The organism is Xanthomonas sp. WHRI 1810A, assembly GCF_040202885.1.
In the GTDB taxonomy this organism is placed as follows: Bacteria; Pseudomonadota; Gammaproteobacteria; order Pseudomonadales; family Pseudomonadaceae; genus Aquipseudomonas.
In genome coordinates this window covers 1-56119 of record NZ_JBEGED010000026.1, presented here as the reverse complement: position 1 = coordinate 56119, position 56119 = coordinate 1, and the positions used below count along the sequence as shown (strand labels likewise).

Annotated in this window: 61 protein-coding genes, 4 tRNA genes and 2 pseudogenes; 57 read left to right on the top strand and 10 right to left on the bottom strand. The window is 53.2% G+C overall.

Features of this window, described 5'->3' with window-relative positions; all coding sequences use genetic code 11:
• Positions 1 to 321 precede the first annotated feature (321 nt).
• The 45 genes from ABQX22_RS25330 (at position 322) to bfr (ending at position 31844) form a co-directional block, all read left to right on the top strand.
• Positions 322 to 406 (top strand) — tRNA-Tyr (locus ABQX22_RS25330).
• A gap of 26 nt (positions 407 to 432) precedes the next feature.
• Positions 433 to 506 (top strand) — tRNA-Gly (locus ABQX22_RS25325).
• Between the two features lie 26 nt (positions 507 to 532).
• Positions 533 to 608, top strand: a tRNA-Thr gene (locus ABQX22_RS25320).
• Positions 609 to 791: 183 nt separating this feature from the next.
• Positions 792 to 867, top strand: a tRNA-Trp gene (locus tag ABQX22_RS25315).
• Positions 868 to 912: 45 nt separating this feature from the next.
• The gene (gene secE, locus ABQX22_RS25310) at positions 913 to 1281 is read left to right on the top strand and encodes a preprotein translocase subunit SecE (protein WP_349802604.1); all 369 of its coding nucleotides are present in this window, start codon (positions 913 to 915) and stop codon (positions 1279 to 1281) included.
• A gap of 9 nt (positions 1282 to 1290) precedes the next feature.
• The gene (nusG, locus tag ABQX22_RS25305; protein WP_003317113.1) at positions 1291 to 1824 is read left to right on the top strand and encodes a transcription termination/antitermination protein NusG; all 534 of its coding nucleotides are present in this window, start codon (positions 1291 to 1293) and stop codon (positions 1822 to 1824) included.
• Between the two features lie 118 nt (positions 1825 to 1942).
• Positions 1943 to 2374: a 50S ribosomal protein L11 gene (gene rplK / locus ABQX22_RS25300; RefSeq protein WP_065833634.1), complete on the top strand. Its 432-nt coding sequence runs from the start codon at positions 1943 to 1945 to the stop codon at positions 2372 to 2374.
• Positions 2374 to 3069, top strand: a complete 696-nt coding sequence (gene rplA, locus ABQX22_RS25295; RefSeq protein WP_349802603.1) for a 50S ribosomal protein L1 — start codon at positions 2374 to 2376, stop codon at positions 3067 to 3069. Before rplK ends, rplA begins: the two co-directional genes overlap by 1 nt.
• 195 nt (positions 3070 to 3264) lie before the next feature.
• Positions 3265 to 3765, top strand: a complete 501-nt coding sequence (gene rplJ / locus ABQX22_RS25290; protein ID WP_349802602.1) for a 50S ribosomal protein L10 — start codon at positions 3265 to 3267, stop codon at positions 3763 to 3765.
• Positions 3766 to 3842: 77 nt separating this feature from the next.
• Entirely contained in the window at positions 3843 to 4208 is a 366-nt protein-coding gene (gene rplL / locus ABQX22_RS25285) for a 50S ribosomal protein L7/L12 (protein ID WP_268798246.1), read from the top strand.
• A gap of 217 nt (positions 4209 to 4425) precedes the next feature.
• Complete coding sequence (rpoB, locus tag ABQX22_RS25280; protein WP_441005328.1) at positions 4426 to 8502, top strand: DNA-directed RNA polymerase subunit beta; 4077 nt, start codon at positions 4426 to 4428, stop codon at positions 8500 to 8502.
• 63 nt (positions 8503 to 8565) lie between these two features.
• Positions 8566 to 12765: a DNA-directed RNA polymerase subunit beta' gene (gene rpoC / locus ABQX22_RS25275; protein WP_349802600.1), complete on the top strand. Its 4200-nt coding sequence runs from the start codon at positions 8566 to 8568 to the stop codon at positions 12763 to 12765.
• 199 nt (positions 12766 to 12964) lie between these two features.
• Complete coding sequence (gene rpsL, locus ABQX22_RS25270) at positions 12965 to 13336, top strand: 30S ribosomal protein S12 (RefSeq protein WP_002555494.1); 372 nt, start codon at positions 12965 to 12967, stop codon at positions 13334 to 13336.
• 120 nt (positions 13337 to 13456) lie between these two features.
• The gene (gene rpsG, locus ABQX22_RS25265; protein WP_002555493.1) at positions 13457 to 13927 is read left to right on the top strand and encodes a 30S ribosomal protein S7; all 471 of its coding nucleotides are present in this window, start codon (positions 13457 to 13459) and stop codon (positions 13925 to 13927) included.
• Between the two features lie 30 nt (positions 13928 to 13957).
• A complete protein-coding gene (gene fusA / locus ABQX22_RS25260) occupies positions 13958 to 16063 on the top strand; it encodes an elongation factor G (protein ID WP_349802599.1) in 2106 nt (701 codons plus the stop codon).
• 31 nt (positions 16064 to 16094) lie between these two features.
• Positions 16095 to 17288: an elongation factor Tu gene (gene tuf, locus ABQX22_RS25255; RefSeq protein ID WP_349802598.1), complete on the top strand. Its 1194-nt coding sequence runs from the start codon at positions 16095 to 16097 to the stop codon at positions 17286 to 17288.
• A gap of 138 nt (positions 17289 to 17426) precedes the next feature.
• A complete protein-coding gene (gene rpsJ, locus ABQX22_RS25250) occupies positions 17427 to 17738 on the top strand; it encodes a 30S ribosomal protein S10 (RefSeq protein ID WP_003186070.1) in 312 nt (103 codons plus the stop codon).
• Between the two features lie 81 nt (positions 17739 to 17819).
• Positions 17820 to 18455, top strand: a complete 636-nt coding sequence (gene rplC / locus ABQX22_RS25245) for a 50S ribosomal protein L3 (RefSeq protein ID WP_268798241.1) — start codon at positions 17820 to 17822, stop codon at positions 18453 to 18455.
• A 12-nt stretch (positions 18456 to 18467) separates the two neighbouring features.
• Positions 18468 to 19070, top strand: a complete 603-nt coding sequence (gene rplD / locus ABQX22_RS25240) for a 50S ribosomal protein L4 (protein ID WP_349802597.1) — start codon at positions 18468 to 18470, stop codon at positions 19068 to 19070.
• Complete coding sequence (rplW, locus tag ABQX22_RS25235; RefSeq protein WP_002555488.1) at positions 19067 to 19366, top strand: 50S ribosomal protein L23; 300 nt, start codon at positions 19067 to 19069, stop codon at positions 19364 to 19366. Before rplD ends, rplW begins: the two co-directional genes overlap by 4 nt.
• A gap of 14 nt (positions 19367 to 19380) precedes the next feature.
• Positions 19381 to 20205: a 50S ribosomal protein L2 gene (gene rplB / locus ABQX22_RS25230; RefSeq protein WP_349802596.1), complete on the top strand. Its 825-nt coding sequence runs from the start codon at positions 19381 to 19383 to the stop codon at positions 20203 to 20205.
• A gap of 16 nt (positions 20206 to 20221) precedes the next feature.
• The gene (gene rpsS, locus ABQX22_RS25225; RefSeq protein ID WP_002555486.1) at positions 20222 to 20497 is read left to right on the top strand and encodes a 30S ribosomal protein S19; all 276 of its coding nucleotides are present in this window, start codon (positions 20222 to 20224) and stop codon (positions 20495 to 20497) included.
• 13 nt (positions 20498 to 20510) lie between these two features.
• A complete protein-coding gene (rplV, locus tag ABQX22_RS25220; protein ID WP_002555485.1) occupies positions 20511 to 20843 on the top strand; it encodes a 50S ribosomal protein L22 in 333 nt (110 codons plus the stop codon).
• A gap of 13 nt (positions 20844 to 20856) precedes the next feature.
• Positions 20857 to 21543, top strand: coding sequence for a 30S ribosomal protein S3 (gene rpsC / locus ABQX22_RS25215; RefSeq protein ID WP_003176422.1), 687 nt, complete (start codon positions 20857 to 20859; stop codon positions 21541 to 21543).
• Positions 21544 to 21555: 12 nt separating this feature from the next.
• Complete coding sequence (rplP, locus tag ABQX22_RS25210) at positions 21556 to 21969, top strand: 50S ribosomal protein L16 (RefSeq protein ID WP_027898303.1); 414 nt, start codon at positions 21556 to 21558, stop codon at positions 21967 to 21969.
• A complete protein-coding gene (gene rpmC / locus ABQX22_RS25205; protein WP_002555481.1) occupies positions 21969 to 22160 on the top strand; it encodes a 50S ribosomal protein L29 in 192 nt (63 codons plus the stop codon). The genes rplP and rpmC overlap by 1 nt, the downstream gene beginning before the upstream one ends.
• A gap of 2 nt (positions 22161 to 22162) precedes the next feature.
• Complete coding sequence (rpsQ, locus tag ABQX22_RS25200) at positions 22163 to 22429, top strand: 30S ribosomal protein S17 (protein ID WP_349802595.1); 267 nt, start codon at positions 22163 to 22165, stop codon at positions 22427 to 22429.
• Between the two features lie 23 nt (positions 22430 to 22452).
• The gene (gene rplN / locus ABQX22_RS25195) at positions 22453 to 22821 is read left to right on the top strand and encodes a 50S ribosomal protein L14 (RefSeq protein ID WP_002555479.1); all 369 of its coding nucleotides are present in this window, start codon (positions 22453 to 22455) and stop codon (positions 22819 to 22821) included.
• Between the two features lie 11 nt (positions 22822 to 22832).
• The gene (gene rplX / locus ABQX22_RS25190) at positions 22833 to 23147 is read left to right on the top strand and encodes a 50S ribosomal protein L24 (protein WP_349802594.1); all 315 of its coding nucleotides are present in this window, start codon (positions 22833 to 22835) and stop codon (positions 23145 to 23147) included.
• A gap of 20 nt (positions 23148 to 23167) precedes the next feature.
• A complete protein-coding gene (gene rplE / locus ABQX22_RS25185) occupies positions 23168 to 23707 on the top strand; it encodes a 50S ribosomal protein L5 (RefSeq protein ID WP_349802593.1) in 540 nt (179 codons plus the stop codon).
• 13 nt (positions 23708 to 23720) lie between these two features.
• On the top strand, positions 23721 to 24026 hold the full coding sequence (rpsN, locus tag ABQX22_RS25180; protein WP_349802592.1) for a 30S ribosomal protein S14: 306 nt from the start codon (positions 23721 to 23723) through the stop codon (positions 24024 to 24026).
• A gap of 203 nt (positions 24027 to 24229) precedes the next feature.
• Positions 24230 to 24622 (top strand): 30S ribosomal protein S8, encoded by a 393-nt coding sequence (gene rpsH, locus ABQX22_RS25175; protein WP_349802591.1) that lies wholly within the window; start codon positions 24230 to 24232, stop codon positions 24620 to 24622.
• A 13-nt stretch (positions 24623 to 24635) separates the two neighbouring features.
• Entirely contained in the window at positions 24636 to 25169 is a 534-nt protein-coding gene (gene rplF, locus ABQX22_RS25170; RefSeq protein WP_349802590.1) for a 50S ribosomal protein L6, read from the top strand.
• Positions 25170 to 25179: 10 nt separating this feature from the next.
• Positions 25180 to 25530 (top strand): 50S ribosomal protein L18, encoded by a 351-nt coding sequence (gene rplR / locus ABQX22_RS25165; RefSeq protein ID WP_037017727.1) that lies wholly within the window; start codon positions 25180 to 25182, stop codon positions 25528 to 25530.
• A gap of 3 nt (positions 25531 to 25533) precedes the next feature.
• Positions 25534 to 26034, top strand: coding sequence for a 30S ribosomal protein S5 (rpsE, locus tag ABQX22_RS25160; protein ID WP_349802589.1), 501 nt, complete (start codon positions 25534 to 25536; stop codon positions 26032 to 26034).
• A gap of 2 nt (positions 26035 to 26036) precedes the next feature.
• Positions 26037 to 26213 (top strand): 50S ribosomal protein L30, encoded by a 177-nt coding sequence (rpmD, locus tag ABQX22_RS25155; RefSeq protein WP_265388108.1) that lies wholly within the window; start codon positions 26037 to 26039, stop codon positions 26211 to 26213.
• Positions 26214 to 26216: 3 nt separating this feature from the next.
• On the top strand, positions 26217 to 26648 hold the full coding sequence (gene rplO / locus ABQX22_RS25150) for a 50S ribosomal protein L15 (RefSeq protein ID WP_349802588.1): 432 nt from the start codon (positions 26217 to 26219) through the stop codon (positions 26646 to 26648).
• Entirely contained in the window at positions 26649 to 27977 is a 1329-nt protein-coding gene (gene secY / locus ABQX22_RS25145) for a preprotein translocase subunit SecY (RefSeq protein WP_349802587.1), read from the top strand.
• Positions 27978 to 28005: 28 nt separating this feature from the next.
• Complete coding sequence (gene rpmJ, locus ABQX22_RS25140; protein ID WP_002555468.1) at positions 28006 to 28122, top strand: 50S ribosomal protein L36; 117 nt, start codon at positions 28006 to 28008, stop codon at positions 28120 to 28122.
• 130 nt (positions 28123 to 28252) lie between these two features.
• Entirely contained in the window at positions 28253 to 28609 is a 357-nt protein-coding gene (rpsM, locus tag ABQX22_RS25135) for a 30S ribosomal protein S13 (protein WP_349802586.1), read from the top strand.
• A gap of 30 nt (positions 28610 to 28639) precedes the next feature.
• Positions 28640 to 29029 carry a 30S ribosomal protein S11 gene (gene rpsK, locus ABQX22_RS25130; RefSeq protein WP_002555466.1) on the top strand — a complete coding sequence of 130 codons (390 nt, stop codon included), beginning with the start codon at positions 28640 to 28642 and terminating at the stop codon, positions 29027 to 29029.
• A gap of 18 nt (positions 29030 to 29047) precedes the next feature.
• Positions 29048 to 29668, top strand: coding sequence for a 30S ribosomal protein S4 (rpsD, locus tag ABQX22_RS25125; RefSeq protein WP_002555465.1), 621 nt, complete (start codon positions 29048 to 29050; stop codon positions 29666 to 29668).
• A gap of 22 nt (positions 29669 to 29690) precedes the next feature.
• On the top strand, positions 29691 to 30692 hold the full coding sequence (locus tag ABQX22_RS25120; protein WP_007970428.1) for a DNA-directed RNA polymerase subunit alpha: 1002 nt from the start codon (positions 29691 to 29693) through the stop codon (positions 30690 to 30692).
• Between the two features lie 41 nt (positions 30693 to 30733).
• Complete coding sequence (rplQ, locus tag ABQX22_RS25115) at positions 30734 to 31120, top strand: 50S ribosomal protein L17 (protein ID WP_349802585.1); 387 nt, start codon at positions 30734 to 30736, stop codon at positions 31118 to 31120.
• 259 nt (positions 31121 to 31379) lie between these two features.
• A complete protein-coding gene (bfr, locus tag ABQX22_RS25110) occupies positions 31380 to 31844 on the top strand; it encodes a bacterioferritin (protein ID WP_349802584.1) in 465 nt (154 codons plus the stop codon).
• A 70-nt stretch (positions 31845 to 31914) separates the two neighbouring features.
• Here bfr and uvrA read toward each other — a convergent pair whose 3' ends face one another.
• Entirely contained in the window at positions 31915 to 34749 is a 2835-nt protein-coding gene (gene uvrA, locus ABQX22_RS25105) for an excinuclease ABC subunit UvrA (protein ID WP_349802583.1), read from the bottom strand.
• A gap of 190 nt (positions 34750 to 34939) precedes the next feature.
• Between uvrA and ABQX22_RS25100 the strand changes: the two genes are divergently transcribed.
• The 6 genes from ABQX22_RS25100 to ABQX22_RS25075 all read left to right on the top strand — a co-directional run bounded on the left by ABQX22_RS25100 (position 34940) and on the right by ABQX22_RS25075 (position 42286).
• Positions 34940 to 36334: an MFS transporter gene (locus ABQX22_RS25100; protein WP_349802582.1), complete on the top strand. Its 1395-nt coding sequence runs from the start codon at positions 34940 to 34942 to the stop codon at positions 36332 to 36334.
• A gap of 9 nt (positions 36335 to 36343) precedes the next feature.
• Positions 36344 to 36895, top strand: coding sequence for a single-stranded DNA-binding protein (locus ABQX22_RS25095; protein WP_349802581.1), 552 nt, complete (start codon positions 36344 to 36346; stop codon positions 36893 to 36895).
• Between the two features lie 126 nt (positions 36896 to 37021).
• Positions 37022 to 38266, top strand: a complete 1245-nt coding sequence (locus ABQX22_RS25090; protein WP_349802580.1) for a tyrosine-type recombinase/integrase — start codon at positions 37022 to 37024, stop codon at positions 38264 to 38266.
• Positions 38263 to 39846: a site-specific integrase gene (locus tag ABQX22_RS25085; protein ID WP_349802579.1), complete on the top strand. Its 1584-nt coding sequence runs from the start codon at positions 38263 to 38265 to the stop codon at positions 39844 to 39846. The genes ABQX22_RS25090 and ABQX22_RS25085 overlap by 4 nt, the downstream gene beginning before the upstream one ends.
• Positions 39839 to 41839 (top strand): hypothetical protein, encoded by a 2001-nt coding sequence (locus ABQX22_RS25080; protein ID WP_349802578.1) that lies wholly within the window; start codon positions 39839 to 39841, stop codon positions 41837 to 41839. The genes ABQX22_RS25085 and ABQX22_RS25080 overlap by 8 nt, the downstream gene beginning before the upstream one ends.
• Complete coding sequence (locus tag ABQX22_RS25075; protein WP_349802577.1) at positions 41840 to 42286, top strand: hypothetical protein; 447 nt, start codon at positions 41840 to 41842, stop codon at positions 42284 to 42286. It begins immediately after the preceding gene.
• A 70-nt stretch (positions 42287 to 42356) separates the two neighbouring features.
• Here the strand turns inward: ABQX22_RS25075 and ABQX22_RS25070 are convergent, their stop codons facing one another.
• The 4 genes from ABQX22_RS25070 to ABQX22_RS25055 all read right to left on the bottom strand — a co-directional run bounded on the left by ABQX22_RS25070 (position 42357) and on the right by ABQX22_RS25055 (position 46433).
• Positions 42357 to 43460, bottom strand: coding sequence for a S1 family peptidase (locus tag ABQX22_RS25070; RefSeq protein WP_349802576.1), 1104 nt, complete (start codon positions 43458 to 43460; stop codon positions 42357 to 42359).
• A 31-nt stretch (positions 43461 to 43491) separates the two neighbouring features.
• The gene (locus tag ABQX22_RS25065; protein ID WP_349802575.1) at positions 43492 to 44721 is read right to left on the bottom strand and encodes an HAD hydrolase-like protein; all 1230 of its coding nucleotides are present in this window, start codon (positions 44719 to 44721) and stop codon (positions 43492 to 43494) included.
• A 15-nt stretch (positions 44722 to 44736) separates the two neighbouring features.
• The gene (locus tag ABQX22_RS25060; RefSeq protein ID WP_349802574.1) at positions 44737 to 45705 is read right to left on the bottom strand and encodes a DNA-processing protein DprA; all 969 of its coding nucleotides are present in this window, start codon (positions 45703 to 45705) and stop codon (positions 44737 to 44739) included.
• Between the two features lie 440 nt (positions 45706 to 46145).
• A complete protein-coding gene (locus tag ABQX22_RS25055; RefSeq protein WP_349802573.1) occupies positions 46146 to 46433 on the bottom strand; it encodes a helix-turn-helix domain-containing protein in 288 nt (95 codons plus the stop codon).
• Positions 46434 to 46520: 87 nt separating this feature from the next.
• Between ABQX22_RS25055 and ABQX22_RS25050 the strand changes: the two genes are divergently transcribed.
• Entirely contained in the window at positions 46521 to 46952 is a 432-nt protein-coding gene (locus ABQX22_RS25050; RefSeq protein WP_349802572.1) for a hypothetical protein, read from the top strand.
• Between the two features lie 1176 nt (positions 46953 to 48128).
• On the opposite strand, the gene ABQX22_RS25045 is transcribed toward ABQX22_RS25050, so the two are convergent.
• Positions 48129 to 49498, bottom strand: a protein-coding gene (locus ABQX22_RS25045) for an IS3 family transposase (protein ID WP_349802571.1) whose coding sequence is annotated in 2 segments (ribosomal slippage) — positions 48129 to 49030 and positions 49030 to 49498 — 1371 coding nt in all. Because the reading frame shifts where the segments join, the coding sequence is not laid out codon by codon here.
• Positions 49499 to 49580: 82 nt separating this feature from the next.
• Here ABQX22_RS25045 and tnpA point away from each other — a divergent pair.
• Genes tnpA through tnpC form a run of 3 tightly spaced genes read left to right on the top strand, consistent with a single transcriptional unit; the run spans position 49581 to position 51808 of the window.
• Positions 49581 to 49898, top strand: coding sequence for an IS66-like element accessory protein TnpA (gene tnpA, locus ABQX22_RS25040; protein ID WP_349802570.1), 318 nt, complete (start codon positions 49581 to 49583; stop codon positions 49896 to 49898).
• On the top strand, positions 49895 to 50230 hold the full coding sequence (gene tnpB / locus ABQX22_RS25035; protein ID WP_349802569.1) for an IS66 family insertion sequence element accessory protein TnpB: 336 nt from the start codon (positions 49895 to 49897) through the stop codon (positions 50228 to 50230). The genes tnpA and tnpB overlap by 4 nt, the downstream gene beginning before the upstream one ends.
• A gap of 51 nt (positions 50231 to 50281) precedes the next feature.
• Positions 50282 to 51808: an IS66 family transposase gene (tnpC, locus tag ABQX22_RS25030; RefSeq protein WP_349802568.1), complete on the top strand. Its 1527-nt coding sequence runs from the start codon at positions 50282 to 50284 to the stop codon at positions 51806 to 51808.
• 2 nt (positions 51809 to 51810) lie between these two features.
• Here the strand turns inward: tnpC and ABQX22_RS25025 are convergent, their stop codons facing one another.
• Positions 51811 to 52377 (bottom strand): isochorismatase family protein, encoded by a 567-nt coding sequence (locus ABQX22_RS25025; protein ID WP_349802567.1) that lies wholly within the window; start codon positions 52375 to 52377, stop codon positions 51811 to 51813.
• A 163-nt stretch (positions 52378 to 52540) separates the two neighbouring features.
• Positions 52541 to 53107: a putative glycolipid-binding domain-containing protein gene (locus ABQX22_RS25020; RefSeq protein WP_349802566.1), complete on the bottom strand. Its 567-nt coding sequence runs from the start codon at positions 53105 to 53107 to the stop codon at positions 52541 to 52543.
• Positions 53108 to 53340: 233 nt separating this feature from the next.
• Here ABQX22_RS25020 and ABQX22_RS25015 point away from each other — a divergent pair.
• Positions 53341 to 53535 (top strand): annotated as a pseudogene (locus ABQX22_RS25015) (transposase domain-containing protein); the annotation flags it as partial.
• 476 nt (positions 53536 to 54011) lie between these two features.
• A pseudogene (locus tag ABQX22_RS25010) lies at positions 54012 to 54206 on the top strand (transposase domain-containing protein); the annotation flags it as partial.
• A 40-nt stretch (positions 54207 to 54246) separates the two neighbouring features.
• Here ABQX22_RS25010 and ABQX22_RS25005 read toward each other — a convergent pair.
• Positions 54247 to 54447: a DUF1737 domain-containing protein gene (locus tag ABQX22_RS25005; protein ID WP_205489427.1), complete on the bottom strand. Its 201-nt coding sequence runs from the start codon at positions 54445 to 54447 to the stop codon at positions 54247 to 54249.
• 426 nt (positions 54448 to 54873) lie between these two features.
• Complete coding sequence (locus ABQX22_RS25000) at positions 54874 to 55506, bottom strand: LysE family translocator (RefSeq protein ID WP_349802565.1); 633 nt, start codon at positions 55504 to 55506, stop codon at positions 54874 to 54876.
• Positions 55507 to 56119 lie beyond the last annotated feature (613 nt).

Genomic DNA, 56119 nt, shown 5'->3' with positions numbered 1-56119 from the left:
TTATCCAGTTGACTGTGCTTTGCATCTGGTTATGAGTTGAACCCTTACCGCCACATATCTAGATGCGAATGTCAGCTCCATCGTAAAAAGTTGAAGGCACTTGCTGCTCCAGTCTCCTTAAAATTGACGATGGATAAAAAGTAATAATCTCTTCTCAAGCCATTGCAACTATCGATCAGTTTGCATAGAATGGCGCCCGCTTCGCAGTGCGGCTCAATTTGAAAAGCTAGCGGAGTAGCAGTCAACGTTTGTAAGCTCAGGTTTTTTATGAGAAAAAGGTTGACAGAAGGGCAGCATGAGATGAGAATGCTGCCTCGCTTAGGAGGGGTTCCCGAGCGGCCAAAGGGATCAGACTGTAAATCTGACGTCTACGACTTCGAAGGTTCGAATCCTTCCCCCTCCACCAAATTTAAAGCGTAAGCGGTAAGCTTTGCGGGTGTAGTTTAGTGGTAGAACCTCAGCCTTCCAAGCTGATGATGCGGGTTCGATTCCCGCCACCCGCTCCAAGTTTGCCGATTGTGCGAGATGTATTGCTCTTGTAGCTCAGTTGGTAGAGCACACCCTTGGTAAGGGTGAGGTCAGCGGTTCAAATCCGCTCAAGAGCTCCATTACCAAGGCAGATATGCGAGTATCTGCCTTTGTTTTAAGCGCTAGGTTGCTGGCAGGGTTGTTCGCGTTGAGCGTGAGTCCTGCGTTAGTGGCTATCAAGCTGGCGCCTTTTTAGGCGTATGCGAATAGCGGTTGAAATCTTCTCGTTGGGTCACCATAATGGTCGGCCTGATTTTGCTTTTAGGTCAGTAGCTCAATTGGCAGAGCGACGGTCTCCAAAACCGTAGGTTGGGGGTTCGATTCCCTCCTGACCTGCCAGATTCACTCAATGTATCTGGCTTTCTTTTCACAGGATTTTAGTAGATGAATCCAAAGGCTGAAGCCCAAGACTCCCGATTTGATCTCCTTAAATGGCTTGTAGTCGTCGTTTTGGTGGTGGTGGGTGTCGTTGGAAATCAATACTACTCGGCACAGCCAATCCTGTATCGCGTGCTTGCACTGCTTGCCATTGCCGCTGTAGCTGCCTTTGTAGCTCTGCAGACAGGTAAGGGTAAGGCTTTTTTCGTGTTGGCCAAGGAAGCTAGAGCTGAGATTCGTAAAGTTGTATGGCCTACTCGCCAAGAAACTACGCAGACTACCCTGATTGTGGTAGCTGTGGTTCTCGTAATGGCGCTGCTGTTGTGGGGTTTAGATTCCCTGCTCGGCTGGCTCGTTTCCTTGATTGTCGGCTAAGGGTGTCCCGTGGCTAAGCGTTGGTACGTTGTTCATGCTTACTCGGGTTACGAGAAGCACGTTATGCGCTCGTTGGTCGAGCGTGTAAAGCTGGCTGGCATGGAAGATGGCTTCGGCGAAATTCTGGTTCCCACTGAAGAAGTGGTTGAAATGCGTAACGGCCAGAAACGCAAAAGTGAGCGTAAATTCTTTCCAGGCTACGTTCTGGTCCAGATGGACATGAACGAGGGTACTTGGCATTTGGTCAAGGACACTCCTCGTGTAATGGGTTTTATTGGCGGTACCGCAGACAAGCCTGCGCCCATCACGGATAAGGAAGCGGAAGCGATCTTGCGTCGCGTTGCTGACGGAAGTGATAAGCCGAAGCCTAAGACTCTGTTTGAGCCAGGTGAGGTTGTCCGCGTGACTGACGGTCCATTTGCGGATTTTAACGGTACTGTCGAAGAAGTTAATTACGAAAAAAGCCGGATCCAAGTGGCTGTGCTTATTTTCGGACGTTCCACTCCGGTGGAGCTAGAGTTCAGTCAGGTCGAAAAGGCATAACTGAACGAAAATCCCATACCCCGCAGCCCTGGGCTGTGGGGTTTTGTCGTCACTGGGATAAACGCGCAAGTAGCCGGGGAGCCTTTCGAGGCGTTTGAACCCGTAATTGGAGTGCCTCATGGCCAAGAAAATTACCGCTTACATCAAGCTTCAAGTAAAAGCCGCTCAGGCAAACCCGAGCCCGCCTGTCGGTCCTGCGTTGGGTCAGCACGGCGTAAACATCATGGAATTCTGTAAGGCCTTCAACGCCCGCACGCAGGGTATTGAACCAGGTCTGCCGACTCCAGTGATCATCACTGTCTACAGTGACCGCAGCTTCACGTTTGAAACCAAAAGCACCCCGGCTTCGGTTCTGCTGAAGAAGGCTGCTGGCTTGACTAGCGGTTCGGCACGTCCGAACACCGTTAAAGTCGGTACCGTCACTCGTGCTCAACTCGAAGACATCGCTAAGGCAAAAAATGCCGATCTGACTGCTGCAGATATGGACGCTGCTGTGCGCACTATCGCCGGTTCTGCTCGTAGCATGGGCCTCAACGTGGAGGGTGTGTAATGGCTAAGCTAACTAAGCGCCAAAAGGCAATTGCTGCCAAGATCGAACCAGGTAAGTCTTACAACTTCGTTGACGCGGCAGCTTTGCTGACCGAGCTGTCGACCGTCAAGTTCAGCGAGTCCATGGATATCGCTGTTAACCTTGGCGTAGATCCGCGTAAATCTGATCAGGTTGTTCGTAGCGCTACCGTGCTGCCGCACGGCACTGGTAAGACTGTCCGCGTCGCCGTGTTCACCCAGGGTCCAGCTGCAGAGGCTGCATTGGCTGCCGGCGCCGATCGCGTTGGTATGGATGATCTGGCTGCTGAGATGAAGGGTGGCGATTTGAACTACGACGTTGTCATCGCTTCTCCAGATGCAATGCGCGTTGTGGGCCAATTGGGTCAAATCCTGGGTCCTCGCGGCCTGATGCCTAACCCTAAAGTTGGCACTGTTACGCCAGACGTAGCGACTGCGGTTAAAAACGCCAAAGCTGGTCAGGTTCGGTATCGTACTGACAAGAACGGCATCATCCACACCTCCGTTGGTAAAGTCGGCTTTGATGCAGACAAACTGAAGGAAAACGTCGAAGCGCTGATCGCTGATTTGAAGCGTATCAAGCCTGCTTCCTCGAAAGGCATATACGTCAAGCGCGTTACCCTGAGCACTACAATGGGCCCGGGCCTGGTCATCGACCAGGGTTCGTTGGACGCGTAAGACCGGGATAGCACGGTAATCGTGCTATCCATAAATTGGGGTCCCTGCTTTGCGGGGGCTATCCAAGACCGTAGGCGGCGAAAGTCTTAAAACTCAAGCCTACGCAGATGGTGCTCCCGGTTCCTTACCGAATCAGACACCAAAACGACATCCGGCTTCGGTCGGATGAAACGGTAACAAGCAGGAGTTAAACCCGTGGCAATTAAACTCGAAGACAAGAAGGCCATCGTCGCTGAAGTCAACGAGGCTGCCAAAGTCGCTCTTTCCGCTGTTGTGGCTGACGCCCGCGGTGTGACAGTAGGCGCAATGACCGGACTCCGTAAAGAGGCTCGTGAAGCTGGCGTTTACGTACGTGTTGTACGTAACACCCTGCTTAAGCGTGCCGTTGCTGACACTCAATATAGTGTCCTCAACGATGCGTTCACCGGCCCTACCTTAATCGCTTTCTCCAATGAACATCCTGGCGCTGCTGCTCGTTTGTTCAAGGAATTTGCGAAAGGTCAGGACAAGTTCGAGATCAAGGCAGCTGCGTTCGAGGGCAAGTTCCTCGCGGCTAATCAGATCGACGTACTGGCAACTCTGCCGACCCGTGACGAAGCAATCTCCCAGCTGATGAGCGTGATTCAAGGCGCTACCAGCAAATTGGCTCGTACTCTGGCGGCAATTCGCGACCAAAAAGAAGCTGCTGCAGCCTAAGGCTCACCACTTCTATTCGCGTATTTTGGTTTATTTCGATGGTCGCATAGGCCGTCCCCAATTTAGGAATTAGATTCATGTCTATCTCTCAAGACGATATCCTCAACGCAGTAAGCGAGATGTCCGTACTGCAGGTTGTTGAGCTGATCAAAGCCTTCGAAGAAAAATTCGGCGTTACTGCTGCTGCAGCTTCGGCTGGTCCAGCTGCTGCCGCCGCTGTTGTAGAAGAGCAGACTGAATTCAACGTCATGCTGCTGGAAGCTGGCGAGAAGAAAGTCAACGTGATCAAGGCTGTACGTGAGCTGACTGGTCTGGGCTTGAAAGAAGCCAAGGCTGTAGTTGACGGCGCTCCAGGCATCGTTCTGGAAGCTGTTGCTAAAGACGCAGCTGACAAAGCCAAGGCTACCTTGGAAGAAGCAGGCGCTAAAGTCGAGCTGAAGTAAGCACCGACTTTGCGTCTCCAGCCCTCGCTTTTCGCGTAAGGCTGATGGCTGGTGGCTTCTGCCACCGGCCTTTTTCCGTTATTGGCGGCCGGCTGGGTCGGCGCTAATAGCGTGCTGTAACCACCGCGAATGGTGGCGCAAACCATGGGGTTTGCAAGATTTTCTGGCTGCTCCCGTCGGGAGGGGCCAAACAAGCAGGTGACCAAGCTGGGGAACGCTGATGGCTTACTCATATACTGAGAAAAAACGTATCCGCAAGGACTTTAGCAAGTTGCCGGACGTCATGGATGTGCCTTACCTCCTGGCCATCCAGCTGGATTCGTATCGTGAATTCTTGCAAGCGGGAGCGACTAAAGATCAGTTCCGCGACGTTGGCCTGCATGCGGCCTTCAAATCCGTTTTCCCGATCATCAGCTACTCCGGCAATGCTGCACTGGAGTATGTCGGATATCGTCTGGGCGAGCCGGCATTTGATGTCAAGGAATGCGTGCTGCGCGGCGTGACGTACGCAGTACCATTGCGGGTAAAAGTGCGTCTGATCATTTTCGACAAAGAATCGTCGAATAAAGCGATCAAGGATATCAAAGAGCAAGAAGTCTACATGGGTGAAATCCCATTGATGACTGAAAATGGTACCTTCGTTATCAACGGTACTGAGCGGGTTATCGTTTCTCAGTTGCACCGTTCCCCGGGCGTGTTCTTCGATCATGACCGCGGTAAGACCCATAGTTCCGGCAAGCTGCTGTACTCCGCTCGGATCATTCCGTACCGTGGTTCTTGGCTAGACTTCGAGTTTGATCCTAAGGACTGCGTATTCGTCCGGATCGACCGTCGTCGTAAGTTGCCTGCTTCAGTGCTTCTTCGTGCGCTGGGTTACACGACTGAACAAGTGCTGGATGCCTTCTATACCACCAACGTTTTCCATGTTCAGGGCGAAAATCTAAGCCTTGAGTTGGTGCCTCAGCGCCTGCGTGGTGAGATTGCCGTCCTTGATATCCTCGACGACAAAGGCAAGGTGATCGTTGAGCAGGGTCGTCGTATTACGGCTCGCCACATCAACCAGCTTGAAAAGGCCGGCATCAAGCAGCTGGAAGTGCCACTGGATTATGTCTTGGGTCGTACGACTGCCAAGGCCATCGTGCATCCGGCTACCGGTGAGATCATCGCTGAATGCAACACCGAACTGAACACCGAGATCCTGGCGAAGATCGCCAAGGCCCAGGTCGTCCGTATCGAAACGTTGTACACCAACGACATCGATTGCGGTCCGTTCATTTCCGACACCTTGAAGATTGATTCGACCGGCAACCAGCTGGAAGCTTTGGTAGAAATCTATCGGATGATGCGTCCTGGCGAGCCCCCAACCAAGGATGCGGCAGAAACCTTGTTCAACAATCTGTTCTTCAGTCCTGAGCGCTATGATTTATCTGCGGTCGGCCGGATGAAGTTCAACCGTCGTATCGGCCGTACCGAAATCGAAGGTTCCGGTGTGCTGTGCAAAGAAGATATCGTTGCGGTCCTCAAGACCCTGGTCGATATCCGCAACGGTAAAGGCATCGTTGATGACATCGACCACCTCGGTAACCGTCGTGTTCGCTGCGTAGGCGAAATGGCTGAGAACCAGTTCCGCGTCGGCCTGGTGCGTGTAGAGCGCGCTGTGAAGGAACGCCTGTCCATGGCGGAAAGTGAAGGCCTGATGCCTCAGGACCTCATCAACGCCAAGCCGGTTGCAGCTGCTGTCAAAGAATTCTTTGGCTCTAGCCAGTTGTCGCAGTTTATGGACCAGAACAACCCTCTGTCCGAGATCACGCATAAGCGTCGTGTTTCCGCGCTCGGCCCTGGTGGTCTGACTCGTGAGCGTGCAGGCTTTGAAGTTCGTGACGTGCACCCCACGCACTACGGTCGTGTTTGCCCAATCGAAACGCCAGAAGGTCCGAACATTGGTCTGATCAACTCTTTGGCTGCTTATGCTCGTACCAATCAGTACGGATTCCTCGAAAGTCCGTACCGCGTGGTTAAAGACGCATTGGTAACTGACGAGATCGTGTTCCTCTCGGCCATCGAAGAAGCGGATCACGTCATCGCCCAGGCATCTGCGGCCATGAACGACAAGAAGCAGCTGATCGATGAACTGGTTGCTGTTCGTCACCTCAACGAATTCACGGTGAAGGCACCGGAAGACGTTACGTTGATGGATGTTTCGCCGAAGCAGGTTGTTTCGGTGGCCGCGTCGTTGATCCCGTTCCTCGAGCACGACGACGCCAACCGTGCGTTGATGGGTTCGAACATGCAGCGCCAAGCTGTACCTACCTTGCGCGCAGACAAGCCGCTGGTCGGGACAGGCATGGAGCGCAACGTTGCCCGTGACTCTGGTGTTTGTGTAGTAGCGCGTCGCGGTGGTGTGATTGACTCGGTTGATGCGAGCCGGATCGTTGTCCGTGTTGCTGATGACGAAGTCGAAACTGGCGAAGCTGGTGTCGACATCTACAACCTGACCAAATACACCCGTTCCAACCAGAACACCTGTATCAACCAGCGTCCTCTGGTAAGCAAGGGTGATCGCGTTCAGCGCAGTGACATCATGGCCGACGGTCCGTCCACTGATATGGGTGAGTTGGCGTTGGGTCAGAACATGCGCATCGCATTCATGGCATGGAACGGCTTCAACTTCGAAGACTCCATCTGCTTGTCTGAGCGTGTAGTCCAGGAAGATCGGTTCACCACGATCCACATTCAGGAGCTGACTTGTGTCGCTCGTGATACCAAGCTTGGGCCTGAAGAGATCACAGCTGACATCCCTAACGTAGGTGAGGCTGCGCTCAACAAGCTGGATGAAGCCGGTATCGTTTATGTAGGTGCTGAAGTCGGCGCCGGCGACATTTTGGTAGGTAAAGTTACTCCGAAAGGTGAGACTCAGCTGACTCCAGAAGAGAAGCTGTTGCGTGCAATCTTTGGTGAGAAAGCCAGTGACGTTAAAGATACTTCCCTACGTGTGCCAACAGGCACTAAGGGTACGGTCATTGACGTGCAGGTCTTCACGCGTGACGGTGTCGAGCGTGACGCCCGTGCCTTGTCTATCGAGAAGACTCAGCTGGATGAGATTCGCAAGGACCTGAACGAAGAGTTCCGTATTGTTGAAGGTGCAACTTTCGAGCGACTGCGCTCGGCCTTGGTGGGTCGTACAGCCGAGGGCGGAGCTGGCCTGAAGAAAGGTCAGGAAATCACCGACGAAGTGCTTGATGGTCTTGAGCATGGCCAGTGGTTCAAGCTGCGCATGGTCGAAGACGCTCTGAACGAGCAGCTCGAAAAAGCCCAAGCTTACATCGTCGATCGCCGTCGTCTTCTGGATGACAAATTCGAAGATAAGAAACGCAAGCTTCAACAGGGCGATGACCTGGCACCTGGCGTTCTGAAAATCGTTAAGGTCTATCTCGCCATCCGTCGCCGTATTCAGCCTGGCGACAAAATGGCTGGGCGTCACGGTAACAAGGGTGTGGTTTCCGTGATAATGCCGGTTGAAGACATGCCGCACGATGCTAATGGCACGCCGGTTGATATCGTCCTCAACCCGTTGGGTGTACCTTCACGTATGAACGTCGGTCAGATCCTCGAAACCCACCTGGGCCTTGCAGCCAAAGGTTTGGGTGAGAAGATCAACCGAATGATCGAGGAGCAGCGCAAAGTTGCTGACCTTCGTAAGTTCCTGAACGAGATTTACAACGAAATCGGCGGTCGCCAGGAAAGCCTGGAAGACTTGTCCGACCAGGAAATTCTGGATCTTGCGAAGAACCTGCGTGGCGGCGTTCCCATGGCTACCCCGGTATTCGACGGCGCCAAGGAAAGCGAAATCAAGGCCATGCTTAAACTGGCAGATATGCCAGAAAGCGGCCAAATGCAGCTCTTCGACGGCCGTACGGGCAACAAATTTGAGCGTCCGGTTACCGTTGGCTACATGTACATGCTGAAGCTGAATCACTTGGTGGACGACAAGATGCACGCGCGTTCCACTGGTTCGTACAGCCTGGTTACTCAGCAGCCGCTGGGTGGTAAGGCGCAGTTCGGTGGTCAGCGTTTCGGTGAGATGGAGGTCTGGGCGCTGGAAGCATATGGCGCGGCATATACGCTGCAAGAAATGCTCACAGTCAAGTCGGACGATGTGAACGGTCGTACCAAGATGTATAAAAACATCGTGGACGGTGATCACCGTATGGAGCCGGGCATGCCCGAGTCCTTCAACGTATTGATCAAAGAAATCCGTTCGCTCGGTATCGATATCGATCTGGAAACCGAATAACACGTGACGTGAATCGAGGGTGGGTCTGCACGACTGCCCTCTGCTCCGCCAGGAGGAAAGGCCTTGAAAGACCTACTGAATTTGCTGAAAAACCAGGGTCAAGTCGAAGAGTTCGACGCCATCCGTATTGGGTTGGCATCGCCTGAGATGATCCGTTCGTGGTCGTTCGGTGAAGTTAAAAAACCGGAAACCATCAACTACCGTACGTTCAAGCCTGAGCGTGATGGCCTGTTCTGCGCCAAAATCTTTGGCCCGGTCAAGGATTACGAGTGCCTGTGCGGTAAGTACAAGCGCCTGAAACACCGTGGTGTGATTTGCGAAAAGTGTGGTGTTGAAGTCGCACTCGCCAAGGTTCGTCGTGAGCGTATGGCTCACATCGAGCTGGCGTCGCCGGTCGCCCACATCTGGTTCCTGAAATCGCTGCCGTCCCGTATCGGCCTGCTGATGGACATGACTCTGCGTGATATCGAACGAGTTCTCTATTTCGAGAGCTACGTCGTTATCGATCCGGGCATGACTACCCTTGAAAAGGGCCAACTGCTCAACGACGAGCAATACTTTGAGGCCCTGGAAGAGTTCGGCGATGACTTTGACGCCAGAATGGGCGCCGAGGCCGTGCGCGAGCTATTGCACGCTATCGATCTTGAGCATGAGATTGGCCGTCTGCGCGAAGAGATCCCGCAAACCAACTCTGAAACCAAGATCAAGAAGCTGTCCAAGCGTCTGAAGCTGATGGAAGCGTTCCAGGGTTCGGGCAACCTTCCTGAGTGGATGGTGTTGACTGTTCTGCCGGTACTGCCGCCAGACTTGCGTCCACTTGTCCCTCTGGATGGTGGTCGTTTCGCGACTTCCGACCTCAACGATTTGTATCGTCGAGTGATCAACCGTAACAACCGTTTGAAGCGCCTGCTGGATCTGTCGGCCCCTGACATCATTGTGCGTAACGAAAAGCGCATGCTTCAGGAAGCAGTCGATGCACTCCTCGACAACGGACGTCGCGGTCGCGCAATCACCGGTTCAAACAAGCGCCCCCTGAAATCTTTGGCTGACATGATCAAGGGTAAGCAGGGACGCTTCCGCCAGAACTTGCTCGGTAAGCGCGTTGACTACTCCGGCCGTTCCGTTATTACCGTAGGCCCGACGCTGCGTCTGCATCAGTGCGGTCTGCCTAAAAAGATGGCGCTTGAGCTTTTCAAGCCTTTCATTTTCGGCAAGCTGGAGATGCGTGGTCTTGCGACAACCATCAAGGCTGCCAAGAAGATGGTTGAGCGCGAGCTTCCAGAGGTTTGGGACGTTCTCGCTGAAGTGATCCGCGAGCACCCGGTCCTCCTTAACCGGGCACCGACCCTTCACCGTCTTGGTATCCAGGCATTTGAACCGGTTCTGATCGAAGGTAAAGCTATCCAGCTTCACCCGCTGGTCTGTGCTGCGTACAACGCTGACTTCGACGGCGACCAGATGGCCGTTCACGTTCCGTTGACGTTGGAAGCCCAGCTGGAAGCGCGTGCGCTGATGATGTCGACCAACAACATTCTGTCGCCAGCGAACGGTGAGCCAATCATCGTTCCGTCGCAGGACGTTGTACTGGGCCTCTATTACATGACTCGTGAAGCGATCAACGCCAAGGGCGAAGGTCGTGTGTTCGCGGACCTGCAGGAAGTTGACCGTGTATTCCGCGCCGGTGAAGCCGCGCTGCATGCCAAGGTTAAAGTGCGGATCAACGAAACGGTCAACGACCGTGACGGTGGCAGCGTGAGCGGCACCCGTATTGTCGACACTACTGTCGGCCGCGCGCTGCTGTATCAGGTTGTGCCGAAGGGGCTGTCGTACGATGTGGTCAACCAGCCTATGAAGAAAAAGGCGATCTCCAAGCTGATCAACCAGTGCTACCGCGTGGTTGGCTTGAAAGAGACCGTTATTTTCGCTGACCAGTTGATGTACACCGGTTTTGCCTACTCGACTATTTCGGGTGTTTCCATTGGCGTTAACGACTTCGTTATTCCTGATGAAAAAGCTCGCATTATCGACGCCGCTACCGACGAAGTTAAAGAGATCGAAAGTCAGTATGCCTCGGGCCTGGTTACCCAGGGCGAGAAGTACAATAAGGTAATCGACCTCTGGTCCAAGGCTAACGACGAAGTCTCGAAAGCGATGATGTCGAACCTTTCCAAAGAACGTGTTATCGACCGTCACGGCGTCGAAGTTGATCAAGAGTCTTTCAACTCGATGTACATGATGGCTGACTCCGGCGCACGGGGTTCGGCAGCTCAGATTCGTCAGCTGGCCGGTATGCGTGGTCTGATGGCAAAGCCAGATGGCTCGATCATTGAGACGCCTATCACCGCCAACTTCCGTGAAGGCTTGAGCGTACTTCAGTACTTCATCTCCACTCACGGTGCTCGTAAAGGTCTGGCGGATACGGCCTTGAAAACCGCTAACTCCGGTTATTTGACGCGTCGTCTGGTAGACGTGGCTCAGGATCTGGTGGTTACCGAGGTTGACTGCGGTACCGAGCACGGCTTGGTCATGACGCCGCACATTGAAGGCGGCGACGTAGTTGAACCGCTGGGTGAGCGCGTGCTGGGTCGGGTTATTGCCCGTGACGTGTTCAAGCCGGGTACCGATGAAGTCATCGTCCCTGCTGGCTCGTTGATCGACGAAAAGTGGGTTGAGTTCATCGAGCTGAACAGCATCGACGAAGTCATCGTCCGGTCGCCAATCAGTTGTGAAACACGTTATGGCATCTGTGCCAAGTGCTACGGTCGTGACCTGGCTCGCGGCCATCAGGTGAACATCGGTGAGGCTGTTGGCGTAATTGCCGCGCAGTCTATCGGTGAGCCTGGTACTCAGTTGACTATGCGTACGTTCCACATCGGTGGTGCGGCAAGCCGGACATCCGCTGCCGATAGCGTTCAGGTTAAAAACGGCGGTATCGTTCGCCTACATAACCTGAAGCACGTTGAGCGCCTTGATGGTCACTTGGTAGCTGTATCCCGCTCAGGCGAACTGGCCATTGCGGACGAGTTCGGTCGTGAGCGTGAACGCTACAAGTTGCCGTACGGTGCCGTGATTCTGGTGAAGGAAGGCGACAAGGTTGACGCTGGCTCTATCGTAGCCAAGTGGGATCCACACACTCACCCTATCGTTACTGAAATGAAAGGTACCGTGACCTACGTGGGCATGGAAGAAGGCATTACGATCAAGCGTCAGACCGATGAACTCACCGGTTTGACCAACATCGAAGTGCTGGACGCCAAAGATCGCCCTGCAGCAGGTAAAGATATTCGTCCTGCGGTGAAGATGGTTGGCATCGATGGTAAAGATCTACTGCTGCCGGGTACTGATGTACCTGCTCAGTACTTCCTGCCAGCGAATGCTCTGGTAGGTGTAGCGGATGGTGTGCAGGTTGGTGTCGGTGACGTCATTGCCCGTATCCCGCAGGAAACATCCAAGACCCGTGACATCACAGGTGGTCTGCCACGAGTTGCCGACTTGTTCGAGGCGCGTCGTCCGAAAGAAGCCTCGATCCTGGCTGAAGTCAGCGGCACCATCGCGTTCGGTAAAGAGACCAAGGGCAAACGCCGTCTGGTCATCACGCCGAACGACGGTAGCGATCCGTACGAGGAGTTGATTCCGAAGTGGCGCCACCTGAACGTCTTCGAAGGCGAGCAAGTGAGCCGCGGCGAAGTGATCTCTGACGGTCCTAGCGATCCGCACGACATCCTGCGCCTGTTGGGTGTTAGTGCTTTGGCTAAGTACATCGTGAATGAGATTCAGGATGTTTACCGCTTGCAGGGTGTGAAGATCAACGATAAGCACATTGAGACGATTCTTCGTCAGATGTTGCGCAAGGTCGAGATCGCTGAGTCGGGTGATTCAACCTTCATCAAGGGCGACCAGATGGAGTTGACTCACGTCTTGGTAGAGAACGAGCGCCTGGCTGCAGACGAGAAGTTTGTGTCAAAGTTCACTCGCGTGTTGCTGGGCATCACCAAAGCGTCGTTGTCGACAGAATCGTTCATTTCCGCAGCGTCGTTCCAAGAGACGACTCGCGTATTGACCGAGGCAGCGGTAACCGGCAAGCGCGATTACTTGCGCGGCCTGAAGGAGAACGTAGTTGTAGGTCGTCTGATTCCGGCCGGTACCGGTTTGGCCTATCACAGCGAGCGTAAGCGTCGTCGTGAAGTAGACAAGCCGTTGCGTGTCAGTGCGAGCGAAGTGGAAGCGGCTTTGACTGAGGCGTTGAACTCCAGTAGTAATTGAGCGTAATGCCCCGATTCTCCATTGCCCGATAACGGCGTTGTTTGCGGTCATCGGGATGAATGTGAAGGTCGGGGCTTTGCCTTGACTGGGGACGGGATCCTCTTTAGACTCTTGTACCCCTAAATTGGCGGGACGCATGTCCTGCCATTTGCTTTTCTTGTAAGACAATAGCGTCGCAAGACAACAGTGGAGCTAGTAGATGGCAACTATCAACCAGCTGGTACGTCAGCCGCGTAAGCGTATCGTCGAGAAATCCGACGTGCCGGCGCTGCAGAACTGCCCGCAACGACGTGGCGTATGCACTCGCGTGTACACGACTACGCCGAAAAAACCTAACTCGGCACTGCGTAAAGTATGCCGGGTGCGCTTGACCAACGGTTTCGAGGTTTCCTCATACATCGGTGGTGAAGGGCACAACCTGCAAGAGCACAGCGTCGTTTTGATTCGTGGCGGCCGTGTAAAAGACTTGCCAGGTGTTCGTTATCACACCGTTCGCGGCTCCTTGGATACCTCCGGCGTCAAAGGTCGTAACCAGGGTCGTTCGAAGTACGGTACCAAGAAGCCTAAGTAGTAGTGGCTTTTTGTAGAAACTGATGTTTAATTTTTTCTGAGTCGATAAGAGTAAGGTCGGAGGCGCCCCGTAACGGGCTCTATTTCCGAGCGAACCTGAAGACCGTTTGAGGGCTTATCCATGCCAAGAAGACGCGTAGCAGCCAAGCGCGAAGTGCTTGACGATCCAAAATACGGCAGCCAGATTCTGGCCAAGTTCATGAACCACGTTATGGAAAGCGGTAAGAAAGCCGTTGCCGAGCGTATCGTTTATGGCGCGCTGGAGAAGGTTAAAGAGCGTAAGAACAGCGATCCCCTGGAAATCTTCGAGAAAGCTCTCGACGCCATCGCTCCGCTGGTCGAAGTGAAGTCGCGCCGTGTAGGCGGTGCTACTTACCAGGTTCCGGTCGAAGTTCGTCCGTCCCGTCGTAATGCTCTGGCAATGCGTTGGCTGGTAGACTTCGCGCGCAAGCGCGGTGAGAAGTCTATGGCTCTGCGTTTGGCTGGCGAACTGTTGGACGCCGCCGAAGGTAAAGGTGCTGCCGTTAAGAAGCGTGAAGACGTGCACCGTATGGCTGAAGCCAACAAGGCTTTCTCGCACTATCGCTTCTAATTTCAGCGTCACTAATTTTGCGAGGGCTTTATGGCTCGTACTACACCGATCAACCGCTACCGTAACATTGGTATCGTAGCTCACGTGGATGCTGGTAAAACTACCACCACCGAGCGCGTCCTTTTTTACACCGGCAAAAGCCACAAGATGGGCGAGGTGCATGACGGCGCCGCGACCACGGACTGGATGGTGCAAGAGCAGGAGCGTGGTATTACCATTACTTCTGCTGCTATTACCGCCTTCTGGCAGGGTTCCGAGAAGCAGCACAAAGACCAATACCGCTTTAACGTCATTGACACTCCAGGTCACGTGGACTTCACAATTGAAGTTGAGCGTTCCCTGCGTGTACTCGACGGCGCGGTCGTTGTGTTCTGTGGTACTTCGGGTGTTGAGCCTCAGTCTGAAACCGTATGGCGACAAGCCAATAAATACGGCGTTCCACGTCTTGTTTATGTAAACAAGATGGACCGTGCCGGTGCTGATTTCTTGCGCGTAATTGGCCAGATCAAGCAGCGTCTTGGTCATACTCCCGTGCCGATCCAGTTGGCCATTGGTGCAGAAGACAACTTCCAGGGTCAGATTGATCTGATGTCCATGGAGGCGGTCTACTGGAATGACTCTGATAAAGGCATGGTTCCGCGTCGTGAGCCTATCCCTGCTGAACTGCAGGAGATGGCCGACGAGTGGCGTGGGAATATGGTTGAGGCTGCGGCCGAAGCTAGCGAAGAGTTGATGAACAAGTACCTTGAGGGTGAAGAGCTCACCAACGAGGAAATTAAGGCTGCTCTGCGTCAGCGTACTATCGCTGGCGAGATCGTCTTGGCTGTTTGCGGTTCTTCTTTCAAGAACAAGGGCGTTCCCTTGGTTCTCGACGCTGTTATCGATTACTTGCCTGCGCCGGTTGATATTCCTGCCATCAAGGGTACCGACCCTGATGACGAGACTATTGACTTGGAGCGTCATGCAGACGACAGCGAGCCGTTCTCGGCCTTGGCGTTCAAGATCGCTACTGACCCATTCGTGGGTACCTTGACCTTCGTCCGGGTTTACTCGGGCGTGTTGGCCTCCGGCGACGGCGTGATCAACTCGGTTAAAGGCAAAAAAGAGCGTGTGGGTCGTATGGTGCAAATGCATGCTAACGCCCGTGAAGAGATCAAGGAGGTGCGCGCTGGTGACATCGCGGCTTTGATCGGCATGAAGGACGTCACCACTGGTGAGACTTTGTGCAACGCTGACAAGCCAATCATCCTGGTTCGTATGGACTTCCCGGAGCCGGTTATCTCGGTCGCCGTCGAGCCAAAGACCAAGGATGACCAGGAAAAAATGGGCGTTGCACTGGGCAAGCTTGCTCAGGAAGACCCATCTTTCCGAGTCAAGACTGATGAAGAGACCGGTCAAACGATCATCTCTGGCATGGGCGAGTTGCACCTGGACATTCTGGTTGATCGGATGCGCCGTGAGTTCAACGTCGAAGCCAACATCGGTAAGCCTCAGGTTTCCTATCGTGAGCGCATCACGAAGAACTGCGAAATCGAAGGCAAGTTCGTTCGTCAGTCCGGCGGTCGTGGCCAGTTCGGTCACTGCTGGATCCGTTTTGCTCCTGCTGACGAAGGTCAGGAAGGTTTGCAATTCGTGAACGAAGTAGTGGGTGGTGTGGTTCCTAAGGAATACATTCCGGCTATCCAGAAAGGTATCGAAGAGCAGATGAAGAACGGTGTTGTTGCCGGTTATCCGCTCATCGGCCTCAAGGCTACCGTGTTTGATGGTTCTTACCACGACGTCGACTCGAACGAGATGGCGTTTAAGGTGGCTGCTTCCATGGCGACCAAGCAACTGGCCCAGAAGGGTGGTGGTGAGTTGCTTGAGCCGATCATGGCTGTAGAGGTTGTTACGCCTGAAGACTATATGGGTGACGTGATGGGCGACCTTAACCGTCGTCGCGGCATGATTCTGGGTATGGAAGATACGGTTTCCGGCAAGGTTATTCGCGCCGAGGTTCCGTTGGGTGAAATGTTTGGTTATGCGACCGACGTTCGTTCCATGTCCCAGGGTCGCGCAAGCTACTCTATGGAATTCAAAAAATACAATACAGCGCCGTCGCACATCGTCGAAACTGTAACCAAAAAACAAGGCTGATTCAGCGCCTTTAGGCTAGGAGTTATTTGTCGTGGCTAAAGAAAAATTTGATCGTTCCCTCCCGCACGTCAACGTTGGCACCATCGGTCACGTTGACCACGGTAAAACTACGCTGACAGCTGCTTTGACTCGCGTCTGCTCCGAAGTTTTCGGTTCTGCTGTAGTAGCTTTCGATAAAATCGACAGCGCTCCAGAAGAAAAGGCTCGTGGTATTACCATTAACACTGCGCACGTTGAATACAACTCGCTGATCCGTCACTACGCTCACGTTGACTGCCCAGGTCACGCGGACTATGTGAAGAACATGATCACCGGTGCTGCTCAAATGGACGGCGCTATCCTTGTTTGTTCGGCTGCTGATGGTCCGATGCCGCAAACCCGTGAGCACATCCTGCTGTCCCGCCAGGTTGGTGTTCCGTACATCGTTGTCTTCCTTAACAAGGCTGACATGGTTGACGACGCTGAGCTGTTGGAGCTGGTGGAGATGGAAGTGCGTGACTTGCTCAGCACTTACGACTTCCCGGGCGATGACACTCCGATCATTATCGGTTCCGCTCTGATGGCTTTGAATGGCCAAGACGACAACGAAATGGGCACCACTGCCGTTCGTAAGCTGGTCGAAACTCTGGACAGCTATATCCCAGATCCAGTCCGTGCTATCGACAAGCCGTTCCTGATGCCAATCGAAGACGTATTCTCTATCTCGGGCCGCGGTACTGTTGTAACTGGCCGGGTTGAGCGCGGTATCATCAAGATCCAGGAAGAAGTAGAAATCGTGGGTCTGCGTGACACCACGAAGACTACCTGCACGGGTGTTGAGATGTTCCGTAAGCTGCTTGACGAAGGTCGTGCAGGCGAGAACTGCGGCGTTCTGTTGCGTGGCACCAAGCGTGATGACGTCGAGCGTGGCCAGGTCTTGGTTAAGCCGGGTACCGTAAAGCCGCACACTCAGTTCGAAGCTGAAATCTATGTGCTTAGCAAAGAGGAAGGCGGTCGTCACACTCCTTTCTTCAAGGGCTATCGCCCACAGTTTTACTTCCGTACTACCGACGTAACTGGTAGCTGCGAACTGCCGGAAGGCGTAGAGATGGTTATGCCAGGTGATAACGTTAAGGTTAGCGTTACCCTGATCAAGCCTATCGCTATGGAAGACGGTCTGCGTTTCGCAATTCGTGAAGGCGGTCGTACCGTTGGCGCTGGCGTTGTAGCCAAAATCGTTGCGTAACTGACGATTTTAAGAAGAGCCCCCGCTTGCGGGGGCTTTTTTATTGGGTTGACACCCTCTTAGCTCGTCTATAGAATTGCGCCTCCTTTTAACGGGCGCATTGCGCTCGGTGGGAAGTAGCCTGGAGTCTGAAATCCAATGCAAAATCAGCAAATCCGTATCAGGTTGAAGGCTTTTGACCATCGCCTGATCGACCAATCCACCCAGGAAATCGTGGAAACCGCGAAACGTACTGGTGCTCAAGTGCGTGGTCCAATTCCACTGCCTACCCGTAAAGAGCGGTTCACCGTTCTGGTTTCTCCGCACGTCAACAAAGACGCGCGCGACCAGTATGAGATCCGTACTCACAAGCGTGTTCTGGACATCGTCCAGCCAACGGATAAAACCGTTGACGCGCTTATGAAGCTTGATCTTGCGGCCGGTGTGGAAGTGCAGATCAGCCTCGGCTAAGACTTGGGTCTTAGTCGTGTAACGCTCTGAAATGGGCGGCCATAGCGGGTGAAAGCCCCGTACACTCATGAGGTTTACAACATGACTATTGGTGTAGTCGGTCGTAAATGCGGTATGACCCGTATTTTCACCGAAGAAGGTGTCTCCATTCCGGTTACGGTCATTGAGATCGAGCCGAATCGCGTCACCCAGTTCAAAACCGAAGAAACTGATGGCTACCGCGCAGTGCAAGTCACTGTCGGTGAGCGTCGTGCTTCGCGTGTGACTGCTGCTCAGGCAGGTCACTTCGCTAAGGCGAACGTTGCCGCAGGTCGCGGTGTTTGGGAATTCCGTCTTGAAGAAGGCGACTACCAAGCTGGCGACTTGATCAATGCTGAAATCTTCGCTGCTGGTCAGATGGTCGATGTGACCGGTCAGTCCAAAGGTAAAGGTTTCCAGGGTACTATCAAGCGCCACAATTTCCGTGGACAAGATAACACTCACGGTAACTCCGTCTCCCACCGCGTCCCAGGCTCTATCGGCCAGTGCCAGACTCCTGGTCGTGTATTCAAGGGCAAAAAAATGTCCGGTCATATGGGCGCTGAGCGCGTGACCGTGCAGTCCTTGGAAGTGGTGCGCGTGGACGCTGAACGCAATCTGTTGTTGGTCAAAGGCGCTGTTCCTGGCGCTACTGGCGGCAACCTGGTTGTACGTCCAGCAGCCAAGGCTCGCGGTTAAGGGGAAGCTGACATGCAATTAAATGTAAATGACGCTCAGGCGATCGAAGTTTCCGAACTGACATTCGGCGGCGAATTCAACGAGACTCTGGTTCACCAAGCAGTCGTGGCCTATATGGCTGGCGGCCGTCAGGGTACCAAGCAGCAAAAGACCCGTTCAGACGTTTCTGGTGGCGGTAAGCGCCCGTGGCGTCAAAAGGGTACTGGCCGCGCTCGTGCCGGTACTATCCGTAGCCCAATCTGGCGTGGCGGCGGTACCACTTTTGCAGCACGTCCACAGGATCATTCTCAGAAGCTCAACAAGAAGATGTATCGCGCAGCCTTGCGCTCCATCCTTGCTGAACTGGTTCGTACTGATCGTTTGGTCGTGGTTCAGGATTTCGCTGTCGAAGCACCGAAAACCAAAGATCTTCTGAATAAGCTGAACGACATGGGTCTGACTGACGTCTTGATCGTGTCCGATGCCGTTGACCAGAATCTGTACCTGGCTGCTCGAAACCTTCCGCACGTAGATGTACGTGATGTTCAGGGTTCCGATCCAGTTAGTCTGATCGCATACGACAAAGTCTTGATTACTGTGTCGGCCGTGAAGAAATTCGAGGAGCTGCTGGGATGAACCAGGAACGCGTATTTAAAGTTCTACTTGGCCCGCACGTCTCCGAGAAGGCCACAGTTCTGGCTGACAAGAAAGGCCAGTTTGTTTTCAAGGTTGCCACTGACGCAACCAAGCTGGAAATCAAGAAGGCCGTCGAAAGCCTGTTCAGCGTGAAAGTAGAGCGTGTTACTACCCTGAATGTTCTGGGTAAGAGCAAGCGCACTGCTCGCGGTCTGGGCAAGCGTAATGACTGGAAGAAGGCAGTTATCTCCCTTCAACCGGGCCAAGATCTCGATTTCAGCAGCAGTGCTGAGTAAGGAAGGGGTGCATCATGGCAATCGTTAAATGCAAGCCGACTTCCCCTGGCCGCCGTTTCGTGGTCAAGGTGGTCAACCAGGAGCTGCATAAAGGCGCTCCTCACGCACCGCTGCTCGAGAAAAAATCGAAGACTGGTGGTCGTAACAACAATGGCCGTATTACTACCCGTCACATCGGTGGTGGTCATAAGCAGCATTATCGTATGGTCGATTTCCGTCGCAACGACAAAGATGGCATCGCTGCCACTGTTGAGCGTATCGAATACGATCCAAACCGTACTGCTCACATCGCATTGCTGCTTTATGCAGACGGCGAGCGTCGCTACATCATCGCCCCTAAGGGCGTGAGTGCTGGGGACCAGCTGATCGCAGGTGCATTGGCCCCAATCAAGCCAGGTAACGCGCTTCAACTGCGTAACATTCCAGTTGGTAGCACGATTCACGGTATTGAATTGAAGCCAGGCAAGGGTGCACAGATCGCACGTTCCGCTGGTGCTTCGGCTCAGCTGATCGCTCGTGAAGGCGTCTACGTTACTCTGCGACTTCGCTCTGGTGAGATGCGCAAAGTATTGGCCGAATGCCGTGCAACCCTTGGTGAGGTTTCGAACTCTGAGCACAGCCTGCGTTCCCTGGGTAAAGCTGGTGCAAAACGCTGGCGTGGCGTTCGCCCAACCGTTCGTGGTGTTGCCATGAACCCGGTTGACCACCCACATGGTGGTGGTGAAGGTCGTACCTCTGGTGGTCGTCATCCGGTATCGCCGTGGGGCTTCCCGACTAAGGGCGCGAAGACTCGTGGTAATAAGCGTACCGACAAAATGATTGTCCGTCGTCGCAAGTAAATAGAGGGATACGACAGTGCCACGTTCTCTGAAAAAAGGTCCTTTTATTGATCTTCACCTACTGAAGAAGATCGAAGTGGCGGCGGAAAAGAATGATCGCAAACCAGTTAAGACCTGGTCGCGTCGTTCTATGATCCTGCCACAAATGGTCGGTTTGACCATCGCAGTTCATAACGGTCGTCAACATGTCCCAGTTCTCGTGAACGAAGACATGGTCGGCCACAAACTAGGCGAGTTTGCCGGTACCCGCACATATCGTGGGCACGTGGCAGACAAGAAAGCCAAGCGTTAAGGGGTAAGGAACGATGGAAGTAGCCGCTAAGTTGTCGGGCGCTCGAATCTCCGCCCAGAAAGCCCGCTTGGTCGCCGACCAGATCCGCGGGAAGAAGGTGGGCGAAGCGCTCAACCTGTTGGCTTTCAGCAGTAAGAAAGCCGCCGAGATCCTGAAGAAAGTGCTGGAGTCGGCCGTAGCCAACGCCGAGCATAACGAAGGCGCAGACGTTGATGACCTCAAGGTCTCCACCGTTTTCGTCAACGAAGGGCGTTCGCTGAAGCGAATCATGCCACGAGCCAAAGGCCGTGCTGATCGCATCGTCAAGCGGTCTTGCCATATCACTGTCAAGGTTGCTGACAAGTAACGGAGTCAAAGAGATGGGTCAGAAAGTACATCCCATTGGCATACGCCTGGGAATCGTCAAGGAGCACACCTCCGTCTGGTACGCAGACGGTCGGACTTATGCGGACTATTTGTTCGCTGATCTGAAAGTGCGTGAGTACCTCCAAGACAAATTAAAAAGCGCGTCCGTAAGCCGGATCGATATCCATCGCCCGGCCCAAACTGCACGGATCACCATCCACACCGCTCGTCCCGGCATCGTGATCGGTAAGAAAGGTGAAGATGTTGAGAAGCTGCGTCAGGACCTGACCAAGCAAATGGGTGTGCCTGTGCACATCAATATCGAAGAGATCCGGAAGCCGGAGCTTGACGGTATGCTGGTTGCGCAGAGCGTAGCTCAGCAGCTGGAGCGTCGTGTAATGTTTCGTCGCGCGATGAAGCGCGCAGTTCAGAACGCTATGCGCATTGGTGCCAAAGGCATCAAAATCCAAGTGAGCGGTCGTCTCGGCGGTGCTGAAATCGCACGTACTGAATGGTATCGCGAAGGTCGTGTGCCACTGCACACCCTGCGTGCCGACATCGACTATGCCAACTACGAAGCTCACACCACATACGGTGTGATCGGTGTGAAGGTTTGGATCTTCAAAGGCGAAGTAATTGGTGGTCGCCAAGAAGAGCTGAAGCCGCAAGCGCCAGCGCCTCGTAAAAAAGCTGCTAAGTAAGGGGTACGCCAAATGTTGCAACCAAAGCGTACGAAGTTCCGCAAGCAGATGACTGGCCACAACCGTGGCTTGGCATTGCGCGGTAGCAAAGTCAGCTTCGGCGAATATGCGCTGAAGTCTGTTGCTCGTGGTCGTCTCACCGCTCGTCAGATCGAATCAGCGCGTCGTGCACTGACCCGTCACGTTAAGCGTGGCGGTAAGATCTGGATCCGTGTATTCCCCGACAAGCCTGTAACCAAAAAGCCTCTCGAAGTTCGGATGGGTAAAGGTAAGGGTAACGTGGAGTACTGGGTTGCCCAGATTCAGCCAGGCAAAGTCCTGTATGAAATCGAGGGTGTCTCCGAAGAGTTGGCGCGTGAGGCTTTCGCCCTGGCTGCTGCAAAGCTGCCGCTCGCCACCTCCTTTGTTAAGCGGACGGTGATGTGATGAAAGCGAATGAACTTCGTGAAAAATCAGCACAGCAGCTGAACGAGCAACTGCTCGGCCTGCTGCGCGACCAGTTCAATCTGCGTATGCAGAAAGCAACTGGCCAGTTGGGGCAGTCTCACCTGCTCTCGCAAGTTAAGCGTGACATCGCTCGCGTGAAGACTGTGCTCAACCAGCAGGCAGGTAAGTAATCATGGCTGAAGCCGAAAAAACCGTCCGTACGCTGACTGGCCGTGTCGTCAGCGATAAGATGGACAAGACCATCACCGTTTTGATTGAGCGTCGCGTCAAGCACCCTATCTACGGTAAATACGTTAAGCGTTCGACTAAGCTGCACGCGCACGACGAAGCCAATCAATGCCACATCGGGGACAAGGTCACTATTCGTGAAACTCGTCCGATGGCCAAGACTAAATCTTGGGCGCTGGTTGATGTTCTCGAACGCGCTGTGGAAGTCTAAGGGCTAGGGGTCGGAGAAATTATATGATTCAGACTCAATCCATGCTCGATGTGGCCGATAACAGCGGCGCACGCCGCGTTATGTGCATCAAGGTGCTTGGTGGCTCTCATCGTCGTTACGCTGGTATCGGTGACATCATCAAAGTGACCGTGAAGGAAGCAATTCCGCGCGGCAAGGTGAAGAAAGGTCAAGTGATGACTGCTGTTGTAGTCCGCACTCGCCATGGCGTTCGTCGTGCAGACGGCTCCATCATCCGCTTCGATGGCAACGCTGCTGTTCTTCTGAACAACAAGCAAGAGCCGATCGGCACCCGTATCTTTGGGCCAGTGACCCGTGAACTTCGTACTGAGAAGTTCATGAAGATTGTCTCGCTCGCCCCAGAAGTGCTGTAAGGAGATCCGACATGCAAAAGATTCGTCGTGACGACGAGATCATCGTGATCGCCGGCAAAGACAAAGGTAAGCGCGGTAAGGTGCTCAAGGTTCTCGTTGACGACCGTTTGGTCGTTGGTGGGATCAACTTGGTGAAGCGCCATACCAAGCCGAACCCGGCGTCGGGCGTCCAGGGCGGTATCATCGAGAAAGAAGCGCCACTGCACGCTTCGAACGTCGCCATTTTCAACGGCACGACCAACAAGGCTGATCGCGTTGGTTTTAAAGTTGAAGACGGCAAGAAAATTCGTGTCTTCAAGTCGACCCAAAAAGCGGTTGATGCTTGAACACTGCTAGGTAGAAGACCATGGCACGACTAAAAGAGATTTACCGGAAGGAAATCGCTCCGAAGCTTAAAGAAGAACTTAAGCTTGCGAACGTGATGGAAGTTCCGCGCGTCACCAAGATCACCCTTAACATGGGTCTGGGCGAAGCTATCGGCGACAAAAAAGTCATCGAGCACGCTGTTGCCGATCTGGAAAAGATTACCGGTCAGAAAGTTGTTGTGACCTATGCTCGGAAATCCATCGCTGGCTTTAAAGTCCGTGAAGGTTGGCCGATCGGCGTCAAAGTGACTCTGCGCCGCGATCGTATGTATGAATTCCTGGATCGTTTGCTGTCGATCTCCCTGCCTCGGGTTCGCGACTTCCGCGGCCTGAATGCCAAGTCCTTTGATGGACGCGGTAATTACAGCATGGGCGTGAAAGAGCAAATCATTTTCCCGGAAATTGATTACGACAAGATCGATGCTTTGCGCGGTCTGGATATTACCCTGACCACCACTGCCCGTACGGACGAAGAAGGTCGCGCATTGCTGCGTGCTTTCAAGTTCCCGTTCCGCAACTGATTGGAGTAATACCATGGCCAAGACGAGCATGAAAAACCGCGAGCTGAAGCGTCAGCTCACGGTCAAAAAGTACGCCAAAAAGCGTGCAGAGCTGAAAGCGATCATCGTTGATCTGAACGCAAGTCCAGAGGCGCGTTGGGAAGCTCAAGTTGCCCTGCAGAAGCAGCCACGTGACGCGAGCGCTGCTCGCATGCGTAACCGTTGCCGCTTGACTGGTCGTCCGCACGGCGTTTATCGCAAGTTCGGCCTCGGCCGTAACATGTTGCGTCTAGCAGCAATGCGTGGTGACGTGCCAGGTCTGGTTAAAGCCAGCTGGTAAGGCAATAGTCAGTGAGCGCACCTGCTGGTTTCAGTGAGTGCGATCAGTGATTCTGAATCAGGCCCCTTTTGGGGCTTGATTCATTTCTGGGGTGCGTCTAGAATTGCCGGCTCGCCAGAGCCCGTGTCTGAATTTTCACGGTGTTGTGTGTCGACAGTTGTAGCCGGAAGGCTAATTATTTTTGTATCAGGAGCGTCTAGCCCATGAGTATGCAGGACCCGTTAGCGGACATGCTAACTCGTATCCGTAATGCCCAGATGGCTGAAAAGCCCGTCGTAAGCATGCCATCTTCAACATTGAAGGTAGCTGTCGCCAAAGTCCTGAAGGACGAAGGTTACATTGCGGGTTATCAGATCAGCAGCGAAATCAAACCGTTGCTATCCATCGAGCTGAAGTACTTCGAAGGCCGTCCAGTCATCGAAGAAGTGAAGCGCGTTAGCCGTCCAGGCCTGCGTCAGTACAAGTCCGTCGAGGAATTGCCCAAAGTTCGTGGCGGCCTCGGTGTGTCTATCGTCTCCACCAACAAAGGTGTGATGACGGATCGTGCTGCGCGCGCTGCCGGTGTCGGCGGCGAAGTTCTTTGCACTGTGTTCTAAGGGGGGGATAAGCATGTCACGCGTAGCTAAGAACCCCGTTAAGTTGCCATCAGGCGTCGAAGTCAAACTCGTCGGCCAGCAGCTTTCGGTGAAGGGTGCCAAGGGCACTCTCGACCTGAACATTCATTCGTCCGTTGAAATTGTTGAAGAAGCTGGTGAGCTGCGTTTTGCTGCTCGCAATGGCGATCAGCAAACTCGCGCAATGGCCGGTACCACTCGTGCGTTGGTAAACAACATGGTCCAAGGCGTAAGCCAAGGCTTCGAGCGTAAGCTCCAGCTGGTCGGTGTTGGTTATAAAGCGCAAGCAAAAGGCACGGTGCTGAACCTGGCTCTTGGCTTCTCGCACCCAGTGGACTACGAATTGCCGGAAGGCATCACCGCTGAGACGCCCAACCAAACCGAGATCCTCATCCGAGGAATCGACAAGCAGTTGGTTGGTCAAGTGGCCGCAGAGATCCGCGACTTCCGCCGTCCTGAGCCGTATAAAGGCAAAGGCGTGCGTTACGCGGACGAAGTCGTCCGTCGTAAAGAAGCCAAGAAGAAGTAGGGCATAGCAAATGACCGTCAAAAAAGTTACCCGACTGCGTCGCGCTCGCAAAGCACGCCTGAAAATGCACGAACTCGAAGTCGTGCGTCTCTGCGTGTACCGCTCTTCGCAGCACATCTATGCCCAGGTCATTTCGGCCGACGGCAGCAAAGTTTTGGCGAACGCCTCGACTTTGGACAAAGAACTGCGTGATGGTGCCACTGGCAACATCGACGCCGCCACTAAGGTTGGCCAGTTGATTGCTGAGCGTGCGAAAGCCGCTGGCGTATCCCAAGTGGCCTTCGACCGTTCTGGCTTCAAGTACCACGGCCGCGTTAAGGCGCTGGCTGATGCTGCTCGTGAAGGCGGGCTGGAGTTCTAAGTTATGTCAAATAACGACCAAAAACGTGACGAAGGTTACATCGAGAAGCTGGTTCAAGTTAATCGTGTAGCTAAAACCGTCAAAGGCGGCCGTATCTTCACTTTCACTGCGTTGACCGTGGTTGGTGATGGTAAGGGCCGTGTTGGCTTCGGCCGTGGCAAGTCACGTGAAGTGCCTGCTGCGATTCAGAAGGCAATGGAAGCTGCGCGCCGTAACATGATCCAGGTTGATCTGAATGGCACTACTCTGCAGTACGCAATCAAGTCCGCTCACGGCGCTTCGAAGGTGTACATGCAGCCTGCTTCTGAAGGTACCGGCATCATCGCTGGCGGCGCTATGCGCGCAGTGCTGGAAGTTGCTGGCGTTCAGAACGTGTTGGCCAAGTGCTACGGTTCGACCAACCCGGTAAACGTGGTTCACGCTACGTTCAAGGGTTTGAAGACCATGCAGTCCCCTGAGTCCATTGCTGCCAAGCGCGGCTTGAACGTCAAGGAGATTTTCTGATCATGGCTACCGTTAAAGTCACGCTGATCAAAAGCATGACCGGCCGCATCCCGAACCATAAACTCTGCATCAAGGGTTTGGGTCTGCGTCGCATTGGTCACACTGTAGAAGTTGTTGATACTCCTGAAAATCGCGGGATGATCAACAAGGCTTACTACATGCTGCGAGTCGAGGGTTAATCGATGAAACTCAATGATCTGAGTCCTGCGCCGGGTTCCCGTCGCGAGAAGCATCGTCCGGGCCGTGGTATCGGTAGCGGTTTGGGCAAGACCGGTGGTCGTGGCCACAAAGGTCAAACCTCCCGTTCCGGTGGCACCATTGCTCCGGGTTTCGAAGGCGGCCAGCAGCCGTTGCATCGTCGTCTGCCGAAGTTTGGCTTCGTCTCCTTGAAGGCTATGGATCGTGCTGAAGTACGCACCTCCGAGCTTTCGAAGATTGAAGGCGTTGTCACTTTGCAGTCTCTGAAGGATGCCAACGTGATTAACCAAAACGTACAGCGTGTGAAAATCATGCTGTCCGGTGAAGTTACTCGCGCGGTCACCCTAAAAGGTATCGCAGCCACCAAAGGTGCGCGTGCGGCTATCGAAGCAGCTGGCGGCAAGTTCGAGGAATAAATGGCTAAGCAAGGTGCTCTCTCAGCGCTCAGCAAAGGTGGGTTGTCCGAACTCTGGGCACGGCTGCGTTTCCTGTTCCTGGCGATTATCGTCTACCGGATAGGTGCGCACATCCCAGTTCCAGGCATTAACCCGGACCGGCTGGCGGAACTGTTTCGACAGAATGAGGGGACCATTCTTAGCTTGTTCAACATGTTTTCCGGCGGTGCGCTGGAGCGGATGAGTATATTTGCATTGGGGATCATGCCGTATATCTCGGCATCGATCATCATGCAGCTTATGACCGCTGTCAGCCCACAGTTGGAGCAGTTGAAGAAGGAAGGTGAAGCTGGTCGTCGCAAGATTAGCCAGTACACCCGCTACGGCACTGTCGTCTTGGCCCTTGTTCAAGCCATTGGTATGTCCATAGGCTTGGCTGGCCAAGGCGTTGCTTTCTCTGCAGATCTAGGTTTCCACTTCGTGGCGGTTACCACCTTTGTGGCTGGTGCGCTGTTCATGATGTGGCTGGGTGAGCAGATCACTGAGCGCGGTGTTGGTAACGGTATCTCGATGTTGATTTTTTCGGGTATCGTCGCCGGTCTTCCGAGAGCGATTGGGCAGTCTTTCGAGTCTGCTCGTCAGGGTGATATCAACATTTTCGCTTTGGTCGCCATCGGTTTGTTGGCAGTAGCGATTATCGGTTTCGTGGTGTTCATTGAGCGTGGTCAGCGTCGTATTGCTGTTCACTACGCCAAGCGTCAGCAAGGCCGCAAGGTCTTTGCCGCGCAGACGAGTCACCTACCATTGAAGGTGAATATGGCTGGGGTTATCCCGGCTATTTTCGCGAGCAGCATCTTGCTGTTCCCTGCTTCGTTGGGTGCCTGGTTTGGTCAGTCTGAAGGTATGGGCTGGCTACAAGACATCTCGCAGTCGATCGCTCCTGGTCAGCCGTTGAATATTCTGCTGTTTAGTGCAGGGATTATTTTCTTCTGCTTCTTCTATACGGCCTTGATGTTCAATCCGAAAGACGTAGCGGAAAACCTGAAGAAGTCCGGTGCCTTTATTCCGGGTATCCGTCCTGGTGAGCAGTCTGCGCGCTACATTGATGGCGTGTTGACTCGTTTGACCATGTTCGGAGCTCTTTATATGACGGCCGTATGTCTGCTTCCCCAGTTCCTGGTGGTCGCAGCAAACGTACCGTTCTACCTTGGCGGGACCTCGTTGCTGATCGTGGTCGTGGTTGTGATGGACTTTATGTCGCAAGTGCAATCCTACCTCGTGTCGCACCAGTACGAATCCCTGATGAAGAAAGCCAACCTGAAGGGCTACGGCAGCGGCATGCTGCGCTGAAGTACCCATAAGGTTCGAGGAGTTGGTGATGAAAGTTCGTGCATCGGTGAAAAAGCTGTGCCGTAACTGCAAGATTATTCGCCGCGAAGGTGTTGTTCGAGTAATTTGCAGCGCGGAACCACGTCACAAGCAGCGCCAAGGCTGAGTGTGATCTGTGCTTAAGCCCAGCAGCTAGTGCGCTGCTGGGTTGATTATTTGTTATTACAGCGATATTATCTCGCGCCCTATTTCTTGGCTTCCGGGGCGTAGGTAGCTGTCAATTGGAGTCCCACTGAATGGCCCGTATTGCAGGCGTTAACATTCCAGATAACAAGCATACTGTTATCTCGTTGACCTACATCTATGGTGTTGGTCGCACCTCCGCACAGAAAATCTGTGCAACCACTGGGGTTAACCCAGCGGCGAAGATCAAAGATCTGAGCGACGAGCAGATTGAACAGCTGCGTGGCGAAGTGGCGAAGTTCACCACTGAAGGTGACCTGCGTCGCGAAATCAACATGAAAATCAAGCGCTTGATGGATTTGGGCTGCTATCGCGGTCTGCGCCATCGTCGTGGTCTTCCAGTGCGTGGTCAGCGTACCAAGACCAACGCGCGTACTCGCAAAGGTCCGCGTAAGCCGATCCGCAAGTAATCGCACCAGCGCATCGACAGGAATTTAGTCATGGCAAAACCTGCTGCTCGTCCTCGTAAAAAAGTTAAAAAGACAGTGGTTGATGGCATCGCCCACATCCACGCGTCGTTTAACAACACAATCGTCACCATCACCGACCGTCAAGGTAATGCGCTTTCTTGGGCTACCTCCGGCGGCTCGGGTTTCCGCGGTTCACGCAAGTCCACTCCGTTCGCTGCTCAGGTAGCCGCTGAACGTGCTGGTCAAGCTGCGCTGGAATACGGTCTGAAGAATCTCGACGTTAACGTCAAAGGTCCAGGCCCAGGTCGTGAGTCCGCTGTCCGTGCTTTGAACGGCTGTGGCTATAAGATCGCCAGCATCACCGACGTGACGCCAATCCCGCACAACGGGTGCCGTCCGCCGAAGAAGCGCCGCGTGTAATCCAGGAGACTGTAAGAAATGGCTCGTTACATTGGTCCAAAATGCAAACTTGCTCGTCGTGAAGGCACCGATCTCTTTTTGAAGAGCGGCGTTCGCGCTATCGAATCCAAGTGCAACATCGAAGCAGCTCCTGGTATCCACGGCCAACGCCGCGGTCGCCAGTCCGACTACGGTACTCAGCTGCGTGAAAAGCAGAAGGTCCGTCGTATCTACGGCGTTCTCGAGCGTCAGTTCAGTGGTTACTACAAAGAAGCTGCCGGCAAGAAAGGCGCTACTGGTGAGAACCTGCTGCAACTGCTCGAATGCCGCCTGGATAACGTCGTATACCGTATGGGTTTTGGCTCTACTCGTGCCGAATCTCGTCAGCTGGTATCGCACAAGTCGGTTAGCGTAAACGGCAAAACCGTTAACGTTCCGTCCTACCAAGTTCGTGCCGGTGACGTCGTGGCCATTCGTGAAAAAGCGAAGAACCAACTGCGTATCGTGCAAGCTCTCGATCTGTGTGCCCAACGTGGCCGCGTAGAATGGGTAGAAGTAGACACTGAGAAAAAATCTGGCGTGTTCAAGAACGTTCCAGCTCGCAGTGATCTGTCCGCCGACATCAACGAAAGCCTGATTGTCGAGCTCTACTCCAAGTAAGGGCTAGAAAATAGGTGCATCCATGCAGATTTCGGTAAATGAGTTCCTGACACCCCGCCACATTGATGTGCAGGTTGTCAGTCCAACCCGCGCCAAAATCACACTCGAGCCTCTCGAGCGTGGTTTCGGCCATACCCTGGGCAACGCGCTGCGCCGCATCCTGTTGTCCTCCATGCCCGGCTGTGCAGTAGTCGAGGCCGAGATTGACGGTGTACTTCATGAGTACAGCGCCATCGAAGGTGTACAGGAAGATGTCATTGAAATCCTGTTGAACCTTAAAGGTCTGGCTATCAAGCTGCACGGTCGAGACGAAGTTACGCTGACCTTGTCGAAGAAGGGTTCGGGGGTGGTTACCGCTGCCGATATTCAGCTGGATCATGATGTCGAGATCGTTAACCCCGATCACGTAATCGCTAACCTGGCGTCTAACGGCGCCCTGAACATGAAGCTCGTTGTAGCTCGTGGTCGCGGTTATGAACCAGCAGACTCGCGTCAGAGCGATGAAGACGAAAGCCGTAGCATCGGTCGCTTGCAGCTCGATTCTTCGTTCAGCCCGGTTCGCCGTATCGCCTACGTGGTGGAAAACGCCCGTGTCGAGCAGCGTACTAACCTGGACAAGCTGGTTATTGATCTGGAAACCAACGGTACCCTGGATCCTGAAGAGGCAATCCGTCGTGCAGCAACCATTCTGCAACAGCAGTTGGCTGCGTTCGTCGACCTCAAAGGTGACAGTGAACCAGTGGTTGTCGAACAGGAAGACGAGATCGATCCGATCCTGCTTCGTCCGGTTGACGATTTGGAACTGACCGTGCGTTCGGCCAACTGCCTTAAGGCGGAGAACATTTACTACATCGGCGACCTGATTCAGCGCACCGAAGTAGAACTGTTGAAGACTCCGAACCTGGGCAAGAAATCCTTGACCGAAATCAAGGACGTTCTGGCTTCTCGTGGTCTCTCCCTCGGCATGCGCCTCGACAACTGGCCGCCGGCAAGTCTTAAGAAGGACGACAAGGCTACGGCCTGATCGTCGTAATCACCGAACGTGAGTTTGGTAAGGAATGAACCATGCGTCATCGTAAAAGTGGACGTCACCTGAGCCGTACCAGCTCGCACCGCAAGGCCATGTTTCAAAACATGGCGGTGTCGCTGTTCGAGCACGAGCTGATCAAGACTACCCTGCCGAAAGCCAAGGAACTGCGCCGCGTTGCCGAGCCGCTGATCACCCTGGCCAAAGAAGACAGCGTTGCTAACCGCCGTTTGGCTTTCGACCGTACGCGTTCGAAGGAAATCGTCGGCAAGCTGTTCAACGATCTGGGCAAGCGTTATGCAACCCGTCAGGGTGGCTATCTGCGAATCCTCAAGTGCGGCTTCCGCACTGGCGACAACGCGCCAATGGCGTACGTCGAGTTGGTTGATCGTCCTATCGGTGGTTCTGTAGAAACTGCTGAATAAGACGTCAGTCTTTACAAAAAACCGGGCCTAGTGCCCGGTTTTTTGTTTTCTTCGGTATGGCGGTTTGCTGCATTTCAGCTACTTATTCAGACTCCACGTGTGCGAACTCGAAGTGATAACCGGAATACCCCTCATTTACAGCATTTTTCGGCACCGTATCGCCATTTTTCCCGACATTTGTTGTGTTTTCTGTCGTTCTTGAAGTGACCACAGCGCTGGCTTGGTTCAAACTACGCCTTTCACGAGGAGAAGTGCGGCGATGCTAGGCCACCCGGAAGTCATTGATTATCTCAACACGCTGCTGACAGGCGAGCTTGCAGCGCGTGACCAATATTTCGTCCACTCGCGGATGTATGAGGATTGGGGTTTCAATAAGCTGTACGAGCGTATCAATCACGAGATGGAGGAGGAGGCGCAACACGCTGATGCCTTGATGCGTCGTATCCTGCTGCTCGAAGGTACGCCACGTATGCGACCGGACGACCTGGACGTTGGCACTACGGTCCCTGAGATGCTCGCTAGCGATCTACGCCTCGAATACAAGGTGCGAGCCGCGCTCTGCAAAGGCATTGAGCTCTGTGAGCTGCACAAGGACTACATCAGCCGCGAGATTCTGCGCATTCAACTGGCTGACACGGAAGAAGATCACACCTACTGGCTGGAAAAGCAGCTTGGCCTGATCAAATCGATCGGCCTGCAGAATTACCTGCAATCCCAGTACTGATTCATTGAGCACAAAAAAGCCCCGGTCGTTATGAACGATCGGGGCTTTTTCATGCGGCAGGATCACAACGTCATGCTTTGTCTCTTTCGAGCAACGGCTTGAGGTAGTGCCCAGTGTACGACTGCTTCATCTCGGCAACCTGTTCCGGCGTGCCGGTGGCAATGATCTGCCCTCCTTTTGAACCGCCTTCTGGACCCAGGTCCACCAACCAGTCCGCGGTCTTGATGACGTCCAGATTGTGCTCGATGACGACCACCGTGTTGCCGTGGTCGCGCAGGCGGTGCAACACGTCGAGCAACTGCTGGATATCCGCGAAGTGCAGGCCCGTGGTCGGCTCATCAAGAATGTACAACGTCTTGCCGGTGTCGCGTTTGGAGAGTTCGCGTGAAAGCTTCACGCGTTGCGCTTCACCGCCGGAAAGTGTCGTCGCCGACTGACCCAATTTGATGTAGGACAGGCCAACGTCCATCAACGTCTGCAGCTTGCGCGCCAAAGCGGGAACGGCGTCGAAGAACGCGCGCGCTTCCTCGATAGTCATTTCCAGCACTTCGTGAATGTTCTTGCTCTTGTATTTGATTTCGAGCGTTTCACGGTTGTAACGCTTGCTCTTGCACACGTCGCAGGGCACGTAGATGTCCGGCAAGAAGTGCATTTCGACTTTGATGAGACCATCGCCCTGGCACGCCTCGCACCGGCCGCCCTTTACGTTGAACGAGAAGCGACCCGGGCCGTAACCACGGGACCGCGACTCAGGCACGCCTGAAAACAACTCACGAATCGGCGTGAACAGTCCGGTGTACGTCGCAGGGTTGGAGCGAGGTGTCCGGCCAATTGGGCTTTGGTCGATGTCGACGACCTTGTCCAGATGCTGAAGCCCGTCAATGCTGTCGTGGGTGGACGCCTCAAGCGTCGTGGCGCCGTTGAGCGCCGTGGCGCTCAGGGGGAAGAGCGTGTTGTTGATCAGCGTCGATTTGCCGGAGCCCGAGACGCCCGTCACGCAGGTAAGCAGCCCAATCGGGATTTCCAGATCGACGTTGCGCAAATTGTTGCCGCGCGCGCCCTTGAGCTTGAGCGACAGCTTCTTGTTGCGTGGCGTGCGTTTGGCGGGCACCTCGATCTTTACCCGCCCGGACAGGTATTTGCCCGTGAGCGAGTCAGGGTGCGACATGACTTCTGCCGGCGTGCCTTCTGCGACGATATGACCGCCGTGGATGCCCGCGCCCGGACCGATGTCGACGACGTAGTCGGCCATACGGATGGCGTCCTCGTCATGCTCCACCACAATCACCGTGTTGCCGATGTCGCGCAGGTGACGCAGGGTTTCCAGCAAACGGTCGTTATCGCGTTGATGCAGGCCGATCGACGGCTCGTCGAGGATGTACATCACACCCACCAGGCCCGCGCCAATCTGACTGGCCAGACGAATACGCTGTGCTTCGCCGCCGGAGAGCGTGTCTGCGCTGCGATCAAGCGTCAGGTAATCAAGGCCGACGTTGACCAGAAACTGCAGGCGCTCGCGGATCTCCTTGAGAATTTTGTCCGCGATTTCCCCACGGCGTCCGGCCAGCTTTAGCTTGGCGAAATAGTCCGTGGCATCGCCAATCGGCAGGTTGGTGACGGCCGGCAGCGTCTTCTCGCCGACCCACACATGACGGGCTTCACGACGCAGGCGCGTGCCACGGCAATCCGGGCAGGGCTGGGTGCTGAGGAACTTGGCCAGCTCTTCGCGCACGGTCGTGGATTCAGTTTCGCGGTAGCGGCGCTCCAGGTTGGGAACGATGCCTTCGAAAGGGTGCGCACGTTTGACGATATCGCCACGGTCGTTCAGGTAGCGGAAGTCGACGTTCTGCGAGCCGCTGCCGTTGAGCAGCGTTTTTTGCTGATCGGCCGGCAGTTCCTTGAACGGCACTTCGAGGCTGAAGCCGTAATGTTTGGCCAGCGATCCGAGCATCTGGAAGTAATAGACGTTACGTCGGTCCCAGCCTCGAATCGCCCCCTCTGCCAGCGTGAGCTCGGCGTTCACCAGTCGCTTGATATCAAAGAACTGTTTGACGCCAAGCCCGTCGCAGGTTGGGCAAGCGCCGGCCGGGTTGTTGAACGAAAACAGCTTGGGCTCAAGCTCACTGATGGCGTGACCGCAGATCGGACAGGCGAAGCGTGCAGAGAAAATCACTTCTTCGCCCGGCTCATCGTCCATCGGTGCGACCAGCGCAATGCCATCAGCCAGCTTCAGCGCCGTTTCAAACGACTCAGCCAGACGCTGCTGCAGATCGGCACGGACCTTGAAGCGGTCGACGACCACATCAATGGAATGCTTCTTCTGCTTATCGAGCTTGGGCAACTCATCAAGTTCACACAGTCGGCCGTTGACCCGCGCGCGTACAAAACCCTGCGCGCGCAGCTCTTCAAAAATGGCCAGGTGCTCGCCCTTGCGCTCCCGGACCACCGGCGCCAGCAGCATTAATTTGCTGCCTTCCGGTTGCGCCATGACCAAGTCAACCATCTGGCTGACGGTCTGCGCTTCCAGCGGAATGTCGTGGTCGGGGCAACGTGGCTGACCCACACGGGCATACAGCAGGCGCAGGTAGTCGTAGATTTCGGTGATCGTGCCCACGGTTGAACGCGGGTTGTGAGAGGTCGACTTCTGCTCGATGGAAATGGCAGGTGACAGACCTTCAATGGTGTCGACGTCAGGCTTTTCCATCATCGACAGGAACTGTCGGGCATAAGCTGAGAGTGACTCGACGTAGCGTCTTTGCCCTTCGGCGTACAGCGTGTCGAATGCCAGCGACGACTTGCCAGACCCGGAGAGCCCGGTGATGACGATCAGTTTGTCGCGTGGCAGGGTGAGGTCAATGTTCTTCAGGTTGTGGGTACGTGCCCCACGAATCAGGATCTTGTCCAAAATGGCCTCGCACGGCGGGCTTCAAAACGAAGGAGTATACGGTCAAACACTGGATGGATGCACACTATCGAATCGGGCGTCGCAGGGTTACATGAAGACTGCGACCTATACGCGCGTCATAGCGTCGCGTCTGTGTGCTGTACACCGATGGGACTGGTAGAATCGCCGCCGGTTCACACGAGGTTCTTCCATGCACGATTCACATAGCGAACGCATGAGTGGCAGCGAGACCCGCGCGGCTGGCGGTCTGGCGCTGGTCTTCGCGTTCCGGATGCTTGGCATGTTCATGGTCCTGCCAGTGCTGGCGACCTACGGCATGGACCTGGCGGGCGCGAGCCCGGCACTCATCGGTCTGGCGATTGGCGCTTATGGCCTGACGCAGGCGGTGCTGCAGATTCCGTTCGGGATGATTTCGGACCGTATCGGTCGTCGTCCCGTCATCTATTTTGGCCTCATCATTTTTGCCTTGGGCAGCTTGCTGGCGGCGGACGCTACGTCCATATGGGGCGTCATCGCAGGACGGGTCCTGCAGGGCGGCGGCGCCATCTCGGCGGCCGTCATGGCGCTGATGTCCGACCTTACCCGCGAGCAGCACCGAACCAAGGCTATGGCGATGATCGGCATGACCATCGGTGTTTCCTTTGCCGTGGCGATGGTCATCGGGCCGGTCATTACCAGCGCCTTTGGATTGTCCGGGCTGTTCCTGGCGACGGGTGCAATGGCGCTGGTCGGGATCGTCATCGTTGCGTTTGTCGTGCCAAAGTCCACGGTGACATTGCAGCATCGGGAGTCCGGCCTCGCCCGGCAAGCATTACGGGCGACATTGCGTCATCCCGACCTGCTGCGTCTGGATTTAGGTATCTTCGCGTTGCACGCCATGCTCATGTCCAGCTTCGTTGCCTTGCCCCTGGCGCTCGTGGAAAAAGCCGGTCTGCCCAAGGAACAGCACTGGTGGGTCTACCTGACCGCGCTGGTGATCTCCTTCTTCGCGATGATCCCTTTCATCATCTACGGCGAGAAGAAGCGTCAAATGAAGCGTGTTTTGCTTGGCGCCGTGACGGTGCTGATGCTCACTGAGCTATTCTTCTGGGAGTTCGGCGATACGCTTCGGGCGCTGGTCATCGGGACCGTGGTGTTCTTCACCGCTTTCAATCTGCTTGAGGCGTCACTGCCGTCGTTGATCAGCAAGGTGTCGCCGGCAGGCGGGAAGGGCACGGCGATGGGGATTTATTCCACCAGCCAGTTCCTCGGTTCAGCGGTTGGCGGCATCCTGGGCGGCTGGTTGTTTCAGCACGGAGGGCTCAGCGTGGTGTTCCTGGGTGGGGCGGGTTTGGCCGCCATCTGGCTCGGGTTTGCTGTTACCATGCGCGAACCTCCCTACGTCACAAGCCTGCGCTTGCCGTTGTCGCCCGAGGCTCAACGCGACACCGGTCTTGAAGCGCGTTTGCTGGCGGTACGTGGAGTAACAGATGCAGTTGTGGTGCCTGACGAGGGCGCCATCTATATCAAATTTGACAAAGAACTGTTGGATCGGGCGTCTTTCGACGAATTGGTCAATCCAGCGTCGCAAACGTGTGAAGCCTAGGAGAACGTTATGGCCCGTGGGGTTAACAAAGTCATATTGGTCGGTACTTGTGGCCAGGATCCCGAAGTTCGCTACATGCCTAACGGTAATGCCGTGACCAACCTGAGTCTGGCGACGAGCGAGCAGTGGACCGACAAGCAAACCGGTCAGAAAGTTGAAAAGACCGAATGGCACCGTGTCTCGATGTTCGGCAAGGTCGCTGAAATCGCTGGCGAATACCTGCGCAAAGGCTCGCAGGTCTACATCGAAGGCAAGCTGCAAACCCGCGAGTGGGAAAAAGACGGCATCAAGCGTTACACCACTGAAATCGTCGTCGACATGCAGGGCACCATGCAGCTGTTGGGCGGCCGTCCGCAAGGCGAAGGCGCTCCACAGGGTCAAGGCGGTGGCGGTTATCAGAACTCCGCTCCTCGTCCACAGCAGTCGCGTCCGCAGCAGTCGGCGCCTCAGCAGTCGAACTCGCAGCCGCAGCAGCCGCAACGTGAATCCCGTCCAGCGCCGCAACAGTCGCCACAACCGGCGCCTGATTTCGACAGCTTCGATGACGATATTCCGTTCTAGGGTATAGCTCAGACCGAAAATGTAAGATCTTCCTCAGAAGCCCCAAGAGTAAACACTTGGGGCTTTTTTTTACCTCGAGAAAAGGTCAATTTGGATCGGTCGTGGGCGCTAGGAGGATAGTTAGAGATGAGTGTTATATTTGCTGAAATAGGCGTACCAGTGAAGGTGGGGGTAGTCAGAAAGACTATCTTCGAAAATGGGGAGAGGGGTTGCGTCGTCGTGGATAGTCTGGGCATGCCTCTCTATTACCCAAACCTATTCTTAACCACCCAAATCCGGAATGGCAGCCGTTCGGCTTCAACCGTGTCGAACAATGCTGGCCACCTGTGCGCCTTCCTGCAGGTGATGGAGGAGGCTAAGATAAACTTGGTTACCCGATTATCTGAGGGAAAAGTGTTAGAGCCCTTTGAGGTTGAGGCTCTTCGAGGTGACCTACACCGACGATTATCACCTGAGCCCAAACAAAACTCGCCCATCACCTATTTTTCCCAATCTGATTTCGTCTCGAAAGCCGTAATGCATGCGCGGGTGGGCGTATCTACTAGGTATTTAGAGTGGCTAGCTTCCCTATTCTTGCGCAAGCCACTCGATCCTAATGAGTTGGCCCGGGTATTGGCTGCTATGAAGGACATCCGTCCTATTAATAAAAGACGGAACAATATTAAGAGGAGGCGTGGGTTAGATGCGGTAACTGCGTTGGCATTCACCGAAGCGCTCCGTCCAGGCTCTGAGTATAATATTTGGCTAGATCCTGCGATTCAGGTCAGGAACAGATTGATGCTATCGTTAATGTATGAGCTTGGGATCCGGCGCGGCGAATTACTAAATTTGAAAATTGAAGACTTCAATTTCAAGGCCAATCAAGTCGAGATAATCAGGCGGGCAGATGAGAAGTCCGATCCACGGATAGACCAACCGTTGGTTAAGACTAATGATCGGATAATCCCAGTAAAAGCGACTCTTATGGATGAAGTGCGGTTTTATCTCACGCGCTGTCGTAATTTAGTACCAAGAGCGCGTAGACATGGATTTCTAATTGTCACGCACAAGGCTGGGCCTACGCAGGGTAATCCCATATCTATCGCTAATTATAAGGATGTGATTCATAGTCTCAGAACAGCGGTCCCGCCTCTGAGTAAATTTTCTGGACACGATCTACGCCACTATTGGAATGAGCGGTTCTCTGATTTGATGGATAAGGCAGGCATCCCACCCGCTGAAGAGGAGCTAATTCGTTCCGAATTAATGGGCTGGAGATTTGGCAGCGGTACTGCCGCTACCTATAACCGCCGGTATATAGAGCGGAAAGCTGCTGAGTACGGTATGAACCTACAGAGCGACCACCTCAAAGCTAAAGGGGTGCCAAAATGAATAACTCAGTTCAGGTTGCGGCAGCTGCCTCAACCACTACTGCTACCGATGGGCGCTTGATTATAAGCACGATGCCTTCAGAAAAACGCGTCCTAAGATCTGTTCTGGGGTATGAGTTTTATTCAGCGGATGAAATCTGGAAGTTGTCTAAGGATTACTCGCTCAATATGGCCCAGGTAATAAAGCGAACTCCGCCCCAGCATCACTATGCGGTGAGAAAACTGATGGAGCACTACGCTACGACATTTTCTGCGGCCACTACATTGAAAGCAGCCGAAGCCTTGCATGGCTTCTTTTCATCGACATCAGGTGAAATCAACACGGTCCAACTTATAAATTACAGGGCCTTGTTCGGGAGTGATCGCGGTCACCTAACTGTCCTTCGACCGCTATTTAGACGGTGGCGGAATTTCAGGTACGAAGGGGTCTCCAACGATGTTGTGGAAATGTTAGACAGTTGGCGGGTGGGTGGACGTAGAAAAGGACTGGCAGTTAAAAGCCTTGATCGAACTAAGGGGCCTTTCTCTGATGTTGAATATGCCTCATTCAATGAAAAGATTATCTTTTCATATGAGGCAGGTGAGATAAGTCTGTATGATTTGTGCGCCTGCTTGATAATTAGCATGACGGGGCGTCGCCCAATTCAGCTAACGCACTTAAAATGCAGTGATCTAATTAGTGTGCTTGATTCTGATGATGTCACTAACTATTTCCTACATATTCCTCGTGCTAAACAAGAAGGGGCGGAGTTTAGGGACGAATTCAAGACATATCAGTTAACTCGGGAAATGTGGGAGCTTTTGGACAGCCATAGGCAAAAGCTGTGGCATGAGCTCGATTGTTTAGGCTACGAGCTCCCCTTGACTCAAAAGGTGCTTTTGCCACTGTTTCCTGCGCAGCGAAGTTGGCTTAAGTATCCTACAAGGGCAGCTTTTATCAAGGCGTTATTTGGTGATCAGCTGCATATTAGAACTTCAGTGTTGAATAACATATTGAAGCGAACGGTCGAGTCCCTGGGGATCGTCTCCGACCGGACTGATGATTTACTGAATGTGTTTGCAAGACGTTTCAGATACTCCCTAGGTACCCGAGCAGCTAGGGAGGGCATGAGTAAGTACGTGATTGCGGAACTTCTTGACCACTCCGATATTCAGCACGTAGATGTCTACACCTTGAACGTGCCAGAACATCTGAAAAAAATCGATGAGGCCCTTGGCTTCCAATTGGCGGTTTATGCACAGGCTTTTACCGGTAACCTGGTTGGTGCCGAGTTAGATGCTTTACGTGGCTCTGATCCTTCCAGCAGGGTAAAGCATAACAGGTGTGCTGTCGGTACCTGTGGCAGTTATTCGTATTGTGGCATGAATGTACCGCGCCCATGCTACACATGTTTTAGCTTTCAACCTTGGATTGACGGGCCACATGAAAAGTTATACATCGAGCTGCTGGATGAGCGCGAACGGATCATAGCTAAAACTGGTTCCCTGTCTGTCGCTTCTATTTTGGATCGCACAATTTTTGCCGTTGCCGATGTGATAAGTAAGTGCGCTAAGCGCAAGGAGGAGCTTGCTGATGAATAACGTGTTTTGTTTTTCTAGTCGAAGTGAGATAGACGTTTGCCAAAACTTAGCTCTTTTCATCGATCAATGCAAAGGCGAGCTTTCTGTTTTTGGAGCTGACTTGGATTTTGACGCTTGGTTATGGCCTAGAGCTGCAAATTTCACTAAGTTAGGTTCTGTGTCTAGGTCGTTTTCTATTGAGGATCGGATGGCGGAACCTTTCATATCCTTCGCGAAAGCTTACTTTAGGTATCAGCAAGGTCATAGGCCGACTCGTTCCCGTAATGAGTCCAAGGCATTGAAGGTGCTGGAAAGGGTTCTAACAGATGCTCACGGCAAGCCTGATATCTTAGACTTGGACGCATCAGTTCTAGATCGCGCTGCACTATTAGCTCGCGAGCATTACAAGTCCGCTGCCTATCATTGTGGAAGGGAGCTCCAACGCTTAGCAAAATTCGTTTCGAATAACCTTTTAGTGAGGAACTCATGTGATACATGGCAAAATCCAATTTCCAGGCCGCAAGATTCTAACAAAGTTGGAAAAAAAGCTAGAGAGGCAAGGGCCCGCAAGCTGCCGTCCAGTGAGGCCGTGCTGGCGATGGCAGATATATTTGCAAACGTAGGTGAAGATCCAAGGGACATCTTTACCAGCAGCGTGTTTGCCTTGCTGATGAGCGGGAGTGTGCGGATCTCAGAGGTACTGCACTTGCCTGTTGATTGCGAGGTGAATGACGTTACTCGAGAAGGGGAAAAAGTTTACGGTATAAGATTTTACTCGGGAAAAGGGTACGGAGCGAACATCAAGTGGGTTCCGACTGTAATGTGGCCGATTGTCAAGGAGGCTTTAGCGCGAATAAGGAAACTGACGGATGAAAGTAGACAACTATCTAGGTGGCTTGAAGACCATCCCGATCTTATGTTCATTCATCCTGATTCGGGTCATCTCAATCGCAGCAAGCCTCTAACAGAAGTTGAGGCCTGTGAGGCATTGGGTCTATACCTATCACACGATGAAGCAAAGCAACGAATCTATTATTTGTATGGGTTTAGCAAGGGAGATGTTCTGACCCTCGAAACTCTCTGGACCAAATTCAAACGGCGTATGCCGGCAGATTTTCCGTCGGTCGAACCGAGGGCAGGTGTGACTTTTGGTAATGCATTGTTTGCTATGCAAAAAAACATATTAACTTCTCAAAAGGGCACGCTCCGAGTAATTCCCTGGCTTCCAGAACCAAACATAGTGAACAACGATCTATCTCCTCGGCTTAGCCTTGGCCCGGGCGCTCATAATAGTATCTTCAGCCGTTATAATTTCGCTCATTCTGATGGAACAGAGATGAAGATTACTACGCACCAAATGAGGCACATGATTGACACAATGGGCCACCGGGGTGGAATGTCCGAGGAAGAGATAGCGCGGTTTGCCGGTCGAGCTGACCAAAAGCAAAATCGGGTCTACAATCACCTCACGTCGAATGAAATCGCAGTGAAGTACGAACAGGCTCAGATCGCTGCGGGCTACGAAAATTCGATAATGATACATTGCGAACCTGTGGGGCGGGACGCTTACGATCTTGCGCCGAAGGGTCCTATCCATCGCTCCCTTTGGGGTTTTTGTCTACACGACTACGCTGCTGCTCCTTGCGGAATGTTTCGAGATTGTTTGAATTGCGAGGAACACCTCTGCGAGAAAAGAGCCGGTACTAAGGAAGAGCTGGCGGCGCAATTAGCGGAGACCGACGAGCAACTGATTGCCACAGAACTAGCTATGTCCGCTGGACAATACGGTGCTGACCGGTGGTATGAACATCATGAAGTATCAGCTTCCAGGTTGCGTGAGCTGATTGCTATCATGGACGATGACGAGGTTCCAGATGGGTCTCTAATTCGATTGAGAAGGGACCACTCTCCGAGCCATATAAACCGGGCGTTGCGAACACGTGGGGAAATAAATACTCAGTCGGTGAGTGAGGAGAAAATAAATCGGCTTGGCAACTTGTTGGAGCAGATGTGAATGACTAAGCCTGTAACCAGTGCTGAAATAAAAGCGATTGAGGATTTTCTGTATTCATGGGAGGGTCCTGTTACTTGGGACTGCGTCTGCACCAGAGCGCAGTCTCTCATTGGGAAGGTGCTAACTAGGCAGACCTTGGGCGCTAATCCTGCGGTCAGAAAAGCTTTCGACTATGCAAAACTCCGTAACAAAGATTTACCGGCAAAACCCCCGGCCCCTTCCAGCTTGAAAATAGCGGGAGATAGGATATCCCGGCTCGAAGCCGAATTAGCTGCTACTAAGAGTGAAAACTCCCGTTTGATTGAGCAGTTTTTACGTTGGCAATACAATGCATCGATCAAAGGGCTGAGTGAACAGCATTTAAACAAGCCACTTCCTATTATAGATCGCGAACGTTCAGACGCACCATTGCGCGACAGGCTCAAGGGACTGAAAAAACTTAAGTGACAACCTATATTTCAAAGATTCTGTGTTTCGGGCGGAGGCAAAGTGGGCGCCACCGCTCGGAGCAACGAAATCAGAAAGGCGCCATTGGAGTATTTTTTAGGAGGTAATCATTCTGATCAGTATATCCAAGTGTGGCGACGTACAAAATTAAAGATTCCTCTAACTCGGTAAAAAGCTGAGAGGCCCCGTAAGCGACTTGGAACTCAAACACTGCTCTATCGGATGTAATCGACTCCTCCACAATCAGAAGCTGATTGCACTTCTTTACCTGATAGATCAGAGTTATTAGGTCCGTGGCGACTGTGCTATACAAGGAGAGAGTTAAGCCGTATCCGTCGTCAAAAACATCTATTGACAGCCGGCTGAAACTAATAACTCCATCTTTAGCGAACCAGTGAGTCCTGCCATTCCATAGGCCATCCCACTGTGCGCTCTGCGCACGTGGCAGCATTTTATTATCCGCCAAGCACTGATAAATCGGTTCAACTGAAATAACTGTCATGTACCCAAGCTGCTCAGGCTCATTATTCATTACTAAACTTTGAGTTATCACGCCCAGTATGAAATCATCTCTAGTTAGGACAACGCCCCCACTAAACCCGCCCCGTGCCATTGCTGAAACAACGAAGTGCACATGAGGGGAGTGGCGCACATCGATTAGGCCATTGACCTCACCACGCGCGGCGATCAGTGTTGGCGCCATAGCAAAGGGTATAGGCGGAAACCCTAACACCAAAACTTCAGACAAGACGAGATCATCAATCCCAAGCCAGTCGTCCAAGTGGCAGCCGAGAGGCATAGCAGGCGTATAAGGATCAAGCCCTGACACTAGGAACACTGCAATATCTATTTTTTCATCTCTATGAAAAAAAGGCCCTTTGATGATTTCTAATACAGTTGGCGAGATTGTATGGGCTTGAAAGCTTTCACCGCCGGCAAGTACGATTGAGGTGGTGGCGTCAGTAGATTCATCACTAACTGGTATATATGACCTAATAACCGTCGATATCTCTAAAATCGTATTGTTTTCGACAACATGGCGAGCAGTGACGAAAACCCCGTCTCCAACATGAAAAGCTGACCCAATACTTTCAGTACCGTCAGGCTGCTCCACCGCTACATATGCCATACCCGAAGCATACTTTTCGTAGATTTTTCGAATAGCAGTATTCATAGAGGCGCTACTCTAAAGATTTAGCAATAGTTCATACAGGCCACTGCCAGTCTTGGTAGTTCCTGAATATACCGGCTAGCTCGCCTGGGGCCAAATGATCTACGAGATTGTCTCGATATGAGTGTATTTTTGCCACCTTTTGCTGGCCAAAACGGGTTGCCTTATAGGGATCGAATTTTCTAAATGGCGCCAGCTGTATGATGTCAGTGTTTATTGTTTTAAGCCAAGATACCAAGATAACTTTGGAACCAGTTTGCTCTATAAAGTGCCTTGCTGTCTCGAGTGAATAACCTTTAGTGCAGATATCATCTATCACCAGTACGGTCTTCCCCTTGCCGAGTGGTGGATTTTTGTAACGGACGGTTGCAGTTCTTAGCGGGGCTTTATTTATAGATATTGTATTTAGCTGATTTAAATGGTCCAATGCGATGCCGTTGTTTCTCGCTGTTTGAGATTTTTGAGCTGTTGTATGGCGAACTATCAAATCTGGCAAGTAATTTTTTCTGAAGCACTTCCCAAAGATAGCCATCGCATCGTTCATAACCTTATTTCCTGAGCCTGCTTTGTGCCCTGGGTAAACAGCGATATAATTAACTCGCTGGTAAACTCCGCTGAAATAAAGGCTAGAGACAAGAGCACCCACCCAAAAATCAGGATGTCCAAGGCCATGCTTTGCAGCATCTCTCGCATCTTGGGAGTACAAGGTATACTCAGGTTTCATTGTGCTGAAAGGAGCCAGTGCGTAGTACTCGAAGCTTTCTGCTTGAATTTCATGGCACCATAGATGATCTCTTAGACAAAAAGTATCTATATATCGCGCAATGTCTTTAGGTGAGTCAAATTCAAACCCATAATCGGTTTTGTTTGCATACCAAGTCGCACGCAAAAAAAGCAAGTTTCCATTAACGGCAGTCTGCATGTCACTTTCAGACGCCCCTACATAGAGCACTTCATTGCGATTCCATCCCATCAGGTTAAGTACGTACTCGACAGCTTCAGCGCGAGGTTTTGGCGGGACTCTCGAGTCGGTTGCACGGCAAAGATAAGTAAACTCCCCCCAAACTTCTTTTAAGGCATCTGCCAAAGGTCGAGTCCCTTTATCGACGGTCCATTGACGGTTCGTCATTACGACGAATTCAATGTTCTTGCTCTTTAGGTACTGAATGAGCTTGGTTACTTGGTTGAATATCTTACGATCACCATCTCCCTGGCGAACCAAAACATCCTCAATACTAAGTATGATGCCTTTCAATTTCGACATGCCAGTGCATCCCTGCTAGATTTCAAGCCCAAGCTGGCCCGTTGGTTCAATAATAGCATCACGTTTTTGGTCGTTCGCAGTTCTAATTCGCTCTAACATCTCCGGTATAGCTAAAGGCATCTCAAAATCGTAGGCGCCATAAGTCTTGCTTGCGAAAGTGATCTCTGGTCTAGCACTTAAGGTTTTTGGAAGGTACACGTTAACTATTTTCTTTCGATATTTCCATGCGAAGGCAACGGTATGGGCGGTTCCGCTCTTTATCTTCCACTCTACTGGGATCAATGTGTCGGACAAGGCAGCTTGAAGCCGGTTACGTCGCACAAAGTTCTCACCGCTGTAGCTTTGAGTAGGCAGATATTCTGTAATTATTGTTCCGCCATTTTTGAGTATCAGATCTCGCACCGGCTCAGACCCTCTTGGATAGCATTCACTGATGCCGGTCCCGAGCACGGCTATTGTTGGTAGCCCGTATTTGATCGATTCTAAGTGCGCGAGTTGGTCTATCCCCAATGCCAGTCCGCTAACTGTTGCAACAGAACTCCTACTTAGAGAGGATAGAATTAGTCTTGTTAGAAATAAACCGTCCTCACTTGGTTTTCGTGTGCCAACAATGCCTACTGCAGTTGAATCAAGATTGAGTATATTGCCCTGGATAAAGATCCATTTAGGTGCGTCTTCAATACCAGCTAGCTTTGGTGGAAAACGTTCTTCACCATTAAATATTAGAACTACATTGATTTTGTCTAGTTCGGCAATTAGCTTTATTCCGCGCTGCCACAACTTCTTTCTAATTTCGGGTAATGCCGCTGTGGAGCCATCCTCGATCCTCAAGTATTTCTCAAGAGAATTCTTGAATGTGGTTTTAAAGCCAGAATTGGACGCGGCGATCTGGTGCAATGTCCAGAAGCCAACCCCTTTGAGTGTAGATAGCGCTAAAAAGGCTATGCGTTCATTTTTCCAAAAAATGCGTTCAGCTAAAGCCACGTTCGGCGTCCTATAGGCGATTACGTCGTCCTACGTTGACTTTAGCATGGTGGCGATGGTTTCTGGCAATCAAACGCATGCACTGAGCCTACGTTAATGACGACGGGGCTTTGCATGTTCAAATCCTAGGCATGGCCTATGGCGATCGGATCTCAGCCCTCGCATTCGCTAACTCAAACGAGCGGCCTAGGTCAAAATCGCATCTGCGCCAACACCATTGCCCGAGTTCCCACTCAGACTGCCCGCTTCACCGTGTAAATGTGCCTTATTCGGCTTCATTCCGGTTTCAGAGACTGGTTTGGTAACTGAGGGATGATGCATTCCCAGCGCCTCCCGTTCAGAGGTGCCAGGCGAAACTCTTCTTGATAGTCATAGTGGCATCCGAGCCGAGATGACTTCCGTGCAGCGGCAATCTGCAAACTGTTGCCAGAGCTTGGCTACTAAGAATCAGGTGTCACGGAACCAGCCTCTGCACGTATACGTGCCAGTAAGGCTTCAAGGTCGTCCGCATCGCCTTTTAAATGATATGCAGCCGCTAGTACGCTCAATGGATGGACCTCCATCACCGTGGCCAGGGCTTCTAGCTTGTCTAATGTTGGACATTTCAAGCCGCGCTCCAGAGTGCTCAGGTACGTCCGGCTGCTGATGCTCGAAAAGTCTTCCTGGGTGAGGCCTTTGGCCAATCTAAACTGCTTTAGTGCCAGACCAAACGCTTGCTTCAACTCCATTTTGCATCCTACACAAAATAGATGATGAAGCCTTGTAGACCGCTATGGGGCTACAATCTATAGTGGTCATTTTTTGGGGGTGCTGGCATGTACGTGACACGGCAGGAGGCGTACGTTGACCTCTCTGAAATTGGTGCTGACGGCTTGTATTGGAGCTACGTCGAACACAGCCTGCATACGCCATGGTTCTACATTACCCTGAGCCGCCATAGCGATGGAGGCGTCACACGGACGATGCTCGAAACAATGGACCCCTACATCCTTGCCAAGGTTATATGTAGTCCTGCACCTGGCTTGTCTGTGAGTGGCGTGATGCTGGTTACGCCAGCATACGTAAATGGAACTGAAACTTGGCAGATGGAAAAACTTCTTGAGTACACCCAGTGTCACTTTGAAGAACACGGAAGCTTTGAACTCTTTCGCGTTCCAGGTAAGCATTACTATACCCCACAAGTGGTTTTTAACACGAAACAAACCAAGCTAAAAGAGTGCGTATTTTACAGGAGCAGTGAGATTTAAGGGATTACTCTTTCAATGGTACTTTGCGGGTTAATAAGCTGTGCTGAAAGCCGGAGGGCGTGATGTGTTACTAAGATACTCAAGATTGAACGGGTACGGAAAGTTGAGCACAGATGGATAATCAATAGGGATTTTTAACCTTTAAATATTTTTAAAAAGAGCCCACTCGATTGGCGGAGTTTATATCAGATTCGGAGGTACTATCGCTGCGAGAAGAAATATTTATAGACGGCGCATGCATGAAAGAATGGTTAAGACCCAAATCTAAAATGGCTTAGGATAACGTACAACTCGCGTTGACATCATAGGTCCATCCTATGCTGAAGTTTCCGAAGTCTTGTCGCCCTAATCATGTGGGTCATTGACTTACGTGTTACGGCATGCGCTAACCGAGGGAAGTATAGAAGTGCAGTGAGGTCTGATGAAATGAGGCATTTCCAGCTTTTTTGAGCGCTATCGTTCACGGATGAGCTACCCGCAGCTCACCCGATGACCTGCTTCTGGTTCATCGGGATAGCCCGGGAACGGTGATTTGAGCCAGCATCGTTACTTTGGAGGCCGAAATCGGAGAGTTGGTGCTGACTGCGCTGACGGTATCGAATTTCTGTTAAGCGCAGCTATTTTACCAGAGAGATGATCGCCCTCATTCACCTGTAGCTGACACCCTACTAACGTGCATGCTTGAGCGATATCGATCATGGATGAGCTACCCCTAGGTCATTTACCAGCCACAAGCACGGTATCGCTTACGTCGTGAGACACTTACCGTCTCAGGAGACGTGCTGTCTCTGTGCGCTGTCAACCGGCTGCGAGTATTCGCTCTCGATATCAATTGTCGCTAATGCGCGTGAGGAGCGAATAGGATAGCTCTCTTGCGTACCTTCATTGACCTACGTGCCAGAGCTGTTGTCCGGCCAGGCACCTCCTTCGGTCTACAGCCCTTAACCCTATGGTTTAGCGATTCTGCGTTGTTTTCCGGCTTGCGCAGGCTTGGGCCTAGCAACATCGCAGGCCCTATGTACGGAGCAAGCGTTGGCACCAGTTAGAGGGCGGCCGACGAATCGAGAGCTCCGCATCAACAACGTAAGCGGGCGGCGAACACACCTACCGAACTCCAGCATTAAGGGCGATGGTGTCCGCGTATTTTTGATCTGACCCCGAAATGTTGGACGCCTTCTATGCCCGCCGTGCTTGAGTCCTGTATTCCACAGGGCTTAGGCCACTCAGCTTCAGCCTGATTCGCGAATGATTGTAGTAGTGTATGTACCCCTCTATCCCTGCTTCAAGCTCATCAAGACTGCTGAATTTGTTCAGGTAAAAGAACTCCGACTTCAAGGTGCCGAAAAAGCTTTCCATAGCCGCATTGTCATAGCAATTTCCTTTGCGAGACATGCTCGGCTTCACTGCTCGCTCGCTCAGGACGCGACGGTAAATAGGCATTCGATATTGCCATCCTTGGTCAGAATGCAAGATTGGTTCATCGCGTGGCCGTAGCCGTTCAAAGGCTTGTCGTAGCATTCCGCCGACCATATCGAACAGCGGGCGCCTGGCTGTCTTGAAAGCGATGATTTCGCCGTTGTAGAGATCAAGTATCGGTGAGAGGTAAAGCTTCTGCCCGCCGACCCGAAACTCCGTCACATCCGTAACCCATTTCTGATTTGGTCTTTTGGCATTGAACTTCCGCTTCAGCAGGTTCGGCGCAACCTGACCTTCTTCGCCTCTGTAGGCCCGGTATTTCTTTGTGCGCACACGGCTTTTCAACTGAAGCTCGCCCATGAGGCGCTGAACAGTCTTGTGGTTCACGAGGTGTCCAGCTCGCCGAACGGCAGCAGTGATGCGGCGATAGCCATATCGGCCTTTGTGCTCGTCGAAGATCGAGCAAATTCTGGTCTTCAGTACCGCGTATTTATCAACGGCTTGCTGCACCTTTTGTTGATAGTAAAACGTGCTACGCGCCAAGCCCGCCACTCTCAGAAGGCCTTCCAGAGGGTGCTCTTGCCTCAGTTCAATCACGATTTGCGCTTTTTCCGCTGCGCTGCTCGTTCCTTCGCTTGAACCAAGGCATCGAGCTTTTTTAAATAAGCGATCTCCATCCGCAACTGGCTCAATTCGGCCAGCAAATCATCATGCGTACGAGCTTCGTCGTCCGAAGATTCAAGCTGAATGGGCGGGATAGGGTTTGTCATTTTCTGGTGACGTCCGCTTCCTGGCTGCCGGGACAAGGCCTCCAAACCGCCTTCATCATACCTGCGCTCCCATTCGCCAATGATGTCGGATTTCCGGATATCAAACAGCGCAGCGACTTGGTGATAGGACAGCTCTTCCTTTCGCATGCGCTGCAATACAGCCAGCTTGAACTCAGGGCTGTAGTTCTTCTTTCTCTTACTTTTGAGGCCTGCGGCACCAAGCGCCTGATAGGCCGCAATCCATTTTCGAAGTGAAGAAGAATTGACTCCGTGGCGATGCGCTACCTCTCGGTGACCTGCGCTCCCCGAACAGTAATCTTCAACAACCGACAATTTCGCCTGCTCTGTGTACTTTTTCATGAGCCCCCTGGATGTTGATGTCCAACATTTCGGGGTCAGATCATTTTAAGCGGACGCGATCACCCTTATCGCCAGGATTTCCATGCGCCAACGAAGCTCTTACCCCAAACCATTCAAAGCCCAGGTCGTCCAGGAATGCCTGCAACCCGGAGCGACAATTTCCAGCGTAGCCATCCATCACGGCATCAATGCCAACGTGATCCGCAAGTGGCTACCGACTTACCGGGATCAATCGCCTGCAACCTTGCCGGCTTTCGTTCCGGTAAAAACGGTACCAAGGCGAGCATCAGAAGAGATGGTGATCATCTCGCTGCCTCCGGGTGATAAATCCATCACCGTAAAATGGCCAGCCTCGGATCCGGACGGCTGCGCCTGTTTCATTCGTGGCTTGGCCCAATGATCCGTATCGACGCCATCTGGCTCTCCACCGAGCCCATGGATATGCGCGCCGGTACCGAGACCGCATTGGCCAGAGTAATTGCGGTGTTCGGTGCGGCGAAGCCGCACTGCGCTTACCTCTTTGCCAACCGTCGGGCCAATCGGATGAAAGTCCTGGTGCACGACGGCGTCGGTATCTGGCTGGCGGCGCGGCGCTTGAACCAAGGTAAGTTTCATTGGCCAGGCATCCATCGTGGGATGGAGGTCGAACTCGACCCCGAACAACTCCAGGCGCTGGTACTTGGATTACCCTGGCAACGAGTCGGTGCGGGTGGCGCAATTACATTGCGTTAAATGCTGCCTTTTAGCTGAAGCAGTCGGGCTGCTTTGGTAAAATCCACCCCCATGACTTCCTTGCCCGATCTCGACCAAATGACCCCCGAACAACTGCGCACACTGGCTGCGCAGTTGATGTCCAAGATCGACACCCAGAGCCGAAAGATCCATCGTGATGAAACGATCATCGAGCAACTCACTCACGAAATCGCCATCCTTAAACGCCACAAGTTTGCCAAGCGCAGCGAGCAGATCAGCCCGGCGCAAGGCAGCTTGCTCGATGACCTGCTCAATACCGACCTCGAAGCCATCGAGGCCGAGTTAAAAGCCCTTCATCCCGCTCCCGCACAGGCAGCACCACGCCAGCAACCCAAGCGTGTGCCGTTGCCACCGCAGTTCCCACGTACTGTGATCCATCACGAGCCGGACAACACCCAGTGCGCGTGCGGCTGCCAGCTTCAGCGTATTGGCGAAGACGTCAGCGAAAAGCTGGACTACACACCAGGCGTGTTTACCGTCGAGCAGCACGTTCGTGGGAAATGGGCCTGCCGGCAGTGCGAAACCCTGATCCAGGCACCGGTGCCGTTGCAGGTAATCGACAAGGGCATCCCCACCGCCGGCCTGCTGGCGCATGTGATGGTTGCCAAGTTCGCCGATCACCTGCCGCTGTATCGACAGGAAAAGATCTTCGGCCGCGCCGGCCTGGCTATACCACGTTCGACCCTGGCGCAGTGGGTGGGTCAAACCGGCGTGCAGCTTCAGCCGCTGGTCGATGCGCTGCGCGAAGCAGTGCTGGCCCAACGGGTAGTCCACGCCGACGAAACGCCGGTACAAATGCTGGCTCCAGGAGAGAAGAAAACCCATCGTGCTTACGTCTGGGCCTACAGCAGCACGCCATTTTCGGCACTCAAGGCTGTTGTCTACGACTTCAGCCCCAGCCGTGCCGGCGAACATGCGCGCAACTTCCTGGGCACCTGGAACGGGAAGCTGGTGTGTGATGACTTTGCCGGCTACAAGGCCAGCTTTGAGCTGGGCATCACCGAGATCGGCTGCATGGCCCATGCACGCCGTAAGTTCTTTGACTTGCATGTAGCCAATAAAAGCCAATTGGCGGAGCAGGCGCTTCACTCGATTGGCGGGCTTTACGAAGTCGAGCGACACGCCAAGGAAATGAGCGACGAAGACCGTTGGCGGTTACGCCAGGAAACAGCGGTGCCCATCGCTGAAAAACTATACGAGTGGATGTTGGCCCAGCGTGAACTTGTGCCCGAAGGTTCGGCCACGGCCAAGGCTCTGGATTACAGCCTCAAACGCTGGGTAGCGCTAACGCGCTACCTCGAAGATGGTGCTGTGCCCATCGACAACAACCAGATCGAGAACCTGATCCGGCCGTGGGCGCTTGGGCGGTCTAACTGGTTGTTTGCCGGGTCACTACGCAGCGGCAAGCGGGCGGCGGCGATCATGAGCCTGATCCAGTCGGCGCGTATCAACGGGCATGATCCGTATGCTTATCTCAAGGATGTGCTCACGCGGCTGCCGACGCAGCGGGCGAGTGAAATAGGTCAACTGCTGCCGCATCTGTGGATGCCTACATAACTTCATAGGGTGAGTTGTGCGACCACTTCGTCCGATGACATGACATCGGCATACTCATCACCGAGTATTGCCAAGGTCAGTTCATGAACGGTTGTGGCGTCCCAGGACTTTCCATCCCTCCCGACGACGGGCACGGCTGTCGTGGCATCTGAGGGAATGATGATGCTGTATCCGAGTGCTTTTCCCGCACGGACAGTGGCGTCCATGCTGTTATGAATTACAACGCCTGTCAGTACCAAACGCTTTACCTGCATCCCTTTAAGAATGGCATCCAATTCGGTGCTGATGAAGGCGCAGTTTTCATGTTTGATGATGATGGTCTCTCCCTTTATCGGGGCAACGTCTTTCTTGATGCCATTCCACGGGCCATGGACGTAATAGCTGGATGTAGGAGTCTGTTCATCGTGCTTCACGTGAAGAACTGGCCAGCCGTTTGATCGCCAGTGGTCGAGAAGGCGTTGGATCACCGCTACATACTCAGGATTATTTTTGCCATCCCAATTCGGGCGATCAATGGCATCCTGAACATCGAGGATAACAAGGGGGACAGGGCTGGGTTGATCCCTCATGTAACTTCATCTCCTTTAGGTGGGGCCAGTCGACTGAGTGTGCTGCAACGAGCCTCTACCAGCAACTGATTGCAGGCGAAACCTGCCTGGGAACTACCCCTTCGTGATGACCCTCTTGCTTAGGCAAGGTGACTTCGGCAGACCCTTACTCCGATGCTAACATTTACAGTGAAACTCTTCGGAATGTTTCAGGATAGTCGCGTACAAGGCCGTGCTCATCCACTTCGAGATCAGCAGTAAATCCCCGAAAAACCCCCTCATATCGGTACTGTTGATTGAGCGTTAGGCAGCTATAGCGTTGCTGGGCAGCCCTAGGTAGGAAATCACCTGTAATTTGGGCAAGTAGAGGAACATACGCTACGACGATATCTTCACTAGCCTGCTCCCGTAATTTGAGGCGCTTGATAGGCAGCGTGTTCGTTGCAGGTGTCACGCCGATATCGACATCCAAACAATCCGCTAACGATGGTATTGGCTCGTCGCGAAGCAGATCGTGCCAGCGCCCCTCGCCATCAGCGCTTACGTGCATACGTGGGCCGCCGACATACTCGACCCGCACCTCACGTGTGCGGAAAAGAGCGTCAGTACGGACAAAGTAGTGCGCACCGTAATCTCCTTCGCGAGTACCGATGACAACGCCTTCAAGGATTGAATAATCACCACTCTCAAAAAACGAGCAATGATCCAGGCCATTCCCGTCCCAATCGCACCATTGAGCAACTGTCTTCATCCGTTTCTTCCTTTGCGGAGCGGGTTAGCGATGTTACTAGGTGAGCGAAGCTTGCGGCGCAGAGAGGCTCATGGGTTTGATCCTATCGCCACGTCTGAATTTACATGATCCGTATGGGCCGCCGTAGGAAAACCTCGCACAACTGGCGATGCAACTGGTGAGAAGCAACGCAAAATCACTGCTGAAATTCGTTACCGTTAATCCACGCAAGGTGAGTTGGCTGGTCGCTTACGTTTGCCGGGTCGCTTCGCAGCGGTAAACGGGCGGCGGCGATCATGAGTTTGATCCAGTCGGCGCGCATCAACGGGCATGATCCGTATGCTTATCTTAAGGATGTGCTGACGCGGCTGCCGACGCAGCGAGCAGGTGAAATCGGGGAGCTTCTACCCCACCATTGGAGTGGTTCACCATCGAGTCGGGTTGGCTAGTGCTACGCGGCTAATGGTACACCTCCAGACAATAGGTGAGAGTAGAGCCACCGCAATAAGAAACGCTACTTGCGATAGATAGAACGGCTCCAGCCACTGCTTTTCCAGTGCGACGTAATAGGTGTTATGGGCCACGTCAGCCAAAATAATTACTACAGTGAGGATTATTCCCATCCTGGGTTTTTTGAAAAGGAGCAGCACCGCCAGCGGGTCAAAAAAGTCAGCGCCCCCCAGAAAACACGGCTAGCCCAGTAGGCGCTGTCCCCATAGCCGTAGTCCCACAACAACCCATGCTGGAAATCTGCTCGGATGTGATTGGCGGTCGCGATCAAAAGGCAACAAGCGAAAAAAACTCGGATGGCGAATGACAACCTTGGCATAGCTTGATTTGCTCTGATGAAGTGATCATATGATAGCGGGATCAACCAATGCCGACAGCAATGGCTAATGGTGAAGCTGAGTTCGCCAGACGCTTACTCTTCGCGGGGTCTCTACGCAGCGGAAAACGGGCAGCGGCGATCATGAGTCTGATCCAGTCGGCGAGACTGAATGGTCATGATCCTTATGCCTATCTGAAAGATGTTCTCACGTGGCTGCCGACTCAGCGGGCGAGTGAAATCGACCAGTTGCTGCCGCATAAGTGGCAACCGTTTTCAGCACGCAAGGCGTGATGCCGGAGGCATACTTCTAACCATTGTCGATACAGGCTGATTACCCAACAGATACAAGGGTAGATCCGCCCCAAATGATCGCTTGCGCCACTATCACATTTTGCCCATTGAAGGTGACAGCAGGGCTACCATAAAGCTGGTAACCCATCTGCAATGCAGCACTCACACGGTGACAGAAAGCTGCATCGTCAGGGCCAGTAAGAATACGGTAAATTGGCAGATCGTCAGGTGGTACGGTCACATGCGAACTCCTCTAACATAGGGTGGTTCTGGCTCAAGATTGCTCATGTATGGCACAGGTTATCGGCTTGAGTATCCTGAGTTCTGAAATAGATTACACCACTCGTGTGACACTGCCATTTGGAAGGAAATGTACCCATCCTCAGCGCGCACTTTATAAGGCGGGTTGCCCAGGCGCTTACCTTGCAATCATCCAACCCCCAGATTTCTAGCCTCTAGCCCACGTTGTCGGCGTACCTGCTGATTTCCGGAATCTTATACTGAATCTGAGCAACTGATGTCTGACCTGGGCTGAGTGGGAAAAAACACTAGAGTGGAAGCCGCTAACGAGGGTTTTGACACACTCTGGACTCATTGCGGCCATTCACGGCAGTCATTTATTGGCCAAAACTTGCCCGCTTTTAGGCCCTGAGCACGGAATGGACAATTAGCGCCTTTCGACGGCCATGCGCACGGCCAAGCCTGCGAGCACCGTCCCCATCATCCAGCGTTGGACGATCTGCCACCCGGGCCTGCTTGCCAGAAACACCGCGATGGAGCCAGCCATGACAGCAATCAGCGCGTTAACACTCACGCTAATGGCGATCTGCGTAAAGCCAAGCACGATGGATTGCGCCAGTACGCTGCCGTGGTCGACGGGGTTAATGAACTGGGGTAGCAGCGACAAATACATGACCGCGATTTTTGGATTCAGCAGGTTGGTCACAAAGCCCATCATGAACAGCTTGCGCGGGCTGTCCTTGGGAAGGTTGCGCACCTGAAACGGAGAGCGGCCACCGGGCTTGACCGCCTGCCAGGCGAGGTAGAGCAGATAGAGCGCGCCGCCGAGCCGCAGAGCGTCATACGCATAGGGAACAGCCAATACCAAGGCCGTGATGCCAAATGCGGCGCAAAGCATATAAACGACGAAACCCAATGCCACGCCGCATAAGGAAATCAGTCCCGCCATTCGTCCCTGACAGATCGACCGCGAAATGAGATAAATCATGTTCGGGCCGGGAGTCAGCACCATGCCAAGTGAGATCAGACCGTAGGCAAACAGGTTGGACAGTTCGGGCATGGCGTAACTCCAAAGGACAAAATAACGAATCGAAAGCTTCGCTAAATCTGCGGCTTTCGCAATCTCAGATGGTATGCACTGGGAAGGAGCAGGCAACAGTAGTGGAGCCTAGGGGAGGTTGCTAGATACAGATTGACGAACAAAACGTCATACAGCAGTAGCAGCTCCTGATATCCGCCACACCAGAATACGAAGCGACTAAATCATGGATGACCGCTTCTGGCCCAGAGTGTGTAAAAACGCGCTGATGCACCGTCAGCGCTGCGCGCCGACGATATACCCGCTTAAAAGGCTAGAACTGGTGCCCACCTAAGTGCACACCATGTCCTGGCTTGTCGGGCTTGGGTAGATGACTTGGCCGGACGCATACTCAACAACAGCTCAGACCCAAAGTGATCGACTAATTACACTGTCGGAAAACGGTTTAAACGGCTGCTGAGGTTTGTAGCCATTGGCACTGATTCGTCCCTTCCTGCCCCTTGATTTAGCGCTCGTTGAACGGGATCATTTCCATCAGGGGTCCAGTCGGGGCAACGGTATCCGTCCGGCCAAGTCATCTACCCAGCGCTGCAAAGCCAAGACATGGTGTGCACTTAATTTAAGTGGACACCAG

Bases quoted from the DNA above. Each gene is read 5' to 3' on its own strand.
- rpsK (WP_002555466.1), top strand. From the start codon at position 28,640: ATGGCAAAACCTGCTGCTCGTCCTCGTAAAAAAGTTAAAAAGACAGTG.
- rpsJ (WP_003186070.1), top strand. From the start codon at position 17,427: ATGCAAAATCAGCAAATCCGTATCAGGTTGAAGGCTTTTGACCATCGC.
- rpsE (WP_349802589.1), top strand. From the start codon at position 25,534: ATGTCAAATAACGACCAAAAACGTGACGAAGGTTACATCGAGAAGCTG.
- rplC (WP_268798241.1), top strand. From the start codon at position 17,820: ATGACTATTGGTGTAGTCGGTCGTAAATGCGGTATGACCCGTATTTTC.
- tnpB (WP_349802569.1), top strand. From the start codon at position 49,895: ATGATCCGTATCGACGCCATCTGGCTCTCCACCGAGCCCATGGATATG.
- bfr (WP_349802584.1), top strand. From the start codon at position 31,380: ATGCTAGGCCACCCGGAAGTCATTGATTATCTCAACACGCTGCTGACA.
- tnpA (WP_349802570.1), top strand. From the start codon at position 49,581: ATGCGCCAACGAAGCTCTTACCCCAAACCATTCAAAGCCCAGGTCGTC.
- rplF (WP_349802590.1), top strand. From the start codon at position 24,636: ATGTCACGCGTAGCTAAGAACCCCGTTAAGTTGCCATCAGGCGTCGAA.
- rplW (WP_002555488.1), top strand. From the start codon at position 19,067: ATGAACCAGGAACGCGTATTTAAAGTTCTACTTGGCCCGCACGTCTCC.
- rplR (WP_037017727.1), top strand. From the start codon at position 25,180: ATGACCGTCAAAAAAGTTACCCGACTGCGTCGCGCTCGCAAAGCACGC.
- rpmC (WP_002555481.1), top strand. From the start codon at position 21,969: ATGAAAGCGAATGAACTTCGTGAAAAATCAGCACAGCAGCTGAACGAG.
- rplD (WP_349802597.1), top strand. From the start codon at position 18,468: ATGCAATTAAATGTAAATGACGCTCAGGCGATCGAAGTTTCCGAACTG.
- rplP (WP_027898303.1), top strand. From the start codon at position 21,556: ATGTTGCAACCAAAGCGTACGAAGTTCCGCAAGCAGATGACTGGCCAC.
- ABQX22_RS25095 (WP_349802581.1), top strand. From the start codon at position 36,344: ATGGCCCGTGGGGTTAACAAAGTCATATTGGTCGGTACTTGTGGCCAG.
- ABQX22_RS25080 (WP_349802578.1), top strand. From the start codon at position 39,839: ATGAATAACGTGTTTTGTTTTTCTAGTCGAAGTGAGATAGACGTTTGC.
- rpsD (WP_002555465.1), top strand. From the start codon at position 29,048: ATGGCTCGTTACATTGGTCCAAAATGCAAACTTGCTCGTCGTGAAGGC.
- ABQX22_RS25120 (WP_007970428.1), top strand. From the start codon at position 29,691: ATGCAGATTTCGGTAAATGAGTTCCTGACACCCCGCCACATTGATGTG.
- ABQX22_RS25070 (WP_349802576.1), bottom strand. From the start codon at position 43,460: ATGAATACTGCTATTCGAAAAATCTACGAAAAGTATGCTTCGGGTATG.
- rplN (WP_002555479.1), top strand. From the start codon at position 22,453: ATGATTCAGACTCAATCCATGCTCGATGTGGCCGATAACAGCGGCGCA.
- rplB (WP_349802596.1), top strand. From the start codon at position 19,381: ATGGCAATCGTTAAATGCAAGCCGACTTCCCCTGGCCGCCGTTTCGTG.
- rplO (WP_349802588.1), top strand. From the start codon at position 26,217: ATGAAACTCAATGATCTGAGTCCTGCGCCGGGTTCCCGTCGCGAGAAG.
- ABQX22_RS25100 (WP_349802582.1), top strand. From the start codon at position 34,940: ATGCACGATTCACATAGCGAACGCATGAGTGGCAGCGAGACCCGCGCG.
- rplK (WP_065833634.1), top strand. From the start codon at position 1,943: ATGGCCAAGAAAATTACCGCTTACATCAAGCTTCAAGTAAAAGCCGCT.
- rpsC (WP_003176422.1), top strand. From the start codon at position 20,857: ATGGGTCAGAAAGTACATCCCATTGGCATACGCCTGGGAATCGTCAAG.
- rplV (WP_002555485.1), top strand. From the start codon at position 20,511: ATGGAAGTAGCCGCTAAGTTGTCGGGCGCTCGAATCTCCGCCCAGAAA.
- ABQX22_RS25020 (WP_349802566.1), bottom strand. From the start codon at position 53,107: ATGAAGACAGTTGCTCAATGGTGCGATTGGGACGGGAATGGCCTGGAT.
- ABQX22_RS25075 (WP_349802577.1), top strand. From the start codon at position 41,840: ATGACTAAGCCTGTAACCAGTGCTGAAATAAAAGCGATTGAGGATTTT.
- ABQX22_RS25050 (WP_349802572.1), top strand. From the start codon at position 46,521: ATGTACGTGACACGGCAGGAGGCGTACGTTGACCTCTCTGAAATTGGT.
- tnpC (WP_349802568.1), top strand. From the start codon at position 50,282: ATGACTTCCTTGCCCGATCTCGACCAAATGACCCCCGAACAACTGCGC.
- rplA (WP_349802603.1), top strand. From the start codon at position 2,374: ATGGCTAAGCTAACTAAGCGCCAAAAGGCAATTGCTGCCAAGATCGAA.
- ABQX22_RS25065 (WP_349802575.1), bottom strand. From the start codon at position 44,721: ATGTCGAAATTGAAAGGCATCATACTTAGTATTGAGGATGTTTTGGTT.
- ABQX22_RS25085 (WP_349802579.1), top strand. From the start codon at position 38,263: ATGAATAACTCAGTTCAGGTTGCGGCAGCTGCCTCAACCACTACTGCT.
- rpmD (WP_265388108.1), top strand. From the start codon at position 26,037: ATGGCTACCGTTAAAGTCACGCTGATCAAAAGCATGACCGGCCGCATC.
- ABQX22_RS25055 (WP_349802573.1), bottom strand. From the start codon at position 46,433: ATGGAGTTGAAGCAAGCGTTTGGTCTGGCACTAAAGCAGTTTAGATTG.
- rplL (WP_268798246.1), top strand. From the start codon at position 3,843: ATGTCTATCTCTCAAGACGATATCCTCAACGCAGTAAGCGAGATGTCC.
- secY (WP_349802587.1), top strand. From the start codon at position 26,649: ATGGCTAAGCAAGGTGCTCTCTCAGCGCTCAGCAAAGGTGGGTTGTCC.
- rpsN (WP_349802592.1), top strand. From the start codon at position 23,721: ATGGCCAAGACGAGCATGAAAAACCGCGAGCTGAAGCGTCAGCTCACG.
- rpsH (WP_349802591.1), top strand. From the start codon at position 24,230: ATGAGTATGCAGGACCCGTTAGCGGACATGCTAACTCGTATCCGTAAT.
- secE (WP_349802604.1), top strand. From the start codon at position 913: ATGAATCCAAAGGCTGAAGCCCAAGACTCCCGATTTGATCTCCTTAAA.
- fusA (WP_349802599.1), top strand. From the start codon at position 13,958: ATGGCTCGTACTACACCGATCAACCGCTACCGTAACATTGGTATCGTA.
- rpsM (WP_349802586.1), top strand. From the start codon at position 28,253: ATGGCCCGTATTGCAGGCGTTAACATTCCAGATAACAAGCATACTGTT.
- ABQX22_RS25090 (WP_349802580.1), top strand. From the start codon at position 37,022: ATGAGTGTTATATTTGCTGAAATAGGCGTACCAGTGAAGGTGGGGGTA.
- rplE (WP_349802593.1), top strand. From the start codon at position 23,168: ATGGCACGACTAAAAGAGATTTACCGGAAGGAAATCGCTCCGAAGCTT.
- ABQX22_RS25000 (WP_349802565.1), bottom strand. From the start codon at position 55,506: ATGCCCGAACTGTCCAACCTGTTTGCCTACGGTCTGATCTCACTTGGC.
- rpsL (WP_002555494.1), top strand. From the start codon at position 12,965: ATGGCAACTATCAACCAGCTGGTACGTCAGCCGCGTAAGCGTATCGTC.
- rpsG (WP_002555493.1), top strand. From the start codon at position 13,457: ATGCCAAGAAGACGCGTAGCAGCCAAGCGCGAAGTGCTTGACGATCCA.
- rpmJ (WP_002555468.1), top strand. From the start codon at position 28,006: ATGAAAGTTCGTGCATCGGTGAAAAAGCTGTGCCGTAACTGCAAGATT.
- rplX (WP_349802594.1), top strand. From the start codon at position 22,833: ATGCAAAAGATTCGTCGTGACGACGAGATCATCGTGATCGCCGGCAAA.
- rplQ (WP_349802585.1), top strand. From the start codon at position 30,734: ATGCGTCATCGTAAAAGTGGACGTCACCTGAGCCGTACCAGCTCGCAC.
- rpsQ (WP_349802595.1), top strand. From the start codon at position 22,163: ATGGCTGAAGCCGAAAAAACCGTCCGTACGCTGACTGGCCGTGTCGTC.
- ABQX22_RS25025 (WP_349802567.1), bottom strand. From the start codon at position 52,377: ATGAGGGATCAACCCAGCCCTGTCCCCCTTGTTATCCTCGATGTTCAG.